Origin of the sequence: Mycolicibacterium duvalii, assembly GCF_010726645.1 — a bacterium.
In the GTDB taxonomy this organism is placed as follows: Bacteria; Actinomycetota; Actinomycetes; order Mycobacteriales; family Mycobacteriaceae; genus Mycobacterium; species Mycobacterium duvalii.
The window spans coordinates 1,542,034-1,599,704 of record NZ_AP022563.1 but is presented as its reverse complement, the minus strand read 5'-3'; the positions used below and the strand labels follow the sequence as shown (position 1 = coordinate 1,599,704).

Below are 57,671 nucleotides of genomic sequence, written 5' to 3'. Positions count from 1 at the left end.
GGGCACCCTGTCCGGCGGCGAAGCACAACGCATCCGGTTGGCCACCCAGATCGGGTCGGGCCTGGTCGGCGTGCTCTACGTGCTCGACGAGCCGTCGATCGGTCTGCACCAGCGCGACAACCGTCGGCTGATCGACACCCTGGTGCGGCTGCGCGACCTCGGCAACACGCTGATCGTGGTCGAACACGATCTCGACACCATCGCCCATGCCGACTGGGTGGTCGACATCGGTCCGGCGGCCGGTGAGCACGGCGGCCAGATCGTGCACAGCGGAACCTACGCGGACCTGCTCAAGAACCCGAACTCCATCACTGGGGCGTATCTCGCGGGCAAGGAGGAGATCGAGGTCCCGGCGTTTCGGCGGGTCGCGGACAAGAAGCGCCAGCTCACCGTCGTCGGTGCGCGTGAACACAATCTGCGTGGCATCGACGTCGCGTTCCCGCTGGGTGTGCTGACCTCGGTGACCGGGGTGTCCGGCTCGGGCAAGTCCACGCTGGTCAACGACATCCTGGCGTCGGTGTTGGCCAACAAGCTCAACGGGGCCCGCTTGGTGCCCGGGCGGCACACGCGGGTCAACGGGCTGGACCACCTGGACAAGCTGGTCCGCGTCGACCAGTCACCGATCGGGCGTACTCCGCGGTCCAACCCGGCCACCTACACCGGTGTGTTCGACAAGATCCGGACCCTGTTCGCCGCGACCACCGAGGCCAAGGTCCGCGGCTACCAGCCCGGCCGGTTCTCCTTCAACGTCAAGGGCGGCCGCTGCGAGGCATGTTCGGGTGACGGCACGATCAAGATCGAGATGAACTTCCTGCCCGACGTGTATGTGCCGTGTGAGGTGTGTCAGGGCGCCCGGTACAACCGCGAGACACTCGAGGTGCACTACAAGGGCAAAACGATCGCCGAGGTGCTCGACATGTCGATCGAGGAGGCCGCGGACTTCTTCGCGCCGATCAGCTCGATCCACCGGTACCTCAAGACGCTGGTCGACGTCGGTCTGGGCTACGTGCGGTTGGGCCAACCGGCGCCGACCCTGTCCGGCGGCGAGGCGCAGCGCGTCAAGTTGGCCTCCGAGCTGCAGAAGCGATCGACCGGGCGGACCATCTACATCCTCGACGAGCCCACCACCGGTCTGCACTTCGAGGACATCCGCAAGTTGTTGACGGTGATCAACGGGCTGGTGGACAAGGGCAACACGGTCATCGTCATCGAGCACAACCTCGACGTCATCAAAACCTCGGACTGGATCATCGACATGGGTCCCGAGGGCGGGTCGGGTGGTGGCACCGTGGTCGCGACCGGGACCCCGGAAGACGTCGCGGTCGACCCCGACAGCTACACCGGGCATTTCCTGGCCGAGACCTTGGGCATGGCCCGGCCGAAACCCAAGGCGCGCCGAAGGACCAAGGTCAGCGCTTGATCGCAGGGGAGGGGAAGCGGGGATTGACCCGCACCCCGTTCAGCCAGTGCGTGAGCGCGTGGGCTCGCTCCGAGAGTGCTTCGCGCGCAGAGCGTCCGACATCCTCGAGCAGGATCAGTTCGACGTCGCCGTCGGCATCCTGACGCCACGCTCCGACGACGCGGCCATCCACCCAGACCGTCGGGCCGGCATTGCCGTTGCGGTCGAACACCGCGTCACGGTGTGGTCCCAGGTACCAGTCGCGCTCCGACCAACCCATCGTGGTGACGTCGAGCGCGGGCAGTAACGCACACCACTCGGTGGGTTCGGGATCGGACCCGTCGTCACCGGGCAGCACGTAGCCGACGGTGCCGTCCATGGCGACCTCGACGGCGTCGAGTTCGGCCAGCGCCCGGCGGACCCAGCCCAGCGTGGTACCGAACCACCACTTCAGGTCGGTGACCGTCGCGGGGCCGAACGCGTACAGCCAGCGCCGAACCAGCTGCGCGCGAGCCCGCTCCGGGGTCACGGCGTCCGCGGGCGGCAGCCACTGGCCGGCGGTGACCCACTGCGGTCGTGACGTCGTCCAGCCACCGTCGTTCGGTCCGCGGAGGATCTCGCCGCGTGCCGACAGCACAGTCAACACGCGCGGCGCCACATGCCCTTCGCCGCCATACGGTTTGCCCGGCGCCGGGTCATGGGTGCCGGTCAACTCGGGAAGGGCCTCGCGCAGCTGCCGCGCCGAACAGGGGCCCGCCGCGTGCAGGTGGCGGAGCACCGCGGCGCACGCCGTCTCCAGCCAGGCATTCCCGTCAGCGGCTACCCCCGACTTCTCGGCGTCGGCAGCCAGCCGACGGGCCTCGTTGGCGGCCACCCGGTCGCTGGCCCCGGACTGCACCTCAGGTAGGTCCTGCGGGCGAACGACCCACAGGGTGCGCCGCATCGCGAGGTGTTTGACCAGTGAACGGCGTTCGTAGAGGGCGCCATTCAAGTCGTCCACGGTGTAGCCGGACCGCCGCGCCCACAACGACAGGTGCGGGGTGGCCGGATCGGTGGCATGCAAGCCGACCAGCGCGCCGGTCACCGCCTCGACGGAGTCGGCGGGCGCCAGCAGATGATGACGCCGCGCCAGACGGGCACGTCGCTGTTCGACGGTGAACCGCTGCATGAACCCGACGCTAGCTGCGGGCTCCGACAGTCAGCGTTTCAGGAGCTACTGATCGTCGCCGGTCATCGACTTGCGGATCTCGGCCAGCCGCTCGGCGGCGGCTCGCTGCCGAGCGTCGTACTGCTCTTCGACGGCGCGGCCCTCGGGCGTCTCGGACGCCAGCTCGGCCGACCCGATCGCGGTGCCGTAGCGGGTCTCGATCTTCTCGCGCACGGAGTCGAAGGTCGGCACCCCGTCGGATGTGTAACCGGTCTCCTCGGGCGCGACGGGTTCCGGTTCGGGCGTCGCCTGTTCGGGCATGACGCCACCGTATCGCGACATCCCCCGACTCAGAAGGGGCCGCGATAGAGGTAGGTCTACCGGGGTTTGGCGAGCGGGAACGGCAGGGTTTCCCGGATCGACCGACCGGTGATCAGCATGACCACCCGGTCTACCCCCATGCCCAGCCCGCCGGTCGGCGGCATCGCGTACTCCATCGCCTGCAGGAAATCCTCGTCGAGCTCCATCGCCTCGGGATCACCGCCGGCCGCCAGCAGCGACTGCTGCTGCAATCGGCGCCGCTGCTCCACCGGGTCGGTCAGCTCGCTGTAGGCCGTTCCGAGCTCCACACCCCACGCCACCAGGTCCCACCGCTCCGCGACCCCCGGGATGCTGCGATGGGGCCGGGTCAGCGGCGACACCGACGTCGGGAAGTCCTGATAGAACGTCGGTTCCCGGGTCTGTCCCTCGACGAGATGCTCGTACAACTCGAGGACGACCGCACCGGCGTCCCAGTGGGTCAGGTACGGCACCCCGGCGGCATCACAGAAGCGGCGCAACGTGGTCAGGTCCGTCTCAGCCGTGACGTGTTCGCCGAGTGCTTCCGAGACCGCATCGTGGACGGTTTTCACCGCCCACGAGCCGGAGACGTCGACGGGTTCGAGCACGCCGTCCCGACGTGGCCGCAGGAAGACCTGAGCACCGTTGGCGGCCTGCGCCGCGTTCTGGATCAGCTCCCGGCACCCGTCGATCCAGACCTGGTAGTCGGCGTGCGCCTGATAAGCCTCCAGCAGGGTGAACTCTGGATTGTGGCTGAAATCGACTCCTTCGTTGCGGAACGCCCGCCCCAACTCGAAGACCCGTTCGACTCCGCCGACGCACAACCGCTTCAGGTAGAGCTCCGGGGCGATACGCAGATAGAGGCCGAGGTCGTAGGCGTTGATGTGAGTCAGGAAGGGCCGAGCGTTGGCGCCGCCGTGGATCTGCTGCAGGATCGGCGTCTCGACCTCCAGGAACCCCTTTCCCACCAGGGTCTCCCGGATGGCGTGCAGTACACCGCTGCGTGCTCGGATCAACTCCCGGGCCTCGCTGTTGACGGCCAGGTCGACGTAGCGAGCCCGCACGCGAGATTCCTGGTCGGTCAACCCTTTCCACTTGTCGGGCAGCGGGCGCAGGCATTTGCCGATCAGCCGCCACCGGGTCACCAGCACCGACCAGACCCCGGACCGGCTGCGGCCCATGACGCCGGTGGCCTCGATCAGGTCGCCGAGATCGATCGCCCGGGTGAAGTCCGCGCAGGTCCCGTCGAGACGCGAATCGTCGAGCACCAGCTGCACCTCTGCCGACCAGTCGCGCAGTTGGACGAAGAGCACACCTCCGTAGTCGCGCAGCCGTAGCACCCGTCCGGCCACCGTCACCTCGAATCCCTCGTCCGACGAAAGCGCCTCAGCGATAGTGTGACTCGGCGGTACGCCGACCGGATACGGGTCGGTGCCGTTGTCCTGCAACGCTTTCAGCTTGGCCATCCGAACTCGGACCTGCTCCGGCAGGCGGGGCTGCGGATCGTCGAAGGTGCCCAGTTCAGTGTCCGGGTCGGGTGCGGTGCCGTCGCTGTGCAGGAGGCCGGTGGCGACCAGCGCGCCGGGGGCCGCGACGTGCTGGCCGGTGTGCGGCTGGTCGTGACGGCGGGAAAAGGGCAGCACCAGAAACCCTTCGGCGATCACCGACGCCACACCGACCCGCGGCACCTCGCGGGCATCCTCGTAACACGCATACCGCGGCACCCACTCCGGCTGGTACTTCATGTTCGACCGGTACAGCGTCTCCAGCTGCCACCAGCGGGAGAAGAACACCAACAGCCCCCGCCACAGGCGCGCGACCGGCCCGGCGCCCAGCTGGGCGCCTTGTTCGAACGCCGACCGGAACATCGCGAAATTCAGCGAGACCCGGGCGATGCCGACCTCCTCGGCCCGCAGGCACAGCTCGCTGACCATCAACTCGATGGTCCCGTTGGGCGACTGCGGCGAGCGACGCATGAGATCCAGCGACGCCCCGTTGGGGCCCCACGGCACCAGCGAGAGCATCGCGACGACCTCGTCGCCGTCGACCGCTTCGACCAGCAGGCAGTCCCCGTCGGCGGGATCGCCGAGCCGGCCCAGGGCCATGGAGAATCCGCGTTCGTCGTCGGTGTCGCGCCAGGCGTCTGCGCGGCGGATCACCGCCGCCATGTCGTCGCTGCTCAAGGTGCGGTGCCGGCGCATCCGGACGGTGACTCCGGCGCGTCGAGCACGGGTGACGGCCTGCCGGACCGCGCGCATGTCCGGGCCGGAGAGCCGGAAATCCTCGGTGTGCAGGATCGCCTCGTCGCCGAGTTGCAGGGCACTGAGGCCGGCGTTGCGGAAGGCCTGCGCGCCGGCCGCGGAAGCACCCGTCACCCCGGGGGCCCACCCGTAGCGCTGACACAGCTGCAGCCATGCGTCGACGGCCTGCGGCCAGGCCTTGGGATCACCGATCGGGTCGCCGCTGGCCAGGCACACCCCGACCTCGACCCGGTAGGTCACGGCTGCGCGTCCACTGGCGGCGAACACGACGGCCTTGTCGCGCCGGGTGGCGAAGTAGCCGAGCGAATCGTTCTTCCCGTACACCTCGAGCAGGCCGCGGATGGCCGACTCGTCCTCACCGGTCAACGCATTGACCGCGCGTTGCGACTGGAACAGCACGATCGCCGCCGCAACCAACGCCAGCGCACCGAACAGACCGAGCACCGCATTGACGAGTACGTGCGGCTCGCCGGAGAAGGCGTCCGCATCCGCACCGGCGAAAGCGCTGACCCTGTTCAGCGCGTACCAGAACCGGTACGGGCGGGCGAGCGTGCCCGGGAAAACCTCCAGCAGCGCCCACCCGATCAGCGTCCCGGCCGCCATTCCGGCGACCAACACCACCGCCGCCTTCAGCAAGGCGCCACGGCGCACCTTCGCCCAGAATTCCTTGCGCGCCAGCAGCAGGAACACGACCGCCGCCAGGTGAAAGGCGAGGCCGATCAACTCGCCGACGTGCTGCGGCCACCGCTGGCCGCCGTCGATCAGTTCACCGACGTTCCAGATCCCGGCGCCGACGAAGTAACCGACCAGAATCCACCACGCAATGCGTTTGCGGGCCGCCAGCGCCGCGGCCAGCAGGGCCAGCACGACGGCCCACGCGAAACTGGTGTCGGGAAAGTTGAAGATGTAGTCGTCGACGAACTCACGCGGCACCCGGATCATCCACCGCACCAGCGGAGAGATGCTCGCCAGCAGCGACAGCGTGGCGATGATGCCGACGATCCAGCCGGCGGCGGCCGGCACCCACCGGTAGCCGGACGTCGACCGTGTCCGCACGGCGGTGATCTGCGTCATAGGCCGCGACACTATTCGCGAAACCCGCTCGCACCGCGGATTTCGGCGTTACCAGACCGGCCCGGTGTATTTCTCTCCAGGACCTTTGCCGGGCTCGTCGGGCGCCGCACTGGATTCGCGGAAGGCCAACTGCAGTGTCTTGAGACCGTCGCGGACCGGACCGGCGTGCGGGCCCAGGTACTCGGCCGAAGCGCTGACCAGCCCGGCGAGCGCCGTGATGAGGCGTCGCGCCTCGTCGAGGTCGCGGTGCGGGCTGTCATCGGGGTCGTCCGACGACAAACCCAGCTTCTCCGCGGCCGCGCTCATCAACATGACCGCGGCGCGGGTGATGACCTCCACGGCGGGAACGTCGGCGAGCTCACGGACGGGCGCGGGGCCCACGGGTTCGTCGGGTGCGGGAACATCGGTCATAGCTGCTAGACTTGCACGCGCGACCGCCCCGGCGAACGCTGGGCGCACAAAGTGGAGTCCCACTCCCACCGCTGGCCGATGATGATTCGAAGGTACAGCGGTCCGGTCACAGGCATCGACGATGTCTGTTCTGGTCGGCACTGGGCCCTGCTCCGAGCAGGGCTTTCTGTTCGGAGGAGCAGGGTGCCGATGGCGTGGGGACTCCTGAGGACAACATAGGAGGCCCCATCAGCACTGAGACCCGCGTCAACGAGCGCATTCGTGTACCTGAAGTCCGCCTTATCGGACCGGGCGGTGAACAGGTAGGCATCGTGCGCATCGAAGATGCTCTCCGCGTCGCCGCGGACGCCGATCTCGATCTCGTCGAAGTAGCTCCGAACGCCAGGCCGCCGGTCTGCAAAATCATGGACTACGGCAAGTACAAGTACGAGACGGCGCAGAAGGCGCGCGAGTCTCGCAAGAACCAGCAGCAGACCGTCGTCAAAGAGCAGAAGCTGCGTCCCAAGATCGACCCGCACGACTACGAGACCAAGAAGGGTCACGTCATCCGCTTCCTCGAAGCAGGGTCGAAGGTCAAGGTGACGATCATGTTCCGCGGACGCGAGCAGTCGCGGCCCGAGTTGGGCTTCCGGCTCCTGCAACGCCTGGGCGCCGACGTGGCCGAGTACGGCTTCGTCGAGACGTCCGCCAAGCAGGACGGCCGCAACATGACGATGGTGCTGGCACCGCACCGCGGCGCGAAGACTCGCGCCAAGGCGGCGCACGATGCCGACACGCCGGCTCGGGGATCCGAGGGCGCGCAGGCCGACAACCAGACCAACCCACAGAACTGAGGAAACATGCCCAAGGCGAAGACCCACAGCGGAGCTTCGAAGCGGTTCCGTCGCACCGGCACGGGAAAGATCGTGCGGCAGAAGGCAAACCGCAGGCACCTGCTGGAGCACAAAGCCTCCACCCGCACGCGTCGGCTCGAAGGCCGCACCACGGTGTCCGGCAATGACGCCAAGCGCATCGCGAAGATGCTGAACGGCTGATCCGCACCCGTCCAGCCGAACCGGCGGCTCCGCCGCCCCAGCACCGACCCGTACGAGATAGGAACACCCCATGGCACGCGTGAAGCGCGCAGTCAACGCGCAGAAGAAGCGGCGCACAATCCTCAAGGCGTCCAAGGGCTACCGCGGTCAGCGGTCCCGCCTGTACCGCAAGGCCAAAGAGCAGCAGCTGCATTCGCTGACCTACGCCTACCGGGACCGCCGCGCCCGCAAGGGCGAGTTCCGCAAGTTGTGGATCTCGCGCATCAACGCGGCAGCCCGCGCCAACGACATCACCTACAACCGGTTGATCCAGGGCCTCAAGGCCGCCGGCGTCGAGGTGGACCGCAAGAACCTCGCGGAGATCGCGGTCAGCGATGCGGCCGCCTTCACCGCGCTGGTGGAGGTCGCCAAGGCGGCCCTGCCCGCTGATGTCAACGCTCCGTCGGGCGAGGCTGCCTGACGCTCACCGAGCGCTCTGCCCGGGTGGTCGCGGCAGCCAAGCTGCACCGCCACACCGGGCGCCGCCGCGCCGCACGCTTCCTCGCCGAGGGCCCCAACCTCGTCGAGGCAGCGTTGCGGCGCGGACTGGTTTCCGAGGTCTTCGCCACCGAGACGGCTGCGGACCGGTTCCGTGCCCTGCTTGCCGATGTGCCGATCCAGCTGGTGACCGAGCGTGCGGCGAAGTCGCTCTCGGACACCGTGACTCCGGTGGGTCTGATAGCGGTCTGCAGGATGCCCGAGGCGTCCGTGGCCGAGGTCCTCGGAGCCCGGCCGCGTCTGGTGGCCGTCGCCGTGCAGACCGCCGACCCTGGAAACGCCGGTACTCTCATCCGACTCGCCGACGCCATGGGAGCCGATGCGCTGATCCTGGCGGGGGACAGCGTGGACCCGTACAACGCAAAGTGCCTGCGATCGTCGGCCGGCAGCATCTTCGCGCTGCCGGTGATCGAGGCGCCCGAAACCGCGGCGCTGCTCGGGGATCTGCGGGACGCCGGACTGACGGTGCTCGCCACCACTCTTGACGGCGAGGTGTCCCTCGACGACGCCCCGTTGTCCGGTCCGACCGCGTGGCTCTTCGGCCCGGAGGCCCATGGCCTTGCCGCCGAGACGGCGGCGGCCGCGGACTTGAGGGTGCGCATTCCGATGTCGGGGAGCGCGGAAAGCTTGAACGTGGGGGCGGCCGCGGCCATCTGTCTATATCAGAGCGCGCGGGCGCACCGACAGTCGCACGGCTGACGCGCCTCGAAAGGGCAAGCAGCCGCAATTTTCCACCGGCACCGCCGACGGCCCAGTCGGACAACAAAAATCTATTTGCCAAAAACACCAAATAACGCGCAGAAAATCCTACCTGTTTCACAGAACCCAGAGTTCATAGGGCAAAAAGAGGACTTTAGTCCATTGTCGTCCTCGAAGCCTGGGGCTTAACTTTCTCAGTATCAGCAAGCTTCTATCCGTTCGCGTGGATGGGTCGGGTGGGCCATGTACCGGATATGCGTACTCCTCAGTGTCGTCATGTTGGGCGTCTCTCCGGTCGTCGTTCGCGGGCCGGGGGATGTCGCCGCTACCAGCGAGTGGAGTTGGACAACGCTGGCAGATGAATCGACGTCGCCGACTGCACTGCTCGTCGGGGGAAAGGGCGGTTACGCGGAGCTCACCGATGAGCAGATGCGCACTGCGTTCGGCGGACTGTTCGCCGATTATCTGCGGGTCAACGTGCCCTTCCCGGGGTCGGAGGACTTTCAGGAGTCGATCGAGGTGGGCGCCCAAAATCTCTACGACGCAGTGCAGTCGACCTCGGGGGTGAAGCTAATCGGGGCTGTTTCTCAGAGTGCGCCGGCTGTCTATGACGTGTTGCGCCGACTGAGCAACGACCCCGCCCGTCCGGCGGACGACGAACTGACGGCATTCGTGTACGCCTATCCCGCCCGGATGGTGCTCTCCCTCGGCGGTGCCCGATACATCCCGCTGCCGGAGACGCCCTACGACGTGCTGACCGTGGCGGCGGAATACGACGGACTCACCGATTTCCCGCACAACTGGCTCAACTTCCTCGCCGTTCTCAATGCCATCATGGGCGCTGTAGAACTCCACGTCGACCGCGCGTTCTTCGACATCCGAACCAACCCAACCGAATTCGTCGAGATCGCCAACGATCTCGGTGGGACGACGACTCATGTGCTCATTCCCACCGAACGATTGCCGCTGCTGAAGTCCTGGGAGGACGCCGGGTTCGCCCCAGAGTTCATCAGCTTCATGGACGCGCTGCTGCGACCGATCATCGACTCGGCCTATTTCAGGCCCAAGATGACAGTCGGCATTCCCGAGCCGCTACGGCCGCCGCCGGCGACCCCAACCCCGGACGCCGAGCCCGTGGTCAGCGAACAGCGCCTCGAGGTGTTCGGCCAGTATCCGGATGCGCCGCCACCCGTGCTCGAGGTCACTCAGCACGAGGACGATCCCGTCGAGCCCGCTGCTGTGAGCGGGGAGCAGGAAGACCGGATCGATGTCGAGTGGAGCCTCGAAGAGGAAGCTGCAGTGTCTGGTGACGCCGAAGGCGATCTGATCGATCGAGACCGAAACGTCCCGCAGGCCGAGGAGTCGGCCGAACCGACCATCGGCGACCCAGAGCCGTCGCCGATCAACGACACCAGCAGCGAAGGTGTTGCGCCCGAAGACAACGAGGACTCCGACGCCGGCGAATGAGCGGCTCGGACGCAGCTACCGAGCAGCGTCGGGGCACCGCCTCAGCGGCAGCCTGCGACATGCGTTTGCGCGATTGCCCGGCTCCTAGCGACACCGCAGCGACACCGACATCCTGTCAGTCCGGCGTGCCATGGTCTGGTCATGCGGAACAGGGTGCTGGTGCGTGGTCTCGACCTGAGGTACCTGCTGACGACCTACATTCACGAGCGCGGGCTGGTGACCGTCGACGAGCTCGTGGACTGGCTGGACTGCCAGGGATTCGAGGTGGGCGACCGGGCCTCGAAAGTGGTATCGGATGCATTGCGCTGGGAATGCGCGCGCGATCGGGTGATTCGCGTCGGCCGCGGTCGGTACCGGCAGGGCTACGTGCCGCGGGCCACCGCCTACCGCATCGATCTGCGGGTGTGGGAGCTGCAGCAAGCGGCACGACACGGCGCCGCGTGACCGATGGGTTCGGGCCTCGCTGTCGCTGCGGAGTCGCTGTGAGCCGGGCATCTCCGGGCATGGGCGCCGCGCGAGTCCGGTGGGACGCGCCGTCTGGTGGGGCGCTGACGTCGCGCCTCAGCCGCGCAGCAGTCCCTTGGCCACGTGAGTGATCTGCACTTCGTTGCTGCCGGCGTAGATCATCAGCGACTTCGCATCGCGGGCAAGTTGTTCCACCCGATACTCACTCATGTAGCCGTTGCCGCCGAACAGCTGCACTGCTTCCATGGCCACGTCGGTGGCCGCCTGCGAGCAGTACCACTTGATCGCCGAGGCCTCGGCCAACGAGACGGGCTTTCCGGCTTCAGACGCCTCGATCACCCGGAACAGCATGTTGCGCACGTTCATCCGCGCAACCTCCATGTTGGCCAGTTTCAGCTGGATCAGCTGGAATTGGCCGATCTCCTGACCCCACAACGTCCGTGACTTCGCGTAGTCCACACTCAGTCGGAGGCATTCCTCGATGACCCCGAGCGCCATCGCCGCGACCCCGATTCGTTCGGCCGAGAAGCTCGACCGCGCGCTGTCCCGGCCGTCGCCGGCGCTGTTGTCCTCGGTCTCGCCGAGCAGCCGGTCCTTGCCGAGCCGGACGTCGTTGAAGAACAGCTCACCGGTCCGGGAGGAATGGATTCCCATCTTGTGGAACGGCTTCGACTGCACGAAGCCCTCCATGCCCTTGTCGAGCACGAAGGTCAGCACCTTGCGGTCGCGCTTGTCGATCGACGGATCACCTTCGTCGAGCTTGGCGTACACCACCACTACATCGGCGTCCGGTCCGTTGGTGATGAAGGTCTTCTGGCCGTTGAGGATGTAATCGTTCCCGTCACGCACCACATAGGACTTCATGCCACCGAACGCATCCGAGCCGGAGTCCGGTTCGGTGATCGCCCACGCGCCGACCTTGTCGTACGTCACCAGATCCGGCAGCCAGCGCTCCTGCTGGGCCAGTGTGCCGCGGCTCATGATGGTCGGGACGGTCAGCCCGAGGCTGACGCCCATCCCGGTGACCACGCCCATGCTGACCCGGCACAGTTCGCTGACCACCACGAAGCCCATTCCGGGCGAACCGCCACCGCCGAACATGCCGCCACCGGAGCTCTTCGAGTCCGACACGTCCCCGTTGCGCAGCCGTTCGAGCCGCTTGTTCAGCGAGTCTCGGGCCATGTCGGCGATGCCGAACGTCGCGAACAGCTTGCGGATGATGGGGTAGGGCTCCATCTCGCCGCTTTCCAGCGCGTCGAGATGGGGCCGGATCTCCTTGTCCACGAACTCGCGGACAGCGTCGCGCACGGCTAGATCAACGTCAGACCATTCCAGCATGCCCTTCAGGCTGCCCTATCGGCCTTCGGCGACCGCACACCGGCTAGCGAAAACGTGGTGTGGATGAGCGAGCCGACGCGGTTGAGCAGCGACTTGTGCGGTGGGACTCTGCGCGGTGGGACGTAGTGCATCGGCATGTCCCTGCGGTCCCGCGGCGGTGCCATGAAGGAGGGGGCCTCCACCAACGGGGCATTTGCGTCGATCTTGCCCTGTGCGCGCCGGTAGGCGGCGACCGCCCGCGGATGCAGTCTGATCTCGTCGGGCACCGCGATGAATGCGAGCTCGACGGCCTTGCCGAACAGCCGCAGCAGGATTTCGTCGCCGGGCGTCCAGCGCAGACCCGCCTTCTCCCGGACCGCCGGTTCGAACACGCCGGCCGCGATCCACCGCTGAGCATCGACCATCGGACGGAACAACTGGTCCCACAGGGGCGTCGGCATCAGCACGTAGCGCGGCTTCGGGATCCGGATCGAGAAGATGTCGAGGGTGGCCTGGTTGATTTCGAGCTCTTCGCGGCACTTGCGGTCCCAGTACTCGCAGAAGTCTTCCCACGTTCGCGGGACCGGGCGCATGCTCATCCCGTACATGCGGTACCACTGCACGTGCTCGTCGAAGAGCTGGCGCTTCTCGGCCTCGGTCAACCCGCCGCAGAAGTACTCCGCGGTCTTGATGATCAACATGAAGAACGTCGCGTGCGCCCAGTAGAACGTCTCGGGGTTGAGTGCGTGGTAACGCCGGCCCTGCGCGTCGGTGCCCTTGATGGTCTGGTGGTAGCTGCGGATCTGCGCCCCGGTCTGGGCGGCCCGCTCGCCGTCGTAGACGACCCCCATGATCGGGTACACCGAGCGCGCAACCCGCTGCAGTGGCTCGCGCAACAGAATCGAGTGGTCCTCCACCCCGGCACCGAGCTCGGGGTACATGTTCTGGATCGCGCCGATCCACACCCCGAGCATGCCGGTGCGGACGTCGCCGAAGTACTTCCACGTCAGCGAATCGGGACCGAGTGGGTTGTCGGTGGACGCAGTTGCCCTCGGCTGGGGGGCTCCGGCCGGTGATCGCACATGTCCAACGTAATGTTGACAACATTCGTTGTCTACGAAATGGGCGGTTCGGTCCGGAGCTGTTATTCAGCCTCCACCCCCGCGGCACACGTCTGTGACCTGCTGCTTTAGCTGCCCAAGCGACCTCGATTAGGCTGGCCGGTGTGGACGACGACCCGCCGGGTGAACAGACACGCGGTCTGTCCTCCGGACCGATCGACTGGTTCAGGAACGCCAACCACCACACCAAGGTCATCTCGCTGGTACGACGAGCCCGCAAAGCACTGCCCGGCGACCCCGATTTCGGCGACCCGCTGTCGGTCGCCGGAGTGGGTGGCCCGCGTGCGGCGGCCCGAGCGGCCGACCGCCTGCTCGAGCGCGAGGCCGTGACCCGCGAGGTGAGCCTGGGGGCGCTGCAGGTCTGGCAGGCGCTGACCGAACGCGTCTCCGGACGGCCGGCCAACGCCGAGGTGACGCTCGTGTTCACCGACCTGGTGGGGTTCTCGGCGTGGTCGCTGACCGCAGGCGACGACGCGACGCTGCGGTTGTTGCGAAGGGTCTCGCAGGTAGTCGAGCCCCCGTTGCTGGAAGCCGGCGGCCACATCGTCAAACGCATGGGCGACGGGCTGATGGCGGTCTTCGCCGACCCGACGACAGCTGTGCGCGCGGTCCTGACCGCCCGTGAGGCGGTCAAGAAGCTCGACGTCGAGGGCTACACGCCGCGGATGCGCGTCGGCGTGCACACCGGGCGGCCTCAGCGCCTGGGCTCGGACTGGCTGGGAGTGGACGTGAACCTGGCGGCTCGCGTGATGGAACGCGCCACCCGCGGCGAACTGGTGGTCTCACAAGCGACGTTGGAGCGTATTCCGCCGGAAGACTTCGACACCCTCGGTGTGACCGCACGCAGGTTGCGCCGACAACTGTTCGCGCACAAAGCCGACGGCGTTCCCGCCGACTTCGCGATGTACCGGCTCAAAGCCGCCGACGCGTCGTAGAGGTACGCGCAGGCGGAGCGGCCGCGACGGTATCCCCTATGATCGCCGGGTGGCTGATCAGCCAGTAGACCTCTCAGACGACGCGTTGGCCGAAGCGGTCAGCGCAGCCCGGCGTGCGTTCGAGCAGGCCGCCGATCTCGACGAGCTCGCTCGGGCCAAGACCGAACACCTCGGCGACCGCGCACCGGTCGCGGTGGCGCGGCAGGCCCTGGGCACGCTGCCCAAAGCCGAGCGGGCCGATGCGGGCAAGCGGGTCAACGTCGCGCGTACCGAGACCCAGCGGGCCTACGACACCCGGCTGGCCGAGTTACGGGCCGAGCGCGACGCCGCGGTGCTCGTGGCCGAACGCATCGACGTGACCTTGCCGTCGACCCGTCAGCCGGTCGGTGCCCGCCACCCCATCACGATCCTCGCCGAGAACATCGCCGACACCTTCGTCGCGATGGGCTGGGAGCTTGCCGAGGGTCCAGAGGTGGAGACCGAGCAGTTCAATTTCGACGCGCTGAACTTTCCGCCGGACCACCCGGCCCGCAGCGAACAGGACACCTTCCACGTGGCCCCGGACGGTTCGCGTCAGGTGCTGCGCACGCACACCTCGCCCGTACAGATTCGCGCGCTCCTCGAGCGTGAGCTGCCGGTCTACATCATCTCCATCGGTCGGACTTTCCGCACCGACGAACTCGACGCCACCCACACCCCGGTGTTCCACCAGGTCGAGGGCCTCGCCGTGGACAAAGGCCTGACCATGGCGCACCTGCGCGGCACCCTCGACGCGTTCGCCCGCGCGCAGTTCGGTCCGCAGGGGCGCACCCGGTTCCGTCCGCACTTCTTCCCGTTCACCGAGCCGTCGGCCGAGGTCGACATCTGGTTCCCGAACAAGAAGGGCGGGCCGGGCTGGGTCGAGTGGGGCGGCTGCGGCATGGTCAACCCGAATGTGCTGCGCGCCTGCGGTATCGACCCTGACGTGTATTCCGGCTTCGCCTTCGGTATGGGATTGGAGCGCACCCTGCAGTTCCGCAACGGTATCCCGGACATGCGCGACATGGTCGAGGGCGACGTCCGCTTCTCGTTGCCGTTCGGGGTGGGAGCCTGATGCGCCTTCCGTACAGCTGGCTGCGCGACATCGTCTCGGCCGGCGCCCCCGGCTGGGATGTCTCTCCCGAGGAGCTCGAAGAGACCTTCATCCGGATCGGCCACGAAGTCGAGGAGGTCATCCGGCTCGGTCCGGTCAGCGGTCCCTTGGTCGTCGGCCGGGTGGGCGAGATCGAGGAGCTCACCGAGTTCAAGAAACCCATCCGAGCGGTCAAGGTCGACATCGGAGAACCGCAGCCTCGCGACATCGTCTGCGGTGCCCAGAATTTCGCCGTGGGTGACCTTGTGGTGGTGGCGCTGCCCGGCGCCGTGCTGCCGGGCGATTTCGCGATCGCGAGCCGAAAGACATACGGACGAACCTCCGACGGCATGATCTGCTCGGCATCGGAGCTCAATCTCGGCACCGACCACTCCGGCATCCTCGTACTGCCGCCGGGCACGGCGGAGCCGGGCGCGGCCGCCGACGCGGTGCTCGGCCTCGACGACGTGGTCTTCGACCTGGCGATCACACCGGACCGCGGATACTGCCTGTCGGTGCGGGGCATGGCGCGCGAGATCGCCAACGCCTACGACCTCAACTTCACCGACCCGGCTTTCGATCCGGCCCGAGTGCCGCCGCTGCCCGCCGACGGCGAGGCGCTGCCCCTGTCCATCGACGCCGACACCGGGGTGCTGCGCTTCGGTCTGCGTCCGGTCGCCGGGATCGACCCGAACGCGGTGTCGCCCTGGTGGGTGCAGCGCCGGTTATTGCTCAGCGGCATCCGTGCGATCTCACCGGCGGTCGACGTGACCAACTACGTCATGCTCGAGCTCGGCCATCCGATGCACGCCCACGACCGCTCGCTGATCACCGGCGGTTTCCGGGTCCGGTTCGCGGAGCCGGGGGAGACCGTGGTGACCCTCGACGATGTGGAGCGCACCCTCGATCCCGCCGACGTGCTGATCGTCGACGATGTGGCCACCGCGGCGATCGGCGGGGTGATGGGCGCGGGCACCACCGAGGTTCGCGAGACCACCACCGACGTGCTGCTCGAGGCGGCCGTCTGGGACCCCGCGGCGGTGTCGCGCACCCAGCGCCGATTGCGGCTCTACAGCGAGGCGGGCCGGCGCTACGAACGCAGCGTCGATCCCGCGGTGTCGGTTGCCGCCCTGAATCGCTGCGCCGCCCTGCTAGCTGAGATCGCAGGCGGCACAGTCGAACCCACGCTGACGGACTGGCGCGGCGAGCCGGCCCGCGCGGACTGGTCACCGCCGGCGGTCACGATGCCGGTCGACCTGCCCGACCGCACCGCGGGCGTCGGCTACCCCGCCGGCACCACCGAGAAGCGATTGCGCCAAATCGGCGCCGAGGTCACCGTCGACGGTGACCTGGTCACCGTCGTTCCGCCCAGCTGGCGTCCGGATATGCGTCAACCGGCGGATCTGGTCGAAGAGGTCATGCGGCTGGAGGGTCTGGATGTCGTCCCGTCGGTCCTGCCCGCCGCGCCGGCGGGGCGCGGACTGACCGCGACCCAGAAGCGCCGCCGGGCGATCGGTAAGTCCTTGGCGCTCAGCGGCTTCGTCGAGATCCTGCCGACGCCGTTCCTGCCGTCCGGGATCTTCGACCGGTGGGGGCTGGCCGCCGATGACGCCCGGCGCTCCACCACCCGCGTGCTCAACCCGCTGGAGGCCGACCGGCCCGAGCTGGCCACCACGTTGTTGCCGGGACTGTTGGAGGCGTTGTCGCGCAACGTCTCCCGAGGAGCCGTCGACGCCGCGCTGTTCGCGATCGCCCAGGTGGTCGAGCCCACCGGTCACACCCGCGCCGTGGAGCGCATCCCGAATGACCGACGGCCGACCGACGACGAGATCGCGGTACTGGACGCGTCGCTTCCGCATCAGCCGCAACACGTGGCGGCGGTGCTGACCGGGCTGCGCGAGCCGGCCGGGCCCTGGGGGCCGGGCCGCCGCGTGGAGGCCGCCGACGCGTTCGAGGCCGTTCGCGTCATCGGCCGCGCGGCGGGTGTGGAGTTCGTACTGCGGTCCGCGGAGTACCTGCCCTGGCACCCGGGCCGCTGCGCGGAGGTGCTGATCGGCGAGCAGGTGATCGGCCACGCCGGCCAGCTCCATCCCGCGGTGATCGAACGGTCGGGCCTACCCAAGGGCACATGCGCGGTCGAGCTCGACCTCGATGCGGTACCGATCACCGAACGGTTGCCCGCACCCGGCGTGTCCCCGTTCCCCGCGGTGTTCCAGGACGTTGCGCTCATCGTCGACGACGCAGTGCCGGCACAGACCGTCATCGACACGGTCCGGACCGGCGCCGGAGCGCTGCTGGAGGACGTCCGGCTCTTCGATGTGTACAACGGCCCGCAGGTCGGGGAGGGACGGAAGTCGCTGGCACTGGCGCTGCGGTTCCGCGCCCCCGACCGCACCTTGACCGAGGACGAGGCGAGCGCTGCTCGGGACGCGGCGGTCGAGGCGGCGGTCCAGGCGTTCGGAGCGCAACAGCGCAAATAATGAGTTTGCATAGTCTTGCATAACCATGCAAGATGCAGGGCATGACTTCCGTCGCGGTCGCCGGTGCCAGCGGGTATGCCGGCGGCGAGATCCTCCGCCTGCTGCTCGGCCACCCCGCCTACGCCGACGGCCGGCTGACCCTCGGTGCGCTCACCGCGGCCGCGAGCGCCGGTTCCGCGCTGGGTGAACACCATCCGCACCTGTGGCCGCTGGCCGACCGCGTGCTCGAACCCACCGAGATCGGTGTCCTCGCCGGTCATGACGTGGTGTTTCTCGGTTTGCCGCACGGACATTCGGCGGCGCTGGCCGAGCAACTCGGCCCGGACACCCTGGTCGTCGACTGCGGTGCCGACTTCCGGCTCACCGACGCCGAGGTGTGGCAACGCTTCTACGGGTCCGAGCACGCCGGCACGTGGCCCTACGGTCTGCCCGAACTGCCCGGCGGACGGGATCTGCTGCGCCACACCAAGCGCGTCGCCGTGCCGGGGTGCTATCCGACGGCGGCACTGTTGGCTCTGTGGCCCGCGCTGGCCGAAGGATTGGTCGAGCCCGCTGTCACCGTCGTCGCGGTCAGCGGCGCCTCGGGCGCCGGCCGCACCGCGAAGGTCGACCTGCTGGGCGCCGAGCTCATCGGATCCGCGCGCGCCTACAACGTGGGCGGCAAGCACCGGCACACGCCGGAAATGGCGCAGGGTCTGAGCGCGGTGGCCGGGACACCCGTGCGCGTGTCGTTCACCCCGGTGCTCATCCCGACCTCGCGGGGCATTCTGGCCACCTGCACCGCACGTACCGACAGCTCCCTGTCCGCGCTGCGCGCCGCCTACGAGAAGGCCTACGGCAGCGAGCCGTTCGTCCACCTCCTGCCGGACGGACAGTTGCCCAAGACCGGTTCGGTGATCGGCAGCAACGCCGCCCAGCTGGCCGTGGCGGTGGACGAGGATGCCGGGACCTTCGTCGCGATCGCGGCCATCGACAACCTGGTGAAAGGCACCGGCGGAGCGGCCGTGCAGTCGATGAACATCGCGCTCGGCTGGCCGGAGACCGACGGACTGTCCACCGTCGGGGTGGCACCGTGACCCGGATGGTGCGCACCCAGGGGGTGACCGCGCCCGCGGGCTTCCGCGCGACCGGCATCGCCGCGGGAATCAAAGCCTCCGGCGCCACCGATCTGGCCCTGGTGTTCAACGAGGGTCCCGACTACGCCGCGGCGGGAGTGTTCACCCGCAACAAGGTCCAGGCGGCTCCGGTGCTGTGGTCACAGCAGGTGCTGACCACCGGCCGGTTGCGGGCTGTCATCCTCAACTCCGGTGGAGCCAACGCGTGCACGGGCCCCGGGGGCTTCCAGGACACCCACGCCACCGCCGAGGCTGTCGCCGCGGCGCTGTCGGACTGGGGCACCGAGACGGGCGCGATTGAGGTCGCGGTCTGCTCGACCGGGCTGATCGGCGACCGTCTGCCCATGAACAAGGTGCTGGCCGGGGTCAGCGAGATCGTGCACGAACTGGCCGGCGGGCTGACCGGCGGCGAGGAAGCCGCACGCGCCATCATGACCACCGACACCGTGCCCAAACAGGTCGCACTGCACCACCCGGACAAGTGGACCGTGGGCGGCATGGCCAAGGGCGCCGGGATGCTGGCCCCCTCGCTGGCCACGATGCTCTGTGTGATCACCACCGACGCGGTCGCCGCTCCGGAGGCGTTGGACCGGGCCCTGCGACATGCGGCGGCGCGGACCTTCGACCGGCTCGACGTCGACGGCGCCAGTTCCACCAACGACACCGTGCTGCTGCTGAGTTCGGGGGCCAGTGAGATCACCCCGACGCAGGACGAGCTCGACGCGGCGCTGCTGGCGGTCTGCGACGATCTCTGTGCGCAGATGCAGGCCGACGCCGAGGGCGTCACCAAGCGCGTCGCGGTGACCGTCACCGGTGCCGCCACCGAGGACGAGGCGGTGGTCGCGGCGCGGGTGATCGCCCGGGACAGCCTGGTCAAGACCGCGTTGTTCGGGTCCGACCCGAACTGGGGCCGGGTGCTCGCCGCGGTGGGCATGGCGCCGGTGGCGTTGAACGCCGACCGGATCACCGTGGCCTTCAACGGCTTCCCGGTGTGCGTCGACAGCGTCGGCACCCCCGGCGCACGGGAGGTCGACCTGTCCGGCGAGGACATCGTCGTCACCGTGGATCTCGCGGTGGGCGCGGCCACGGCGACGATCCGCACCACCGACCTGTCGCACGGCTACGTCGAAGAGAACTCGGCCTACAGCTCATGAACCTGCAGACCCCGGACAAGGCCGGCGTGCTGGCCGAAGCGCTGCCGTGGCTCAAAGCGCTGCACGGCAGGATCGTGGTGATCAAGTACGGCGGCAACGCGATGACCGACGACACGCTCAAAGCCGCGTTCGCCGACGACATGGTGTTCCTGCGCAACTGCGGCATCCACCCGGTCGTGGTCCACGGGGGCGGACCGCAGATCAGCGCGATGTTGAAGAAGCTGGGCATCGCCGGCGATTTCAAGGGTGGCTTTCGCGTCACCACACCGGAAGTCCTCGACGTGGCGCGGATGGTGTTGTTCGGTCAGGTCGGTCGTGAACTGGTGAACCTGATCAACTCCCACGGCCCGTACGCGGTGGGGATCACCGGCGAGGACGCGCATCTGTTCACCGCACAACGGCGTTCGGTCCTGGTCGAGGGCGTGCCCACCGACATCGGACTGGTCGGCGACGTCGCGCAGGTCAACACCGACGCGGTGGTGGACCTCATCCGGGCCGGCCGCATCCCGGTGGTCTCGACGATCGCGCCCGACGCCGACGGCGTGGTGCACAACATCAACGCCGACACTGCCGCAGCCGCCCTGGCCGAGGCGCTGGGCGCGGAGAAGCTCCTGATGCTCACCGACGTCGAAGGGCTCTACTCCAATTGGCCCGACCGCGGTTCGCTGGTCAGTGAGATCGACGCCGCAGCGCTGACGCAGCTGTTGCCCACGCTTGAGGCCGGCATGGTGCCCAAGATCGAGGCTTGCTTGAGAGCCATCGACGGCGGTGTGCCCAGCGCCCACGTGATCGACGGCCGCGTTGCCCACTGCGTGCTGGTCGAGCTGCTCACCGACGAAGGTACCGGCACCAAGGTGGTGGGGAATTGACCGACGACGCAACGCTTCTGGGCCGCTGGTCGGCGGTCATGATGAACAATTACGGCACCCCGCCGCTGGCACTGGTCAGTGGGGAGGGCGCCACGGTCACCGACGCCGACGGCAAGACCTACCTCGATCTGCTGGGCGGCATCGCGGTCAACGTGCTCGGGCACTGTCATCCCGCGGTGATCGAAGCCGTGCACCGCCAGATGAGCACGCTGGGCCACACCTCCAATCTGTACGCCACCGAGCCGGGCATCGCGCTCGCCGAAGCGCTGGTGGGTCACCTCGGCGTGGCGGCCCGGGTGTTCTTCTGCAACTCCGGCACCGAGGCCAACGAGGTCGCCTTCAAGATCACCCGCCTCACCGGCAAGACGAAACTGGTTGCCGCGCAGGGGGCATTCCACGGCCGCACGATGGGCTCGCTGGCCATCACCGGTCAACCGGCCAAGCGGGCGCCGTTCGAGCCGCTCCCCGGACATGTCACCTTCGTTCCCTACGGCGACGTCGAAGCGCTCTCCGCCGCCGTGGATTCCGACACCGCCGCGGTGTTTCTCGAACCGATCATGGGCGAGGGCGGTGTCGTCGTCCCACCGCCGGGTTACCTGGTCGCTGCCCGCGAGATCACGGCGAAACACGGTGCGCTGCTGGTGCTCGACGAGGTGCAGACCGGCGTGGGCCGTACCGGTGCATTCTTTGCCCATCAACACGACGGCATCACCCCCGATATGGTCACCCTGGCCAAGGGGCTCGGTGGCGGCCTGCCGATCGGTGCGTGCCTGGCGGTCGGGGAGACCGCCGAGTTGCTCACCCCGGGCCTGCACGGCAGCACTTTCGGCGGCAACCCGGTGTGCACCGCCGCCGCGCTGGCCGTGCTGAATGTGCTGTCCGCCGACGGGTTGATCGAGCGTGCCGATGTCCTGGGCAAGACGCTGGCCGACGGTATCGAGGCGCTCGCGCATCCGCTCATCGCGCATGTCCGCGGACGCGGACTGCTGCGCGGGGTGGTGTTGACCGCGGAGGCCGCCAAACACGTGGAGACCGCCGCCCGCCGGGCCGGGTTCCTGGTCAACGCCGCCGGGGCCGACATCGTGCGACTGGCCCCGCCGCTGGTGATCACCGAAGCCCAGATCGACGCGTTCGTATCCGCGCTTCCCGCCGTGCTGAACGAGGCGGACACAGAGATGAGGAGCTGATGACCCGGCATTTCCTTCGTGACGACGATCTCTCGCCAGACGAGCAGGCCGAGGTGCTCGCGCTGGCGGCCGACCTGAAGAGGGATCCGTTCAGCCGCCGGCCGCTGGAAGGCCCCCGCGGGGTCGCCGTGATCTTCGAGAAGAACTCGACGCGGACCCGGTTCTCGTTCGAGATGGGCATCGCCGCCCTCGGCGGGCACGCCGTCGTGGTGGACGGCCGCAGCACTCAGCTCGGACGGGAGGAGACCCTCGAGGACACCGGCGCGGTGCTGTCGCGCTACGTCGACGCGATCGTGTGGCGCACCTTCGCCCAGGAGCGGCTGACCGCGATGGCCAGTGGCGCCTCCGTCCCGATCGTCAACGCGCTGTCCGACGAGTTCCACCCGTGCCAGGTGCTGGCCGACCTGCAGACGCTGGCCGAGCGCAAAGGTTCGCTCGACGGGCTGCGGCTGAGCTACTTCGGCGACGGCGCCAACAACATGGCGCACTCGCTGATGCTGGGCGGGGTCACCGCCGGCGTGCACGTCACCATCGCCGCTCCGCGCGGCTTCGAGCCGCACCCGATGTTCGTCGCCGCCGCCGAGACGCGGGCACACCAGACCGGTGCGACGGTGACCGTCACCGACGACGCCCACAGCGCGGCCGACGGCGCCGACGTGCTGGTCACCGACACCTGGACCTCCATGGGTCAGGAGAACGACGGTCTGGACCGGGTGCGGCCGTTCCGGCCGTTTCAGGTCAACGCCGATCTGTTGTCTCGTGCGGACTCCGAAGCCGTTGTGCTGCACTGCCTTCCGGCGCACCGCGGGCACGAGATCACCGACGAGGTGATCGACGGCCCGCAGAGCGCGGTGTGGGACGAGGCGGAGAACCGGCTGCACGCCCAGAAGGCGCTGCTGGTATGGCTGTTGGATAACCGATGACGGCGGCAGCCACCCGCGCCGGACGGCAGGCCAGGATCGTGGCGCTGCTGTCGGAGCAATCGGTGCGCAGTCAAACTGAACTGGCGGCGCTGCTGGCCGGCGAAGGTATCGACGTCACCCAGGCGACGCTGTCGCGGGACCTCGAGGAACTCGGGGCGGTCAAACTGCGGGGCGCCGACGGTGGGGTCGGGGTCTACGTCGTCCCCGAGGACGGCAGCCCGGTGCGCGGGGTGACCGGAGGCACCGACCGGGTGACCCGGCTGCTGGGGGACCTGCTGGTATCGACCGATGCCAGCGGCAACCTGGCGGTGCTGCGCACCCCGCCCGGCGCGGCGCACTATCTGGCCAGCGCCATCGACCGGGCGGCGCTGCCGTACGTGGTCGGAACCATCGCCGGGGACGACACCATCCTGGTCGTGGCCCGCGAACCGATGACCGGCGCGGAACTGGCCGCGACGGTCGAAAACCTTTCCAAAAGCCTCAAATAACACTTAGCAGAAGGAGTTCGTTATGTCCGAGCGCGTCATCCTGGCGTATTCCGGCGGTCTGGACACCTCGGTGGCGATCAGCTGGATCGGCAAGGAGACCGGTCGCGAGGTGGTCGCCGTGGCCATCGACCTCGGGCAGGGCGGTGAGGATATGGACGTCGTGCGGCAGCGTGCGCTGGACTGCGGCGCCGTGGAGGCCGTCGTCGTCGACGCCCGCGACGAGTTCGCCGAGCAGTACTGCCTGCCCGCCATCCAGTCCAATGCGCTCTACATGGACCGCTACCCGCTGGTCTCGGCGCTGAGCCGGCCGTTGATCGTCAAGCATCTCGTCGACGCCGCCCGCGACCACGGCGGCGGCACCGTCGCGCACGGCTGCACGGGCAAGGGCAACGATCAGGTGCGGTTCGAAGTCGGATTCGCTTCCCTGGCACCCGATCTGCAGGTGCTCGCGCCCGTGCGCGACTACGCGTGGACACGGGAGAAGGCGATCGCGTTCGCCGAGGAGAACGCCATCCCGATCAACGTCACCAAGCGTTCGCCGTTCTCGATCGACCAGAACGTCTGGGGCCGCGCCGTCGAGACCGGATTCCTCGAGCATCTGTGGAACGCGCCGACCAAGGACGTCTACGAGTACACCGAGGACCCGACGGTGAACTGGGGCGTGCCCGACGAGGTGGTCATCGGGTTCGACAAGGGCGTGCCGGTGTCCATCGACGGGCAGCCGGTCACCGTCCTGCAGGCGATCGAGCAGCTCAACGCGCGCGCCGGCGCCCAGGGTGTGGGCCGGCTCGACGTGGTCGAGGACCGGCTGGTCGGCATCAAGAGCCGAGAGATCTACGAAGCGCCGGGCGCGATGGTGCTCATCACCGCGCACACCGAACTCGAGCACGTCACCCTCGAGCGCGAACTCGGCCGCTTCAAGCGGACCACCGACCAGAAATGGGGCGAGCTGGTCTACGACGGGCTGTGGTTCTCGCCGCTCAAATCGGCGCTGGAGTCGTTCGTCGCGCACACCCAGCAGCACGTCACCGGGGAGATCCGGCTGGTGCTGCACGGCGGGCACATCGCGGTGAACGGCCGCCGCAGCGCCGAGTCGCTCTACGATTTCAACCTGGCCACCTACGACGAGGGCGACACCTTCGACCAGTCGGCGGCGCGGGGCTTCGTTCAGATCCACGGGCTGTCGTCGAGCATCTCCGCGCGGCGCGACCTGGGCATCAAGTGACGGATTAGGGTGACCCGGTGAGCACGAACGAGGGGTCGCTGTGGGGTGGGCGGTTCAGCGATGGGCCGTCCGCACCACTGGCCGCGCTGAGCAAGAGCACCCATTTCGACTGGGCGCTGGCGCCCTATGACATCACCGCGTCCAAAGCCCACGTCCGCGTGCTGTTCTCCGCCGGGTTGCTCAGCACCGAGCAGCGCGACGGCCTGCTGACCGGTCTGGACAACCTGGCCGCCGATGTCGCCGACGGCAGCTTCGGACCGGTGACCACTGACGAGGACGTGCACGGCGCGCTGGAACGGGGCCTGATCGACCGGGTCGGCGCCGAACTCGGCGGGCGGTTGCGGGCCGGCCGGTCACGCAACGACCAGGTCGCGACGCTGTTCCGGCTGTGGCTGCGCGACGCCATCCGCCGCGTCGCGGACGGTGTGCTGGAGGTGGTGGCGGCGTTGGCCACTCAGGCTGCCGCGCACCCGACGGCGATCATGCCCGGCAAGACCCATCTGCAGTCGGCGCAACCGGTGCTGCTGGCCCACCATCTGCTCGCCCACGCCCATCCGCTGCTGCGCGACGTCGACCGGCTCGCCGACGTCGACAGACGCGCTGCGGTCTCGCCGTACGGTTCGGGTGCGCTGGCCGGCTCCTCCCTCGGGCTGGACCCGGATGCGATCGCTACCGAACTCGGCTTCGCCGCCGCCGCCGACAATTCGATCGATGCCACCGCAGCGCGGGATTTCGCCGCGGAGGCGGCGTTCGTGTTCACGATGATCGGGGTGGACCTGTCGCGGTTCGCCGAGGACATCATCCTGTGGAGCACCACCGAATTCGGCTACGTGACACTGCACGACGCCTGGTCGACGGGCAGCTCGATCATGCCGCAGAAGAAGAATCCCGACATCGCCGAGCTGGCCCGCGGCAAGTCCGGACGGTTGATCGGCAACCTGACGGGGCTGCTGGCCACACTCAAGGCGCAGCCGCTGGCCTACAACCGGGATCTGCAGGAGGACAAGGAGCCCGTCTTCGACTCGGTCGCCCAACTCGAACTGCTTCTGCCCGCGATGGCGGGACTGGTGGGCACGCTGCGTTTCGACGTCGACCGGATGGCCGCACTGGCGCCGCTGGGCTACACCCTGGCCACCGACGTCGCCGAATGGCTGGTGCGCCGCGGTGTTCCGTTCCGGATCGCCCACGAGGCCGCCGGGGCGGCGGTGCGGGCGGCCGAGGCCCGCGGCGTGGGCCTGGAGGATCTCGCCGACGCCGAGTTGGCCGACATCCATCCCGACCTGACCCCGCAGGTGCGTGAGGTGCTGACCATCGAGGGATCGGTGGACTCGCGCGACGCCCGCGGCGGCACCGCCCCGGTTCAGGTGGCCAAGCAGCTCAGCACGGTGCGCCACACCGCAGACGAGTTACGGCTGCGCCTGCGCCGCTAGCATCATCAGGTCATGCCCGCCGAGCCGGGGCAGCAGCTGCCGCCCGCCGCCAGTCCGCGTCACCGGATACGACGCTGGCTGACCGAACGCGGCCCGCGTCAATGGTGGACGGCGGCACTGGTGGTCACCCTCGCCGTGGCCGCGTTGTTCGGCGGCCTGGACCGCGTCGAGACCGACGTGACACTCTTCGCGCCGGGTGAGGAGTTCAGTGACGGCCAGTACACCGTCACCGTGCACCGGGCCCGGCTGGTCCCCGAGTTGCAGACCGCGGGTTTCACCCAGGCGCCTGAGAAACCCGGCCGGCGCTACCTGGGGGTGGTGGTGACTCTGCGCAACGACGGCACGGTCTCCGGGCGCATCGATCGGGAGCTGGTTCTGCGCGGGGTCGCGAACGCCGAGTTCGTCGGCGTCGCACGCTTACTCGACGGCTCACGGGCGATCACCCTGGGCCCGGGGCTTGAAGAAGAGCTCGCGTATGTGTGGGAACTTCCGGAAGGTCAGCTGGTGCCGGGTGACTCGGTCACCGTGCGAGTGTCGCGTAAATCGTTGCGGGAGGGCATGGTGATCTACGGCGAGCACTACATCGACAGCGATGAATACGGTCAGGTCGTCGTTGAGGTGGCGGGTCCGCGATGACGGCGCGGTCGAAGCGGCGCACGGTGCTGCATGCGCTGACCACCGCGGCGGTGATCGCCGCTGCCGCGGCGCTGTGGCACAACCTGCCCGCACCTTCGGAGGTGTACCGACCGTTCGATGTCCGCGGTGGCGTCGGAGAGCAGGTCAGCGGACGGTTGTTCGACGTGACGGTGACCGGGATACGGGTCGGGCAACAGGTGCAGGCGCCGCGTCGTCCGGTGATCACCGCGTTGGGTCGATGGATCCTCGTTGACGCAGAGTTGCTGGCAACCCGTCAGGAAGTGCTGCCGAGCGTCGAACTGCTCGTCGGCCCCGCCGCCTATCTGCCGTCGGACCGATTCCAGTTCGTCCAGCTGGGCAAGGCGCTGTCGCCGTTGATCACGCAGCACGGATCCTGGGCGTTCGACGTCGACCCCGAACTGCTCAATCCCTCGACGCACATGGCTCTGCGAGTCTGGTCGGGTGACAGTCGCCTCGACTCCAGGCTGGTGGTCGACATCCCGTTCGCCGATGCCGTGCTCGAAGCGGACCCGCTGATTCTGCCGCCCACCCGGGAGAGCGCGTGAGACGGGGCTTGAAGCTGTGGCAGCGTAACGTCATCGGCGCGGCGGTTACGGCTGCGGCGCTGGTCGCCGTGGTGGTCACCGACCTGGAGCCGCAGTGGTCGGAGTACCGGGCCACGGTGCGTCCGGGCACCGAGGCGGGCCCGGGGCAGAGCGTCACCGTCGACGGCCAGACCTGGACCGTCGGTGGGGTGCGACATCTCGGCCGCCGGGTCAAGCCACCGGGTTCCACGCTGCCCGCAGGCACCGTCGTGACGGTGGTGACCCTGCAGCGCAGCGGTCCTCCCGGACCGGAGCTGGGCTGCTTCGGGGTGCTCACGGACGGCAGACACCGGTGGCGGGGCCAGTCCGTCTCTGCCTTCGGGGTGAAGCCCGCCGACGGTGCGGGGTCGCTGTGCACCGCGCCAGGCCCGGTGGAATGGGCCTTCGTGATCCCCGCCGACATCGCGCCCACCGCCGTCGATGTCACGACAACGGGGGGCTCGATCGTGCTTCGGTTACAGCTGTAGCAGAAGGGATCCGGTGCAGGCAGTACCCCAGCGTCACCGCGATCAGACAGATCCGGAGCGGCTCGACGATCAGGTGGACGAGAAGTTCGAGCGTCGGCAGGGCGGCGTACCAGAACTGTTGGGACTGCGGGCCGATCAGCCACGCCATTCCTCGAAGCAGGTACCCCGAGCCCAGTTGCGGTCGGTAGAAACTGCCCGCCATGTCCAACCAGGCCAGGCCGAGGTAGGCCAACACGTACAGTGACAACGCGAAGATGCCGCCGTGCAGCAAGATTCGTCCGGAGTCCACGATTGGCTTGAACCTGCCCAAGCGCGAATCCAGGTAGCCGCGGGCGTCACTGCGCCACGTGGTCGGCAGGCGTTGCCACCGCGACTGCACCCGCTTCCGCGTCTGCGCGTGCCGTGACATCACCACCCGCGCCCGCTCCCCGGCGACCCGCTGGGCCAGGGCCCGCCAGTCCTGACTGGCCGACACCCCGTAGACGATGCCGGCCACCGCCAACCAGATCAGCGGTACGGCAGCACCGCCGAAGACCGTCTTCACCGCCCATGTACCGGTGTCCCACACCGTCTCCAACGGGGCGAAATAGGCGAAAAGAGATTCACGGGTATGGCTGAACCACACGACGATTCGGCGCTCGGCCAGCCAGCCGGCAGGGTTCAGTAGCAGGCTCAGACCCTGGTTGACCGAGAATGTCAAAGCCAGGAAGACCCACAGCGCGTCGACGTAAATGCGGACGGCAACAAACCAGCCCGGCAACTTCTCGCTGTACCGGCTCAGCACGAAGCGCGCGACCAACGCGATGCCGATCACCACCCAGGTCGTCGTGCTGACCGGCAGGTTCTCCGGATCGATCTCCGGTTGACCGGGGTTGGTGATCGAGTCGGCCATCCGATAGTCCAGAGCCTGGACCTCGAATGCCAGCCAGTCCTCCCGGAACATCTGCCACGCCAGGTAGATGGCGAAGAACGGCAGGATCACCGAAGAGAACAGGTCCACGCTGCGCGCCGACCGGTGCGGCAGTGCCGCGATGCCGGGGATGGCGGGTCGAAGCACGAAGAACATCGCGACGTAGGAGCCCAGCCGGGCGATGCCGGCCAGCGGCATGATCAGCGACGCCCACAAGTCGTTGTCCCAGCCGGCCCACGCCGCAAGCCAGATCGCACCGTTGCGCCCGAGCAGCCCGAGCAGGTAGCAGGCGGCCAGCTGCGGCCAATAGCGCAGGAACAGCACGAACGGTCGCACCAGCCAACTCATTCGGCATCCTCGGCGAGTGCCAGCCACGTCTCTTCCAGGGAGTCCTTTTTGTCAAGCAGCTCGGTGAGTTCGGCGTTGAGTTCGCCGGCCCGGACATGGTCCGCCGCAGCGTGGGCCATCGACTCGTGCAGTGCGGCGATGCGGTCGTCCAGCTTGCCCAGCTGGCTCTCGATGCGCGACAACTCCTTTCCGGTACGCCGGTCGCGGGCCGCTGCCGATTCGGCCCGGGGCTCGCTGCGGGCGGGGTCCGGTCGGGCCGCAGCGGCCCGGTCGGCCAGATACTGCTCGACCCCGCCGGGCAACAGGTCACAGCGTCCACCGCCGGTCAGCGCATAGGTCACGTCACTGACGCGCTCGAGGAAGTAACGGTCGTGGCTGACCACGAGCAGGGTGCCGGGCCAGCCGTCGAGATAGTCCTCGATGACGGTCAGCGTGTCGATGTCGAGGTCGTTGGTGGGCTCGTCGAGAAGGAGCACGTTGGGTTCGTCGAGCAGCAGGCGCAGGAACTGCAGGCGACGCCGCTCCCCGCCGGAGAGTTCGGAGACGCGGGTGACCAGCTTGTCGCCGACGAATCCGAAGTCCTTGAGCAGAGTCTCGGCGCTGATCTCTCGGCCACCGGCGAGTTCGGTGATCCGGCGGCGGTCCTCGACCGCGTCGATCACCCGCTGCGATTCGTCGAGTTCCCGCACCGCCTGGCTGAGATAACCGATGCGCAGCGTCACGCCGCGTTTGACCGTGCCCGAGACCGGTTCGAGCTCACCCAGAAGCAGCCGCAGCACCGAGGTCTTGCCGGTGCCGTTGACCCCGACCAGCCCGATCCGGGCACCCGGTCCGATCGACCAGTCGATGCCGTCGAGCACCACCCGCGGGGGCTCGCCGACCTCCAGTCGGACCCGGTGCAGATCGAACACGTCCTTGCCCAGCCGGGCCGAGGCGAACCGCTGCAGCACAAGCGAATCGCGCGGCGGCGGCTCGTCGGCGATCAGGTCGTTGGCGGCCTGGATGCGAAACTTGGGTTTGGAGGTCCGTGCCGGGGGTCCGCGCCGGAGCCAGGCCAACTCCTTGCGCATGAGGTTCTTTCGGCGTGCTTCGGTGCCGGCCGCCATGCGCATCCGTTCGGCACGCGCGAGCACGTAGGCGGCGTAGCCGCCGTCGTAGGAGTCGACGGTGCCGTCGTGCACCTCCCAGGTCTTGGTGCACACGGCGTCGAGGAACCACCGGTCATGGCTGACCACGACCAGTGCCCGGGCCGGGCGGGCGGTCAGTTGCCCGGCCAGCCAGCCGATCACCTCCACGTCGAGGTGGTTGGTCGGTTCGTCGAGGATCACCACGTCATGAGCGGCGATCAGCACCTCGGCCAGCGCGACGCGACGACGTTCGCCACCCGAGAGCGTGGAGACCGGCGCATCCAGATCCACGCCGGCCAGGAGATGCTCGACGACAGACCGGGTCTGGGCATCGGCTGCCCAGACGTGGTCGGGGCGGCCACCGACGATCACCGACCGCACGGTCGCGCCGGCCTCGAAATCGTCGGCCTGGCGCAGGTAACCGACCGACAGATCCGAGGTGTGCGTCACCCGTCCGGAATCGGGAACCAGAGTCCCTGTCAGCACTTTCAGAAGCGTCGATTTTCCGTCACCGTTGCGGCCGACGACACCGATCGCGTCGCCCTCCTCAACCCCGAGGCTGACACCATCGAGCAAGGTGCGAGTGCCGTAGGCGACAGTCGCTCGTTCGGTGTTGATGAGGTTTGCCATCAGCGCCCGATGATAGGCCGGGGCTGTGCCATGATGGCGACGGCAGGTGGGGTGACGACGGTCAAGGGAGCGCACGTTGGTGGACCTCTCGGCGATTACCGGGCCGGTGGGCCGACTGGTGGCCACGGCGCAGAACGGTCTGGAGGTGCTGCGCTACGGCGGCCTCGAGACCGGGGCCGTGCCGTCGCCGTTCCAGATCATCGAGAGCGTGCCGATGTACCGGCTGCGGCGCTACTTCCCGCCCGACTCCCGGCCCGGAGCCAAGCCCGCCGGCCCGCCGGTCCTGATGGTGCACCCGATGATGATGTCGGCCGACATGTGGGACGTCACCCGCGAGGACGGCGCCGTCGGCATCCTGCACCGCGCCGGTATCGACCCGTGGGTGATCGACTTCGGATCGCCCGACAAGATGGAAGGCGGCATGCAACGCACGCTTGCCGACCACATCGTGGCGTTGAGCGCAGCCATCGACACGGTCAAGACCGTCACCGGCCGCGACATCCATCTCGCCGGCTATTCGCAGGGCGGCATGTTCACCTACCAGACGGCGGCGTATCGCCGGACCAAGGACATCGCCAGCATCGTGGCGTTCGGGGCGCCGGTGGACACGCTGGCGGCGCTGCCGATGAATCTGCCGGCCACCTTGGCACCGGCAGCCGCCGACTTCATGGCCGATCACGTCTTCAGCCGCATCGACATCCCGGGGTGGCTGGCCCGCACCGGCTTCCAGATGCTCGACCCGATCAAGACGGCGCAGTCGCGGATCGACTTCCTGCGCCAGCTGCACGACCGGGAGGCATTGCTGCCGAGGGAACAACAGCGCAAGTTCCTGGCGTCGGAGGGCTGGATCGCGTGGTCGGGTCCGGCGATCTCCGAACTGCTCAAGCAGTTCATCGCGCACAACCGCATGATGACAGGCGGCTTCTCCATCCACGGTGACCTGGTCACGTTGTCCGACATCGACTGTCCGGTGCTGGCGGTGATCGGTGAAGTCGACGACATCGGACAGCCCGCGTCGGTGCGCGGCATCAAGCGCGCCGCGCCGAAGGCCGACGTTTACGAGTTCCTCATTCGGGCAGGACATTTCGGCTTGGTCGTGGGTTCCAAGGCGTCCGACCAGACGTGGCCGACCGTCGCCGACTGGGTGCGCTGGCTCGACGGCGGCGGCTCGATGCCCGACGGGGTGTCGCCGATGGCCCTGCAGCCCACCGAGGCCAGTGAGAGCGGGGTGACGCTGACCTCGCGGCTGGCCCACAGCACCGCCGCCGCCACGGAGATGGCCTTCAGCCTCGCGCGTTCGGCCGCCGACGCCCTGGTCTCGGCAAACCGCTCCGCGCGCACGCTGGCCGTCGAGACCGCGCGTACCCTGCCGCGCCTGGCGCGCCTCGGACAGGTCAACGACCACACCCGAATCTCGCTGGGCCGCATCATGAGTGAGCAGGCTCGTGATTTTCCGCAGGGCGAGGCGCTGCTGTTCGACGGCCGGGTGCACACCTACGAGGCGGTCGACCGCCGGGTCAACAACGTCGTGCGCGGTCTGATCGAGGTCGGGGTTCGACAGGGCGCTCGGGTCGGAGTGCTGATGGATACCCGACCGAGTGCGCTGGTCGCGATCGCTGCACTGTCGCGCCTCGGCGCCGTGGCGGTGATGTTGCCGCCCGACGCCGACCTGGCCGCCGCGGTCGAGTTGGCCGCGGTCTCCGAGGTCATCGCGGACCCGAGCAGCCTCGATGCGGCCCGCCGCCTCGAGATGCGGGTGCTCGTGCTCGGCGGCGGCGAATCCCGGGACCTGCACGTCCCGGCCGATGCCGACGTCATCGACATGGAGCGGATCGATCCCGACCGGGTTGAACTGCCCGGCTGGTACCGGCCCAACCCCGGGCTGGCGCGGGACCTGGCCTTTGTGGCGTTCAGCACGGTCAGCGGCCAGCTGGTGGCCCGCCAGATCACCAACTTCCGCTGGGCGCTGTCGGCCTTCGGCACCGCGTCGGCGGCCAACCTCAGCCGCAGCGACACCGTGTACTGCCTGACGCCGCTGCACCACCAGTCCGGTCTGTTGGTCAGCCTGGGCGGGGCGGTGGTCGGCGGTGCCCGTATCGCCCTGTCGCGGGAGTTGCGCCCGGACCGTTTCGTCCAGGAGATCCGCCAGTACGGGGTGACGGTCGTGTCCTACACCTGGGCGATGCTGCGGGAGGTCATCGACGACCCGGCGTTCTCCCTGACCGGCAACCACCCCGTGCGGTTGTTCATCGGCTCGGGGATGCCGACCGGGCTGTGGAAGCGCGTCGTCGAGGTGTTCGAACCCGCCAACGTGGTGGAGTTCTTCGCCACCACCGACGGTCAGGCCGTGCTGGCCAACGTCAAGGGCGCCAAGATCGGCAGCAAGGGCCGTCCGCTGCCGGGCGGCGGCGAGATCGCGCTGGCCGCCTACGACCCGGAAGAGGATCTGATCCTCGAAGACGAGCAGGGGTTCGTCCGTCGGGCTGACACCAACGAGGTCGGGGTACTCCTGGCGCGTCCGCGCGGCCCGGTGGACCCGCTGGCCTCGGTCAAGCGCGGCGTCTTCGCCCCGGCCGACACCTGGGTGTCCACCGAGTACCTGTTCCGGCGCGACGAAGACGGCGATTACTGGCTGGTCGACAATCGCGCCGCGGTCATCCACACCGAGCGCGGACCGGTGTTCGCCGCCACCGTCAACGACGCCGCCGGCCGGCTCGGTGCGGTCGACATGGCCGTCACCTACGGCGTCGAGGTCGACGGCGAGACGATCGCGGTCACCGCACTGGCGTTGCATCCGGGCGGAAGCGTGCCCTCGGCCGATCTCAGTGAAGCGTTGGCCGATCTCCCGGTCGGCGAAGCGCCTGATCTGGTGCACGTGGTCAATGACATGACACTGACCGCGACCTACCGCCCCCTGGCGGGCCCGCTGCAGCAGCAGGGCATCCCGAAGGCGTCGCGTAACGCCTGGTACCGCGACCCCGATAGCACTCGGTACAAGCGTTTGACAGCTGCCGTGCGGAACGAGATCGCCGGCAATCGGTCGTGATGCCGGTGCCCGGACACGCTGTTAGGCTCGCGCTGTCCGACTAGGAGGGGTTGATGTCTTCTCAGAGCAGGCGCCGCGCCGCGGCGGTCGCGGTGGCCGCAGCAGCGCTGGCGGGAGCCCTGTCGGTGCCCACCGCGGCAGCGCAGCCGGCCCAACCCACCCAGCCGGCGCAGCCGGGCCAGCCGACCGCGCCGTCGGGTCAGCAGGACGCCCCGGTCCGGGTCAATCCCGATCGACTGTTGATGACGATCTCGCAGGAGTACCAGACCGGCGCCGGCGGGGGCCAGGTCTCCAAGCTCATCGATCAGGCGATGACCCTGCGCATGCAGGGCTTCCGGCCGTCGATGGCCAATGCGCAGGCGCTGGCGGCCGCGCTGGACAAGCGCCCCAACCAGACGCCGTTGATCGAGGCGTTGCGCGCGACCGTGGCCTATCAACGCAAGCTGCAGTTGCAGAGCGCCAACACCCCGGCCCAGCAGCCGGGGCCGCAGGGTCCGGTCGGACCGCAGACACCGGGTGCGCCGGCGATGCCGGGGTGGGTTCCGGAGAGCCCGATGCAGCAGGATTCGCAGATCTTCCCGATGCCGGGCCGCAGTTGAGCAGCACCACGCTCGACGAGAAACTCCTGGCCATCCTGGTCTGCCCGCAGGACCGCGGGCCGCTGATGTTCGTCGACGACTGCCTGTACAACCCGCGCCTGCACCGCAAGTACCGCATCGAGGACGGGATCCCGGTGCTGTTGGTCGACGAAGCGGTCGGCGTCGACGACGACGAGCACCGTCGGCTGATCGCCGCGGCCGACGACCCGTCCTGACCCCGGTGGTCGACGCGTCCCTGCGCACCGTTCCCGACGGCAAGGTCGACGTCACCGCGCCGGTGACCATCGACGGGCTCAGCCATATCGACCCCGCCGACCCGGCGATGCCGATGTACCGGGTGATCGCCAACAACCGCCGACCGGTCGCATTGCGCGACCTGATGATCGCGCCGGTGCGGTCGGGCTATATCGGCGACGGCGGTCAACCGGACCCGGCCCTGGTTCCGCCCAGCGGTGCCGAGGCGGTACCCGACGTGGCGGTCGAGCAGGTGTACCTGCCGGTGCGCGACGGGGTAGCCCGCTGCCAGTTGTACCGGCCCTCGGATTCGGTCGACCGGCGGCTGCCGGTCATCGTCTACTACCACGGCGGCGGATTCACCGTCGGCTCGTCCGAGGACTGCGACTTCCTGGCCCGCAAGCTCGCCGTCACCAACAACGCCCTGGTGGTGTCGGCCAACTACCGGTCCGCCCCTGAGTTCATGTTCCCGGTGCCCTTCGACGACGCCGTCGACGTCTACGCGTGGGTGGTGGATCACGGCGCCGACATCGACGCCGACACCGCCCGGGTGGTCGTCGCGGGGGACTCCGCGGGCTCCAACTTCGCCGCCGCACTGCCGTTGCGGGCCCGCGACGAGGGCCTGCGGATCCCCGACGCGGTCGTCATGCTCGGCGCATTCGCGGACTTTCACTTCGAACGGTGGCCCTCGTTCCTCGCACTGGCACCGCGCGGCGTCGTCTACGACATGGCCTTCGCCGGTTTCATCCGCGGCGCCTACGTCGGGACGACGGCATGGGACCACCCGTGGGTGAGCCCCATCGAAGGTGCGCTGGACGGCTACCCGCTCGCCGTCGTGGTAGCGGGCACGCACGATCCGATCGTCGATTCGGCGCGGGCGTTCGCCGAGCGCATCCGCCAGGCCGGCGGCCGAGCCGTCGGTTATTTCCCCGACGGGATGCCACACGGCTTCTACTTCTTCCCCGGAGTCCATCCCGAAGAGGACGTCGCCTACCGCGTCGTCGCCGAAGCCCTGGCCGGCGTACTCCGCAGCTGACATGTCGGCCGAAGCACTCGCGGTCGACCCGCTCACCGCAGCACGGCTGCTGCTGGGGTCGACACTGATCGGACGCGGCGTCGACGCCGTGATCGTCGAGGTCGAGGCCTACGGCGGTCCGGCCGACGGACCGTGGCCAGACGCAGCGGCTCACTCGTATCGGGGGCCGGGCCTGCGCAATGCGGTGATGTTCGGCCCGCCGGGACGGCTCTACACCTACCGCAGCCACGGAATCCACGTGTGCGCCAACGTGGCGTGCGCCTCCGACGGCGTGGCCGCGGCCGTGTTGCTGCGCGCCGCGGTCGTCAGGGAGGGCGTAACCGTCGCCCGTCGTCGGCGCGGCGAGCACCTCACCGAGAAGGCCCTGGCCCGTGGACCGGGCAATCTCTGCTCGGCGCTGGGCATCACCATGGAGGACAACGGTGTCGAGCTCTTCGATCCGGGCTCACCGGTCCGGCTCGCACTCAACGAGCTGCGGGTCGGAGACGCCGGGCCACGGGTCGGGGTGAGCAAGGCCGCCGACCGCCCGTGGCGGATGTGGCTGCCCGGTCATCCCGAGGTATCGGCCTACCGACGCAGTCCACGGGCACCGGCTCCGGGGCTCAGTGACTGATGCGGGAAGATCGACGCTGTGGGTAGCAGCATCCTCGACGATCTGGAATGGCGTGGGCTGGTCGCCCAATCCACTGACCGCGACGCGCTCGGACAGGCGTTGGCCGGCGGACCGGTGACCGTGTACTCGGGATTCGACCCGACGGCGCCGAGTCTGCACGCCGGTCACCTGATCCCACTGCTCACGCTGCGCCGGTTCCAGCAGGCGGGGCACCGGCCGATCGTGCTCGCCGGCGGCGCCACCGGGATGATCGGCGATCCTCGCGACGTGGGGGAGCGCACGTTGCAGACCGCCGACACCGTCGCCGAGTGGGCCGACCGGATCCGGGGCCAGCTCGAACGGTTCGTGGAGTTCGACGGGTCTGCGACCGGAGCGGTCATCGCCGACAACCTGACCTGGACCTCGGAGTTGTCGGCGATCGAATTCCTGCGTGACGTCGGCAAGCACTTCTCGGTCAACGTGATGCTCGATCGCGACACGGTGCGACGCCGGCTGGACGGGGAGGGCATCTCCTACACGGAGTTCAGTTACATGCTGTTGCAGGCCAACGACTTCGTCGAGCTGCACCAGCGCTACGGGTGCACACTTCAGGTCGGCGGCTCCGACCAGTGGGGCAACATCATCGCCGGCGTGCGACTGGTCCGGCAGAAGTGCAGCGAGACCGTGCACGCGCTGACCACCCCGCTGGTGACGGACTCCGAGGGGCGCAAGTTCGGCAAGTCCACCGGCGGCGGCAGCCTCTGGCTGGACCCGGACATGACCAGCCCCTATGCGTGGTACCAGTACTTCATCAACACCGCTGATGCCGATGTCATCCGCTACCTGAGGTGGTTCACCTTCCTGGGAGCCCACGAGCTCAGCGAGCTCGAAGAGGCGACCGCGGAGCGACCGCACGAACGGGCCGCGCAACGTCGGTTGGCGAGGGAGTTGACGACCTTGGTGCACGGGGAGTCGGCGACGGCGTCGGTGGAGCACGCCAGCCAGGCGCTGTTCGGGCGCGGCGAGCTGACCCAGCTCGATGAGCCGACTCTGGCTGCGGCGCTGCGCGAGGCGGCGGTCGCCCGCCTCGAACCCGGCGGGGCGGACTCGATCATCGACCTGTTGGTCTCGACCGGTCTTTCGGCGAGCAAGGGAGCGGCCCGGCGCACCCTCGCGGAGGGGGGTGTGTCGGTGAACAACGTCAAAATCACCACCGACGACTGGGTCCCGGGTGCGGGTGATTTTCTGCACGGGAAGTGGTTGGTGCTGCGTCGCGGCAAACGCAACGTCGCCGGTGTGGAGCGAGTCCCATGAGCTGCACCCGGGAACAACGGTGCGCGCTCCCGCGTTGAGGGATTCAGAGTCGAAGCTCTGAGCTGTCGAGGCACTGAGTGGTACGCCCGTCCGAGAACCGTCGAAATGGCCCTCTAGCAGGCGATTTGACTCGGAGTTTCCACTGACGTAACTTATTCCAGGTCGCCGCGACACGGGCCCAGCCCGGGGAGCGCGGCAGACTCCCAGAGGGAAATCCACTGAGGTGGGTTCCTGATCGTCCGCACGACCTGCAGCGGCTTAATCGCCGAGGGTTGGTTGCGCGGCCGAGCGGGTGTGTTGTTTGAGAACTCAATAGTGTGTTTGGTGGTTTTTGTTTGTTGTTGTTTTTTGCCGTGCTTCTTTTTCCCGTTTAGGGGTGCGGTTTTTTTTGATGCCAGTTTTGGTGTCTTTTGTTTGGTCAAATTTGTTCTGAACGTTTTTGTTTGGAGAGTTTGATCCTGGCTCAGGACGAACGCTGGCGGCGTGCTTAACACATGCAAGTCGAACGGAAAGGCCCTTCGGGGTACTCGAGTGGCGAACGGGTGAGTAACACGTGGGTGATCTGCCCTGCACTTTGGGATAAGCCTGGGAAACTGGGTCTAATACCGAATACACCCTGCTGGTCGCATGGCCTGGTGGGGGAAAGCTTTTGCGGTGTGGGATGGGCCCGCGGCCTATCAGCTTGTTGGTGGGGTGATGGCCTACCAAGGCGACGACGGGTAGCCGGCCTGAGAGGGTGACCGGCCACACTGGGACTGAGATACGGCCCAGACTCCTACGGGAGGCAGCAGTGGGGAATATTGCACAATGGGCGCAAGCCTGATGCAGCGACGCCGCGTGGGGGATGACGGCCTTCGGGTTGTAAACCCCTTTCGCCAGGGACGAAGAGAGATTGACGGTACCTGGAGAAGAAGGACCGGCCAACTACGTGCCAGCAGCCGCGGTAATACGTAGGGTCCGAGCGTTGTCCGGAATTACTGGGCGTAAAGAGCTCGTAGGTGGTTTGTCGCGTTGTTCGTGAAAACTCACAGCTTAACTGTGGGCGTGCGGGCGATACGGGCAGACTGGAGTACTGCAGGGGAGACTGGAATTCCTGGTGTAGCGGTGGAATGCGCAGATATCAGGAGGAACACCGGTGGCGAAGGCGGGTCTCTGGGCAGTAACTGACGCTGAGGAGCGAAAGCGTGGGGAGCGAACAGGATTAGATACCCTGGTAGTCCACGCCGTAAACGGTGGGTACTAGGTGTGGGTTTCCTTCCTTGGGATCCGTGCCGTAGCTAACGCATTAAGTACCCCGCCTGGGGAGTACGGCCGCAAGGCTAAAACTCAAAGGAATTGACGGGGGCCCGCACAAGCGGCGGAGCATGTGGATTAATTCGATGCAACGCGAAGAACCTTACCTGGGTTTGACATGCACAGGACGCCGGCAGAGATGTCGGTTCCCTTGTGGCCTGTGTGCAGGTGGTGCATGGCTGTCGTCAGCTCGTGTCGTGAGATGTTGGGTTAAGTCCCGCAACGAGCGCAACCCTTGTCTCATGTTGCCAGCACGTTATGGTGGGGACTCGTGAGAGACTGCCGGGGTCAACTCGGAGGAAGGTGGGGATGACGTCAAGTCATCATGCCCCTTATGTCCAGGGCTTCACATGCTACAATGGCCGGTACAAAGGGCTGCGATGCCGTGAGGTGGAGCGAATCCTTTCAAAGCCGGTCTCAGTTCGGATCGGGGTCTGCAACTCGACCCCGTGAAGTCGGAGTCGCTAGTAATCGCAGATCAGCAACGCTGCGGTGAATACGTTCCCGGCCTTGTACACACCGCCCGTCACGTCATGAAAGTCGGTAACACCCGAAGCCGGTGGCCTAACCCTTGTGGGAGGGAGCCGTCGAAGGTGGGATCGGCGATTGGGACGAAGTCGTAACAAGGTAGCCGTACCGGAAGGTGCGGCTGGATCTCCTTTCTAAGGAGCACCACGAAAAGGGTTGAGACACTGGGTCTTACCCGAGCCGTGAGGAATCGGTGCGCTGTAGTGGCGCCTGGTTTGGTGCACAACAAACGTTGAGATGCGGTGTGGGAGACATCGTGTCGATGGAATCGCCGGACACACTATTGGGCTTTGAGACAACAAGCCCGTGCCCCTGTGGTTTGGGGGGTGGCTCCGCCGAGTGCGTGTGGGGTCGGAGTGTTGTTGCCCTGCTTTGGTGGTGGGGTGTGGTGTTTGATTTGTGGATAGTGGTTGCGAGCATCGAGACGCGGCGCAGGGTTTCTTGTGTCGTGTTTCGTGTAATGCAAATTTTTCTGATACTCGCATGCGTTCTGCTCTTTTGGGGGTGGGGTGTGTGCGGGTGACTCATTTTTTGGTTTTGTGTTGTAAGTGTTTAAGGGCGCATGGTGGATGCCTTGGCACTAGGAGCCGATGAAGGACGTGGGAGGCTGCGATATGCCTCGGGGGAGTTGCCAACCGAGCGTGGATCCGAGGATGTCCGAATGGGGAAACCCGGCACGAGTGATGTCGTGTCACCAGGCACTGAATGTATAGGTGTCTGGGGGAACGCGGGAAGTGAAACATCTCAGTACCCGTAGGAAGAGAAAACAACCGTGATTCCGTGAGTAGTGGCGAGCGAAAGCGGAGGATGGCTAAACCGTGTGCATGTGATACCCGGCGGGGGTTGTGTGTGCGGTGTTGTGGGGCGTTTCTTCTCTCATCCGCCGATGAGGGCGAAAGTGATAAACCGTTGGGTTAGTTGAAGTGGTCTGGGATGGCCTGCCGGAGAGGGTGAGAGCCCCGTCGACGAAAACTCAGCGGCTTTCGTGGAATGTTTTCCCCGAGTAGCAGCGGGCCCGTGGAATCTGCTGTGAATCTGCCGGGACCACCCGGTAAGCCTGAATACTTCCTAGTGACCGATAGCGGATTAGTACCGTGAGGGAATGGTGAAAAGTACCCCGGGAGGGGAGTGAAAGAGTACCTGAAACCGTGCGCTTACAATCCGTCAGAGCCCTCGACTTTGTTGTGGGGTGATGGCGTGCCTTTTGAAGAATGAGCCTGCGAGTCAGGGACATGTCGCGAGGTTAACCCGGGTGGGGTAGCCGCAGCGAAAGCGAGTCTGAATAGGGCGTATCCACACAACAGTGTGTGGTGTAGTGGTGTGTTCTGGACCCGAAGCGGAGTGATCTACCCATGGCCAGGGTGAAGCGCGGGTAAGACCGCGTGGAGGCCCGAACCCACTTAGGTTGAAGACTGAGGGGATGAGTTGTGGGTAGGGGTGAAAGGCCAATCAAACTCCGTGATAGCTGGTTCTCCCCGAAATGCATTTAGGTGCAGCGTCGCAGTGTTCGTGTCGGAGGTAGAGCTACTGGATGGCCGATGGGCCCTACTAGGTTACTGACGTCAGCCAAACTCCGAATGCCGACACGGTGTAATGCGGCAGTGAGACGGCGGGGGATAAGCTCCGTGCGTCGAGAGGGAAACAGCCCAGATCGCCGGCTAAGGCCCCTAAGCGTGTGCTAAGTGGAAAAGGATGTGCAGTCGCGAAGACAACCAGGAGGTTGGCTTAGAAGCAGCCACCCTTGAAAGAGTGCGTAATAGCTCACTGGTCAAGTGATTGTGCGCCGATAATGTAGCGGGGCTCAAGCACACCGCCGAAGCCGCGGCAGCACACCTTGTGTGTGCTGGGTAGGGGAGCGTCCTGCATCCGGTGAAGCAGCAGAGTGATCTAGCTGTGGAGGGTGTGGGAGTGAGAATGCAGGCATGAGTAGCGATAAGGCAAGTGAGAACCTTGCCCGCCGGAAGACCAAGGGTTCCTGGGCCAGGCCAGTCCGCCCAGGGTGAGTCGGGACCTAAGGCGAGGCCGACAGGCGTAGTCGATGGACAACGGGTTGATATTCCCGTACCCGTGTGTGGGCGCCCCTGACGAATCTGTTCTGCTAACCGCCCAAATGGCGGACCACCGGAGACTTTCGGGTCGATGGGGTTCGCCGGCTGCGCGGGACCCGGATGGGTAGTAGTCAAGCGATGGGGTGACGCAGGAAGGTAGCCGTACCAGTCAGTGGTAATACTGGGGTAAACCTGTAGGGAGAGATCTAGGTAAATCCGGATCTCGCATATCCTGAGAGGTGATGCATAGCCGATTGAGGCGAATTCGGTGATCCTATGCTGTCGAGAAAAGCCTCTAGCGAGCACACACACGGCCCGTACCCCAAACCAACACAGGTGGTCAGGTAGAGAATACCGAGGCGTACGAGTGAACTATGGTTAAGGAACTCGGCAAAATGCCCCCGTAACTTCGGGAGAAGGGGGACCCCCATACCGTCAACACCCTTGCGGTGGGCAGCGGGAGGGGGTGGCACAAACCAGTGAGAAGCGACTGTTTACTAAAACACAGGTCCGTGCGAAGTCGCAAGACGATGTATACGGACTGACGCCTGCCCGGTGCTGGAAGGTTAAGAGGACCCGTTAACCCCTCGGGGTGAAGCGGAGAATTTAAGCCCAGTAAACGGCGGTGGTAACTATAACCATCCTAAGGTAGCGAAATTCCTTGTCGGGTAAGTTCCGACCTGCACGAATGGCGTAACGACTTCTCAACTGTCTCAACCATAGACTCGGCGAAATTGCATTACGAGTAAAGATGCTCGTTACGCGCGGCAGGACGAAAAGACCCCGGGACCTTCACTACAACTTGGTATTGGTGCTCGATACGGTTTGTGTAGGATAGGTGGGAGACTGTGAAACTCACACGCCAGTGTGGGTGGAGTCGTTGTTGAAATACCACTCTGATCGTATTGGGCCTCTAACCTCGAACCGTCTATCCGGTTCAGGGACAGTGCCTGGCGGGTAGTTTAACTGGGGCGGTTGCCTCCTAAAAAGTAACGGAGGCGCCCAAAGGTTCCCTCAACCTGGACGGCAATCAGGTGTTGAGTGTAAGTGCACAAGGGAGCTTGACTGCGAGACGGACATGTCGAGCAGGGACGAAAGTCGGGACTAGTGATCCGGCACCTCTGAGTGGAAGGGGTGTCGCTCAACGGATAAAAGGTACCCCGGGGATAACAGGCTGATCTTCCCCAAGAGTCCATATCGACGGGATGGTTTGGCACCTCGATGTCGGCTCGTCGCATCCTGGGGCTGGAGCAGGTCCCAAGGGTTGGGCTGTTCGCCCATTAAAGCGGCACGCGAGCTGGGTTTAGAACGTCGTGAGACAGTTCGGTCTCTATCCGCCGCGCGCGTCAGAAGCTTGAGGAAACCTGTCCCTAGTACGAGAGGACCGGGACGGACGAACCTCTGGTACACCAGTTGTCCCACCAGGGGCACCGCTGGATAGCCACGTTCGGACAGGATAACCGCTGAAAGCATCTAAGCGGGAAACCTCTTCCAAGACCAGGCTTCTCACCCATTAAGTGGGATAAGGCCCCCCGCAGACCACGGGATCGATAGACCAGACCTACACACGCAGCAATGCGTTCAGGGAACTGGCACTAACCGGCCGAAAACTTACAACAAACACAACAAAACCTCGCAACCACACACCACCTCATCAAACACACCATCAGATTTGATGAACACACCCCACCACCAAAAACACAAAAATTTGATCACTGAAAAAAGTGAATAGAGTTACGGCGGTCCATAGCGGCAGGGAAACGCCCGGTCCCATCCCGAACCCGGAAGCTAAGCCTGCCAGCGCCGATGATACTGCCCACCCGGGCGGAAAAGTAGGACACCGCCGAACACACATTAGGAATCGCCCCCCACGTCATGTGGGGGGCGATTTCCCATTTCCGGGCCATTTCTCGGCAATTGTGAGCAGTTGGCGTAAGCCCGTATCCTTTCTGAGTGTCTCAAGACGATCAGCGGGGCCGAGGCGATCGGCAACCGCGCCGCGGCCCGGACTCCGGCCGGCCACGCCCGCGCGGGGGGCATCGGTCGGCGCCGCGATCCTCGGGCCCCAGCCGGGCGCGGGTGGCGCAGCCCCGGCCCGACACCGAAGAGTCCGCGGCAAAGGGCCCGCGTATCCCGGACGAGATCGAAGCCAGGCAACTGGCACCCGAAATACGCGGTGAGCTCACGACTTTGGACCGCGGTACCGCTGATGTGGTGGCCCGCCATCTGGTCGCCGCCGGGGAACTGCTCGAGGAGGATCCGCAGGCCGCACTGGCCCATGCGCAGGCGGCCCGCGCCCGCTCCGGTCGGATCGCCGCGGTCAGAGAAGCCGTGGGAATCGCCGCCTACCACTGCGGCGACTGGGCCCAGGCGCTGGCCGAATTCCGGGCTGCTCGCCGAATGGGCAGTCGCTCACCGCTGTTGGCGCTGATCGCGGACTGCGAACGCGGAATCGGCCGTCCCGAGCGGGCCATCGAGTTGGGGCGCAGCCCGGAAGCCGCTGCACTGAACGGTGATGACGCCGACGAGTTGAAGATCGTCATCGCCGGCGCCCGTTCGGATCTGGGTCAACATGAGGCGGCGCTCGCGGTGCTGGCCACCCCGGACCTGGACCCGTCTCGCACCGGCGAGACCGCCGCCCGCCTGTTCTACGCCTACGCCGACACGTTGCTGGCCCTGGGCCGCGCCGAAGAGGCGCTGCAATGGTTTCTGCGTGCGGCGGCGGCCGACCTCGAAGGAGTCACCGACGCCGAGGACCGGGTCACGGAGCTGTCCTGACGTGACTTCTCTTGCACAGCAGCACGATTGCCTGCTGCTGGACCTCGACGGCACCGTTTTCCGCGGCCACCAACCGACCCCGGGCGCGGTACAGACGCTGGCCGAGGTGGCGGGAAGGCTGCTCTACGTCACCAACAACGCCTCGCGCGGCGCCGCGCAGGTGGCCGAGCATCTGCGCGAGCTGGGTTTCACCGCCGCCCCCGACGACGTCGTCACCAGCGCGCAGAGTGCGGCGCGGCTGTTGGCCGAACAGTTGCCATCCGGTGCCCGGGTCCTCGTCGTCGGCACCGACGCGCTGGCCGAGGAAGTCCGGGCGGTGGGCCTGGCGCCGGTGCGGCAGTGGGCCGACGAGCCCTCCGCTGTCGTGCAGGGGCATTCGCCGACGACCGGTTGGCCCGAGCTGGCCGAGGCGGCGTTGGCGATCCGCAACGACGTGCTGTGGGTCGCCGCCAACGTCGACAAGACCCTGCCCTCCGAACGCGGGCTGCTGCCCGGCAACGGATCGATGGTGGCGGCGCTGCGCACAGCGACCGACCGCGAGCCCCAGGTCGCCGGGAAACCAGCCCCCGCGCTGATGGCGGATGCGCTGTCCCGGGGTGATTTCCGCGCCCCGCTGGTCGTCGGTGATCGTCTTGACACCGATATCGCCGGCGCGCGCGCCGCCGCGCTGCCCAGCCTGATGGTGCTGTGCGGTGTCCACACCGCCGCCGACGCGATCTGGGCCGAGCCCGGACAACGTCCCGACTTTCTGGCCGAGGATCTCCGGGCGATCACCGCCGATGCCGAGGCGCTGCGCATCGCAGCCCACCCCGCCTGGGACGTGGACGTCGACAACGACACGGTGACCGTCCGCGCCACCGGCGAGGCGAGCGCCGACTCTCTGGCGGTGGTCCGCGCCGTCGCCGCGGCCGTCTGGGCCGCCGACCTCGCGCCGCGTCGCGGGCAGCTGCGGGCCGGCGACGACACGACCCAACAGGCCATGGAGCGCTGGTCACTGCTGTAGGTCCGGCATGGGCTAGCGTGAGCACCGACATGAGTAACGATCCCGACCAGATCCGTGCCCAGGTCGCCGAGCTGCTCGGTGATCAGACCGAACCGTCGGTGTCCGAACTCGATGATGTGGCCGCCCGGCTGGAGCAGGCCCACGACGTGCTGGTCCGGGCGCTGGAATCGGTCGAGAAGGGCTGATCCGCGTGACGCGGCGCGCACGTGTGGACGCCGAGTTGGTCCGGCGGGGGCTGGCCCGCTCGCGGCAGCAGGCGGCAGAACTGATCGGCGCGGGGCGTGTGAGCATCGACGGCATGCCCGCGGCCAAACCGTCGACCGCGATCACGGTGGACGCCCGTCTGACGGTCGCCGCCGGTGAGACCAGCTGGGTTTCGCGAGGCGCACACAAACTCATCGGTGCGCTCGACGTTTTCGGCATCGCGGTCGCCGAACGCCGCTGCCTGGACGCGGGAGCGTCGACCGGCGGCTTCACCGAGGTGCTGCTCGACCGCGGCGCCCGCGAAGTCGTCGCGGTCGACGTCGGTTACGGACAGCTGGCGTGGTCGGTGCGCACCGATCCCCGGGTGGTGGTCATGGAGCGCACCAATGTCCGCGAGCTCACCAGCGAGGCCATCGGCGGCCCGGTCGACCTGATCGTCGCCGATCTGTCGTTCATCTCACTGTCCACCGTGCTCCCGGCGCTGACTTCCTGCGCGTCGCCGGGCGCCGATATCGTTCCCATGGTGAAGCCGCAGTTCGAGGTGGGCCGGGACCGCGTCGGGGCCGGCGGGGTGGTCACCGATCCGCCGGTCCGTGCCGACGCAGTGGGCGCGGTGGCCCGCCGCGCCGAGGAACTCGGCTGGCATACCGTCGCAGCGACGGCCAGCCCGCTGCCCGGCCCCGCCGGCAACGTCGAGTACTTCCTGCACCTGCGGACCGACACCGGCGGCGCGCTGGCCGGTGACGCGCTGGACGCCGAGATCCGCCGAGCTGTCGAGGAGGGGCCGCAGTGAGCGCCCAACGCACCATCCTGCTGGTGGTCCACACCGGGCGCGACGACGCGACCGATGTGGCCCGTCGCGTCAAAAAGGTGCTCAGCGACCACGGGATCGCGCTGCGCGTGCTCTCCGCAGAGGCCGTCGACCGGGGGCCGGTACCGCTGTCGCCCGACGACACGCGCATGCTGGGGCCCGGCATCGAGGTCGTCGACGCCGACCAGAACGCCGCCGCCGGCTGTGAACTGGTGCTGGTGCTCGGCGGCGACGGAACGTTCCTGCGCGCCGCCGAATTGGCCCGCAACGCCGAGATCCCGGTGCTGGGCGTCAACCTCGGCCGCATCGGCTTCCTGGCCGAGGCCGAAGCCGACTCCATCGACACCGTGCTCGACCATGTCATCAAGCGTGACTACGTCGTCGAAGAGCGGATGACGCTCGACGTGGCGGTGCGCGCCGAAGGCCGGGTGCTGGCGCGGGGGTGGGCGCTCAACGAGGCCAGCTTGGAGAAGGCACCCCGCCTGGGGGTGATGGGCGTGGTCCTCGAGGTCGACGGACGTCCGGTGTCCAAATTCGGCTGCGACGGTGTGCTGGTCTCCACGCCGACGGGGTCCACGGCGTATGCGTTCTCCGCCGGCGGTCCGGTGCTGTGGCCGGATCTCGAAGCCATCATCGTCGTGCCCAACAACGCCCACGCGCTGTTCGCCCGGCCCATGGTCACCAGCCCGAACGCGCACATCGCGGTCGAGGTCGAATCCGGCGGCCACGACGCCGTGGTGTTTTGCGACGGTCGGCGGGAGATGGTGGTGCCCGCCGGCGGCCGCGTCGAGGTGACACGCTGCGCCACACCGTTGAAGTGGGTGCGCCTCGACAGTGCGCCGTTCACCGACCGCTTGGTGCGCAAGTTCCGGTTGCCGGTCAAAGGGTGGCGCGGACAGTAGTGCTAGCTGAGATTCGTATCGAGTCGCTGGGCGCCATCAGCGCCGCGACCGCGGAGTTCGACCGGGGCCTGACCGTGCTCACCGGCGAGACCGGGGCCGGCAAGACCATGGTGGTGACCGGGCTGCACCTGCTCGGCGGGGCGCGCGCGGACGCCACCAAGGTCCGGTCCGGGGCCCAGCGCGCCGTGGTGGAGGGCCGTTTCGACACCGCCGACCTCGGCGAGGCCGTGACCGGTCGCATCGACGACCTGCTCGACTCCTCGGGCGCCGAACGCGACGACGACGGCAGCGTCATCGCCGCCCGCTCGGTCACCCGCGACGGCCCGTCGCGGGCCTACCTCGGCGGCCGCAGCGTGCCGGCGAAATCATTGAGCGAGTTCACCGGCGAACTGCTCACCCTGCACGGACAGAACGACCAACTGCGCCTGATGCGGCCCGACCACCAGCGCGCGGCGCTGGACCACTACGCCGCGGTGCAGGCCCCGTTGGCCCGGTACCGGGCCGCGCGGGAGACGTGGTTGCAGGCCAAGCGGGACCTCGAGGACCGTCGCCGCCGCACCCGGGAACTGGCCCAGGAAGCCGACCGGTTGCAGTTCGCGCTCAACGAGATCGACGTGGTCGCACCGCGGCCCGGCGAGGACGTCGACCTGGTCGACGACATCCGCCGGCTCTCCGAGCTCGACGCGTTGCGCGACGCGGTGCAGACCGCGCGCTCGGCGTTGTCCGGCGACGGCGACATCAGCGCCGCCCCCGACGCCTTTGCCGTGCAGGCGGCGGCCAGCGCGGTCGGGCAGGCCCGCACCGTGCTGGAGGGCACCGACGACTCACAACTCAAGGCGCTGGCCGAGCAACTGGACTCCGCGCTGGCCGTGCTGGTCGACGTGTCCGGCGAGCTCGGCCGCTTCATCTCCGAATTGCCTACCGATGCCAGCACTTTGGAGACCAAGCTGGCGCGCCAAGCCGAGCTGCGGACGTTGACGCGCAAGTACGCCGCCGACATCGACGGTGTCCTGCAGTGGGCCGGTGAGGCGCGTGAGCAGCTCGGACAGCTCGACGTGTCCGAGGAGGCGCTGGGCAGTCTCGAGCGCCGCGTCGAGGAACTGCAGGCCAAGGTGGCGGCCGCGGCGCAGGACGTCAGCAAGGCCCGCGTCAAAGCCGCACGGGGGCTGTCGAAGGCCGTCACCGCCGAGTTGTCCGGCCTGGCGATGGCCGGCGCGGACTTCACCATCGCGGTGAGTCCACTGCTCGCGCGCGCGGACGACACCGCGCCGCTGCCGCTGCCGTCCGGTGACACCGTGCACGCCGGGCGCGACGGTGTCGACGCCGTCGAGTTCGGCTTCTCCGCCCACCGCGGCGCGGACATCCTGCCGCTGCACAAGAGCGCGTCCGGCGGTGAGCTGTCGCGGGTGATGCTCGCGCTGGAAGTGGTGCTGGCGGCGTCGACGGAGGGCACCACGATGGTCTTCGATGAGGTCGACGCCGGCGTCGGTGGACGCGCGGCGGTGCAGATCGGTCGCCGGCTGGCCCGCCTGGCGCGCACCCACCAGGTCATCGTCGTGACCCACCTGCCCCAGGTGGCCGCCTACGCCGACGTACATCTGGTGGTCGAGAGCGGACCCAAGTCGAGTCGGGTGGTGCGCCTGCAGGACGAGGACCGGGTGGCCGAATTGGCCCGCATGCTGGCCGGGCTCGGGGAGACCGACAGCGGGCGCGCGCACGCACGGGAACTGCTCGACGCGGCCCGATCGGACCGGGAGAGCACCGCCTGACCGTGTGACTGGTGTGAAAAGAATGAACTAATGGGGCTGGTGTTACGGCGCGCCTCCGCAAAAATTCGTACCGACTGATCAGAATCGCGGCATGAAGATGTCAGCGCTGCTCTCCCGTAACGCCAGCACACGGCCGGGTGTCACCGGCACTGCTCGAGTCGACCGCGACATCGACCGCTTGCTGCGGCGCGTCGGTCCGGGCGACATCGTCGTCATCGACGCGCTGGATCTGGACCGGATCACCGCTGACGCCCTCGTCGAGGCCAACGTCACCGCCGTCGTCAACGCGTCGTCGTCGATCTCCGGGCGCTACCCGAACCTGGGACCCGAGGTGTTGGTCGCCAACGGCATCATGCTCGTCGACGAGACCGGCCCCGAGGTCTTCAAGAAGGTCAAGGACGGCGCCCGCATCCGTCTGAACGAGGGCGGGGTGTACTCCGGGGACCGTCGGCTGGTGCTGGGCACCGAGCGCACCGATGCCGACATCCATGAGTTGATGCAGGAGGCCAAGAGCGGGCTGGTCGCGCATCTGGAGGCGTTTGCCGGCAACACCATCGAGTTCATCCGCAGCGAGAGCCCGCTGCTCATCGACGGCATCGGCATCCCCGACATCGACGTCGACCTGAACCGGCGCCACGTCGTCATCGTCGCCGAAGAGCCAAGCGCGGCAGCCGATCTCAAGGCGCTCAAACCGTTCATCAAGGAGTATCAGCCGGTCCTGGTCGGCGTCGGCACCGGCGCCGACGTGCTGCGCAAGGCCGGGTACCGGCCCGCGCTGATCGTCGGCGACCCCGACAAGATCAGCACCGAGGTGTTGCAGAGCGGCGCGCAGGTGGTGCTGCCGGCCGACGCCGACGGCCACGCCTCCGGCCTGGAGCGCATTCAGGATCTCGGTGTCGGAGCGATGACCTTCCCGGCGGCGGGCTCGGCGGCGGATCTGGCGCTGCTGCTGTGTGACCACCACGGCGCGTCGCTGATCGTCACCGTCGGCCACAGCGCCAGCATCGAGGAGTTCTTCGACCGCAGCCGGCAGCGCAGCAACCCGTCGACGTTCCTGACCCGGTTGAAGGTGGGGGAGAAGCTTGTCGACTCGAAAGCCGTTGCCACGCTGTACCGCAGCCGGGTCTCCGGTGGCGCGATCGCGCTGCTGGTGCTGGCGATGCTGATCGCGGTGATCGCGGCGCTGTGGGTGTCGCGCGCCGACGCGGCGGTACTGGAGTGGATCAGCGGCTATTGGAATCAGTTCCTGCTGTGGGCGCAGGGACTGGTCTCCTAGGAGGGCTCTGGTGATCTCGCTGCGCACGCACGCCATCTCGCTCGCCGCGGTCTTTCTGGCCCTGGCCATCGGCGTCGCTCTGGGTTCGGGTCTGCTGTCCAACACCGTGCTCTCGGGTTTGCAGGACGACAAGACCGAACTGCAGAACCAGATCGACACGCTGACCGACGAGCGCAATGCGCTCAACGAGAAGCTCAGTGCCGCAGCAGACTTCGATGCGCAAATGGCGCCCCGGATCCTGGCCGGCAACCTGCGGGACAAGTCGGTGGTGTTGTTCCGCACCCCCGACGCCGGGGACGACGACGTCGAGGCGTTGCAGCGCCTGATCGGGCAGGCCGGCGGCTCCGTCACCGGCACCATCGGCCTGACGTCGCAGTTCGTCGAGGCCCACGAGGCCGAGAAGCTGCTCTCGGTGGTGAACTCGCCCATCGTGCCCGCGGGCGCCCAGCTGAACACCGCCACCGTGGATCAGGGTTCCCAGGCCGGCGACCTGCTCGGGATCACCTTGCTGATCGACCCGGGCCCCGAGACGCGTCCGGTCGACGACGCCGCCCGAGAGACCGTGCTGACCACTCTGCGTGACACCGGCTTCATCACCTACGGCGCCGAGCGCATCGGAGCCGCGGACACCGCGCTGGTGGTGACCGGCGGCGCGCTCGGAGACGACGCCGGCAATCAGGGCGCCACCGTGGCCCGGTTCACCGGCGGCCTGGCCCGCCACGGTGCCGGAACGGTGCTGGCCGGCCGCGACGGCTCGGCCTCGGGGACCGCGGCCATCGCGGTGGCACGCTCCGACGCGGCGCTGAACAACGCGTTCAGCACCGTCGACGACATCGACCGGGAGTCCGGGCGGATCACCGCGGCGCTGGCGCTCGGTGACCTCGTCGCCGGAGGCGAGCCCGGGCAGTTCGGCATCGGGCACGGCGCCACCGCGGTGACGGTGCCCCAGTAACGACCCGAGCCCCCCGGGGTGTCCGTCCGCGTGTCAGCGACGGCTTGTCGGAGTCGGTGTTAGGGTGGGGTTCCGTGGGTCGGCAGGCCCCGACACGGACTCGGACCAGTGCCGAGGCCAGCACATGCCAAGCCCTGCCCGTCGTCACGGAGGTCGTCTTTGCCAGCGTTACGCAAACACCCGCAGACCGCCACGAAGCATCTCTTCGTCACCGGTGGCGTGGTGTCATCGCTCGGCAAGGGACTCACGGCGTCGAGCCTCGGCCAGCTGCTCACCGCGCGCGGCCTGCAGGTCACCATGCAGAAGCTCGATCCGTACCTCAACGTCGACCCCGGCACCATGAACCCGTTCCAGCACGGTGAGGTCTTCGTCACCGAGGACGGCGCCGAGACCGACCTGGACGTCGGGCACTACGAACGGTTCCTGGACCGCGACCTGTCCGGCTCGGCCAACGTGACGACCGGTCAGGTGTATTCGTCGGTCATCGCGAAGGAGCGCCGCGGCGAGTACCTCGGCGACACCGTGCAGGTGATTCCGCACATCACCGACGAGATCAAGCGCCGCATCCTCGACATGGCGGCCGCCGACAGTACCGGCAACCGGCCCGACGTGGTGATCACCGAGATCGGCGGCACCGTCGGTGACATCGAGTCGCTGCCGTTCCTCGAGGCCGCCCGGCAGGTACGCCATGAGGTGGGCCGCGAGAACTGCTTCTTCCTGCACTGCTCGCTGGTGCCGTTCATGGCGCCGTCGGGGGAGTTGAAGACCAAACCCACCCAGCACTCGGTCGCCGCACTGCGCAGCATCGGTATCACCCCGGACGCGCTGATCCTGCGCTGCGACCGCGACGTTCCCGAACCGCTGAAGAACAAGATCGCGCTGATGTGCGACGTCGACGTCGACGGGGTGATCTCCACCCCCGACGCGCCGTCGATCTACGACATCCCGAAGGTGCTGCACCGCGAGGAGCTCGACGCCTACGTGGTGCGCCGCCTGAACCTGCCGTTCCGCGACGTCGATTGGACGCAGTGGAACGACCTGCTCCACCGGGTTCACGAGCCCCGCGAGACGGTCCGAATCGCGTTGGTGGGCAAGTACATCGATCTCTCTGATGCCTACCTGTCGGTCGCCGAGGCGCTGCGCGCCGGCGGGTTCGCCCACCACGCCAGGGTGGAGATGCGCTGGGTGGCCTCCGATGACTGTGAGACCGACGCGGGGGCGGCCGCGGCCCTGGCCGAGATCGACGGCGTGCTGATCCCCGGCGGCTTCGGCATCCGCGGCATCGAGGGCAAGATCGGCGCCATCCGCTATGCGCGGCGGCGCGGCCTGCCGCTGCTGGGGCTGTGCCTGGGACTGCAGTGCATCGTGATCGAGGCTGCACGGTCGGTCGGACTGGCCGAGGCGAACTCGGCCGAGTTCGACCCCGCCACCCCCGACCCGGTGATCTCGACCATGGCCGACCAGCGCGACGCCGTCGCCGGGGAGGCCGATCTCGGCGGCACCATGCGCCTGGGCGCCTATCCCGCTGTGCTGCAGAAAGATTCGATCGTCGCCGACGCCTACGGCAGCACCGAGGTGTCGGAGCGCCACCGGCACCGCTACGAGGTCAACAACGCCTACCGCGACCGCATCGCCGCCAGCGGACTGCGATTCTCGGGTACCTCGCCCGACGGCCACCTCGTCGAGTTCGTCGAGTACCCACCCGATGTTCATCCGTTCATCGTCGGCACCCAGGCGCACCCGGAGCTCAAGAGCCGGCCCACCCGCCCGCATCCGCTGTTCACCGCCTTCATCGGCGCCGCGCTGGACTACAAGAACGCCGAGCGCCTACCGGTGGAGATCCCCGAGCACGCCGACATTTCCGCCAACGGCGCCGAGCACGCTCTCGAAGAGCTGCCGGCCCGTGGCTGACAGCGGTCCCGGTACGCACGACTTCGCCGTCGCGGACTCCGAGACGCTCTACGTCGGGAAGATCCTGGCGCTGCGCGCCGACGAGGTGCACATGCCCGGCGGCGCCACCGCGCGCCGCGAGATCGTCGAGCACTTCGGCGCGGTTGCGGTCGTCGCACTCGACGACGAGGCCAACCTCGTGCTGGTCCACCAGTACCGCCACGCCTTCGGCCGGCGACTGTGGGAGCTACCCGCCGGTCTGCTCGACGTCGGTGGGGAAGCCCCGCACCTGACGGCCTCCCGGGAACTCGCCGAGGAAGCGGGGCTCGCCGCGCAGCGCTGGCACACCCTGGTGGACCTGGACTCATCTCCGGGCTTCAGCGACGAGAGTGTGCGGGTGTTTCTGGCCACAGGCCTGAGCGAAGTCGGGCGGCCGGCGGCCGACCACGAAGAAGCCGACCTGGAGGTGCGGCGCGTCCCGCTGCGCGAGGCCGTCGACATGGTCTACGCCGGACAGATCGTCAACGCGATCGCCGTCGCCGGCGTCCTCGCCGCGCACGCCATGCCTGGACCCGACGGGCTGCGGTCGGTGGACGCGCCCTGGGCGGACCGGCCGACAGCCTTCGCACGCCGGAACGGTCATCCATGACCTCGACGTCGGTGCCGCTGGCCCTCGACACCCAGCTGCAGGGCTATCTCGACCACCTGGCGATCGAGCGCGGGGTGGCTGCCAACACACTGAGTTCCTATCGCCGTGACCTGCGCCGCTACGCCGAGCATCTGCGCGCCCGCGGTGTCGACGACCTGGCCGTGGTGACCGAGACCGACGTCAGCGACTTCCTGGTCATGCTGCGCCAAGGGGACGCGGACAACGGCGTGGTGCCGCTATCGGCGGTGTCGGCGGCACGGGCGTTGATCGCGGTTCGCGGCCTGCACCGCTTCGCCGCGGCCGAAGGAATCGCCGCGTTGGACGTCGCGCGGGAGGTCAAGCCGCCCACGCCAAGCCGGCGTCTGCCGAAGAGCCTGAGCATCGACGAGGTGCTCGCCCTGCTCGACGCCGCCGGCGGGGACAGTGAGGCCGACGGACCGCTGACCCTGCGCAACCGGGCGCTGCTGGAACTGCTGTATTCGACCGGGGCGCGCATCTCCGAGGCCGTCGGCCTGGACGTCGACGACGTCGACACGCACGCCCGCTCGGTGCTGCTGCGCGGCAAGGGCGGCAAGCAGCGGCTGATCCCGATCGGCCGCCCCGCGGTGGCCGCACTGGATGCCTATCTGGTCCGCGGCCGTCCCGACCTGGCCCGGCGCGGCCGGGGCACTCCGGCGATCTTCCTCAACGCCCGCGGCGGCCGGCTGTCGCGCCAGAGTGCCTGGCAGGTGCTACAGGACGCGGCCGAACGCGCCGGCATCACCGCCACCGTCTCCCCGCACGTGCTGCGCCACTCGTTCGCGACCCATCTGCTCGACGGGGGCGCCGATGTGCGCGTCGTACAGGAGCTGCTGGGCCACGCGTCGGTGACCACCACGCAGATCTACACCATGGTCACCGTCAGCGCGCTGCGCGAAGTGTGGGCCGGCGCGCACCCGCGGGCCCGCTAACGCCCGGCGAGGTATTGCGACTCCAACACCAGATCGGGCAGCAGCGACTGGTATTCCACGTGGGTCTTGTGCTCGACGGTGTCGAACAGCGCGCCCTGCTGCTCCCGCATGAAGGTGCGGTAGTCGGGTGCGCCGGGAAAGCGGACGTTGTCGGCGACGACGATCGTGCCGGCGTGCAACCAGCCCCGGTCCAGGATCGCGCGCAGATCCGACAGATAGGCCTTCTTGTCGTGGTCGATGAACACCAGGTCCACGGCACCCGGCCGGACGCCGTGATCACGGGCCAGCGCGTCGAGGGTGGTCCCGCCGTCGCCGATCGTGCCCACGACGCAGCTGACCCGGTCGTCGACGCCGGCGTGGGCCCAGATCCGCCGGGCCACCTCGGCGTTGGCGGCGGAGAACTCCACCGAGACCACCTGCGCGGCGGGTGCGGCGGCGGCGATGCGCAGCGCGCTGTACCCGCAATAGGTGCCCAGCTCCAGCGCCAGTGTGGGGGCGGCGCGACGCACCGCGGCGTCGAGCAGTCGGCCCTTCTCGTCGCCGATGTTGACCAGCATGGCCTCCTGATAGGCGAACCGGTCGATGGTGGCGAGCACGTCGGCGATGTCGCCGCGCGCCGCGTGGGATTCGACGTAGGCGGCGCAGGCGGCCTCCCGGCCGTCGCCGATCTGCCCGGTGCGGACGAAGGACGGCATGCCCGCGGCCAGCCGCAGCCACCGCCAACCCGGCAATCTCATGACCGTCAGCGTAGGCACGCGCCCCGGGCGATGCACCGGTTGCGCGTGATTGCCGGCGATGTTGCCTGCGGGTCTGCCTGACCAGCGCGATGCCGGCCGTTAAACTTGCCCGGATGTCCGTGACGCCCGAGGGATGCCTGACCAGCGACGGTCGCGCATGACCGACGACACGGGCAGCGACGACACCGCCCCGGCCCCGGGTCTGACCGGCCGGATCCCGCGCGAAATCCCCGAGCCGCCGACCCGCACCACCCACGGTCCGGCCAAGGTCATCGCCATGTGCAACCAGAAGGGCGGGGTCGGCAAGACCACGTCGACGATCAACCTGGGCGCCAGCCTGGCCGAGTACGGCCGCCGGGTACTGCTGGTCGACCTGGATCCGCAGGGCGCGCTGTCGGCCGGGCTGGGTGTGCCGCACTACGAGCTCGACAACACCGTCTACAACCTGCTCGTCGAACCCCGCGTCTCGATCGACCAGGTGCTGTTGACCACCCGGGTGCCGGGGCTGGATCTGGTGCCCAGCAACATCGACCTGTCAGCTGCCGAGATCCAATTGGTCAACGAGGTCGGCCGCGAGCAGTCGCTGGCCAGGGCGCTGTATCCGGTGCTGGACCGCTACGACTACGTGCTGATCGACTGCCAGCCGTCGTTGGGTCTGCTCACCGTCAACGGGCTCGCGTGCAGCGACGGTGTGATCATTCCCACCGAATGCGAGTACTTCTCGCTGCGCGGGCTTGCGCTGTTGACCGACACCGTCGACAAGGTGCACGACCGGCTGAACCCGAAGCTGGAGATCAGCGGGATCCTGATAACCCGGTACGACCCGCGCACCGTGAACTCCCGTGAAGTGATGTCCCGGGTGGTCGAGCGCTTCGGCGACCTGGTGTTCGACACCGTCGTCACCCGCACCGTGCGCTTCCCCGAGACCAGCGTGGCCGGCGAGCCCATCACCACGTGGGCGCCGAAATCCGCTGGTGCGCAAGCTTATCGGGCGTTGGCGCGCGAGGTCATCCACCGGTTCGGCGCGTGAGCGAGAAAGCCACCCCCGAGCAGCCCACCGACGCGCCGCAGACCGGCTTCCAAGTGCGGTTGAGCAATTTCGAGGGCCCGTTCGACCTGCTGCTGCAGCTGATCTTCGCCCACCGGATGGACGTGACCGAGGTGGCACTGCATCAGGTGACCGACGAGTTCATCGCCTACACCAAGCAGATCGGCTCGCAGCTGGGCCTCGATGAGACCACCTCGTTTTTGGTGGTCGCGGCCACCCTGCTGGATCTGAAGGCCGCGCGACTGCTGCCCGCCGGCGAGGTGCACGACGAGGACGACCTGGCCCTGCTGGAGGTCCGCGATCTGCTGTTCGCGCGGCTGCTGCAGTACCGCGCGTTCAAGCACGTCGCGGTGATGTTCGGTGAGCTCGAAGCCGCGGCGCTGCGCAGCTACCCGCGTGCGGTGTCCCTGGAGGACCGCTACTCCGAACTGCTGCCCGAGGTGATGCTCGGTGTGGACGCCGAGCGGTTCGCCCAGATCGCCGCCGCGGCGTTCACCCCGCGCCCGGTGCCGACGGTGGGCACCGACCACCTTCATCAGGTCGCGGTCTCGGTGCCCGAGCAGGCCGAGAAACTGCTCGGCCTGCTCGAGCGGCGCGGCATCGGGCAGTGGGCGTCGTTCTCGGAATTGGTCGCCGACTGTGCGGCCCCGATGGAGATCGTCGGCCGGTTCCTGGCGCTGCTCGAACTGTTCCGCACCCGGGCGGTAGCATTCGAGCAACCAGAAGCACTTGGTGTGCTCCAGATTTCGTGGACCGGTGAGCGGCCCAGCAGCCAACAGTTGGCGACCGCGGACGCGGAATAGAAAGACCCCATGACCGACGAACCCTCAGGACCGGCCGACGGCCCCGCTGCCGAAGGCGGCGAAACAGACTTCGAGCCCGAAACACCCGGCGCCGAGCTCGCCGACGCCGAGCTGGACAGCGTGCTGGAGGCGCTGCTGCTGGTCGTCGACACGCCCGTGAGCATCGACGCGCTGGCCAGTGCGACCGACCAACCTTGCGAGCGGGTCAGCGAGCGGATCCACCTGATGGCCAACGCGCTGGCCGACCGCGACAGCGGCATCGAACTGCGCGAAGCCGGCGGCGGCTGGCGGATGTACA

Annotated in this window: 50 protein-coding genes and 3 rRNA genes (2 of these 53 only partly in view); 44 read left to right on the top strand and 9 right to left on the bottom strand. The window is 67.8% G+C overall.

What is annotated here, in order from left to right; all coding sequences use genetic code 11:
- Positions 1 to 1,420 carry the 3' portion of an excinuclease ABC subunit UvrA gene (gene uvrA, locus G6N31_RS07315; RefSeq protein WP_098005746.1) on the top strand. Its footprint begins 1,484 nt before the window's first position, so 1,420 of the gene's 2,904 nt are visible here — the last part of the coding sequence; its start codon lies off the left edge, out of view; the stop codon is at positions 1,418 to 1,420.
- Here the strand turns inward: uvrA and G6N31_RS07310 are convergent.
- The 4 genes from G6N31_RS07310 to G6N31_RS07295 are packed head-to-tail and all read right to left on the bottom strand — an operon-like array spanning position 1,410 to position 6,631.
- Positions 1,410 to 2,567 carry a winged helix DNA-binding domain-containing protein gene (locus G6N31_RS07310; protein ID WP_098005744.1) on the bottom strand — a complete coding sequence of 386 codons (1,158 nt, stop codon included), beginning with the start codon at positions 2,565 to 2,567 and terminating at the stop codon, positions 1,410 to 1,412. The genes uvrA and G6N31_RS07310 overlap by 11 nt on opposite strands.
- A 45-nt stretch (positions 2,568 to 2,612) precedes the next feature.
- Positions 2,613 to 2,867, bottom strand: a complete 255-nt coding sequence (locus G6N31_RS07305) for a hypothetical protein (protein WP_098005742.1) — start codon at positions 2,865 to 2,867, stop codon at positions 2,613 to 2,615.
- 56 nt (positions 2,868 to 2,923) lie between these two features.
- Positions 2,924 to 6,220, bottom strand: coding sequence for a bifunctional lysylphosphatidylglycerol synthetase/lysine--tRNA ligase LysX (gene lysX / locus G6N31_RS07300; protein WP_098005740.1), 3,297 nt, complete (start codon positions 6,218 to 6,220; stop codon positions 2,924 to 2,926).
- A gap of 48 nt (positions 6,221 to 6,268) precedes the next feature.
- Entirely contained in the window at positions 6,269 to 6,631 is a 363-nt protein-coding gene (locus G6N31_RS07295) for a DUF1844 domain-containing protein (RefSeq protein WP_098005737.1), read from the bottom strand.
- A gap of 194 nt (positions 6,632 to 6,825) precedes the next feature.
- Between G6N31_RS07295 and infC the strand changes: the two genes are divergently transcribed.
- The 6 genes from infC (at position 6,826) to G6N31_RS07265 (ending at position 10,812) form a co-directional block, all read left to right on the top strand.
- Positions 6,826 to 7,464, top strand: coding sequence for a translation initiation factor IF-3 (gene infC / locus G6N31_RS07290; RefSeq protein ID WP_098005735.1), 639 nt, complete (start codon positions 6,826 to 6,828; stop codon positions 7,462 to 7,464).
- Between the two features lie 6 nt (positions 7,465 to 7,470).
- A complete protein-coding gene (gene rpmI / locus G6N31_RS07285) occupies positions 7,471 to 7,665 on the top strand; it encodes a 50S ribosomal protein L35 (RefSeq protein ID WP_098005733.1) in 195 nt (64 codons plus the stop codon).
- A 70-nt stretch (positions 7,666 to 7,735) separates the two neighbouring features.
- Positions 7,736 to 8,125 (top strand): 50S ribosomal protein L20, encoded by a 390-nt coding sequence (rplT, locus tag G6N31_RS07280; RefSeq protein ID WP_098005731.1) that lies wholly within the window; start codon positions 7,736 to 7,738, stop codon positions 8,123 to 8,125.
- Positions 8,126 to 8,148: 23 nt separating this feature from the next.
- Complete coding sequence (locus tag G6N31_RS07275; RefSeq protein WP_163722084.1) at positions 8,149 to 8,901, top strand: TrmH family RNA methyltransferase; 753 nt, start codon at positions 8,149 to 8,151, stop codon at positions 8,899 to 8,901.
- 276 nt (positions 8,902 to 9,177) lie between these two features.
- On the top strand, positions 9,178 to 10,368 hold the full coding sequence (locus G6N31_RS07270) for a PE-PPE domain-containing protein (protein ID WP_163722082.1): 1,191 nt from the start codon (positions 9,178 to 9,180) through the stop codon (positions 10,366 to 10,368).
- 141 nt (positions 10,369 to 10,509) lie between these two features.
- Complete coding sequence (locus G6N31_RS07265) at positions 10,510 to 10,812, top strand: hypothetical protein (RefSeq protein WP_098005725.1); 303 nt, start codon at positions 10,510 to 10,512, stop codon at positions 10,810 to 10,812.
- Positions 10,813 to 10,929: 117 nt separating this feature from the next.
- Here G6N31_RS07265 and G6N31_RS07260 read toward each other — a convergent pair whose 3' ends face one another.
- Positions 10,930 to 12,171: an acyl-CoA dehydrogenase family protein gene (locus G6N31_RS07260; RefSeq protein ID WP_098005723.1), complete on the bottom strand. Its 1,242-nt coding sequence runs from the start codon at positions 12,169 to 12,171 to the stop codon at positions 10,930 to 10,932.
- Positions 12,172 to 12,176: 5 nt separating this feature from the next.
- Positions 12,177 to 13,232 carry an oxygenase MpaB family protein gene (locus G6N31_RS07255; protein ID WP_098005721.1) on the bottom strand — a complete coding sequence of 352 codons (1,056 nt, stop codon included), beginning with the start codon at positions 13,230 to 13,232 and terminating at the stop codon, positions 12,177 to 12,179.
- A 143-nt stretch (positions 13,233 to 13,375) separates the two neighbouring features.
- Between G6N31_RS07255 and G6N31_RS07250 the strand changes: the two genes are divergently transcribed.
- From G6N31_RS07250 to G6N31_RS07185, 14 genes are read left to right on the top strand one after another with little or no spacing between them, the layout of a single operon-like run.
- Entirely contained in the window at positions 13,376 to 14,206 is an 831-nt protein-coding gene (locus tag G6N31_RS07250; protein WP_098005719.1) for an adenylate/guanylate cyclase domain-containing protein, read from the top strand.
- A gap of 49 nt (positions 14,207 to 14,255) precedes the next feature.
- Complete coding sequence (pheS, locus tag G6N31_RS07245; RefSeq protein ID WP_098005718.1) at positions 14,256 to 15,299, top strand: phenylalanine--tRNA ligase subunit alpha; 1,044 nt, start codon at positions 14,256 to 14,258, stop codon at positions 15,297 to 15,299.
- Positions 15,299 to 17,797, top strand: coding sequence for a phenylalanine--tRNA ligase subunit beta (gene pheT, locus G6N31_RS07240; protein WP_098005716.1), 2,499 nt, complete (start codon positions 15,299 to 15,301; stop codon positions 17,795 to 17,797). The genes pheS and pheT overlap by 1 nt, the downstream gene beginning before the upstream one ends.
- 32 nt (positions 17,798 to 17,829) lie before the next feature.
- Positions 17,830 to 18,873, top strand: coding sequence for an N-acetyl-gamma-glutamyl-phosphate reductase (gene argC, locus G6N31_RS07235; RefSeq protein WP_420091252.1), 1,044 nt, complete (start codon positions 17,830 to 17,832; stop codon positions 18,871 to 18,873).
- Between the two features lie 5 nt (positions 18,874 to 18,878).
- Positions 18,879 to 20,066, top strand: a complete 1,188-nt coding sequence (gene argJ, locus G6N31_RS07230) for a bifunctional glutamate N-acetyltransferase/amino-acid acetyltransferase ArgJ (RefSeq protein ID WP_098005756.1) — start codon at positions 18,879 to 18,881, stop codon at positions 20,064 to 20,066.
- Positions 20,063 to 20,935, top strand: a complete 873-nt coding sequence (gene argB, locus G6N31_RS07225) for an acetylglutamate kinase (protein WP_098005714.1) — start codon at positions 20,063 to 20,065, stop codon at positions 20,933 to 20,935. The genes argJ and argB overlap by 4 nt, the downstream gene beginning before the upstream one ends.
- A gap of 38 nt (positions 20,936 to 20,973) precedes the next feature.
- Entirely contained in the window at positions 20,974 to 22,122 is a 1,149-nt protein-coding gene (locus tag G6N31_RS07220) for an acetylornithine transaminase (protein WP_098005754.1), read from the top strand.
- A complete protein-coding gene (gene argF / locus G6N31_RS07215) occupies positions 22,122 to 23,045 on the top strand; it encodes an ornithine carbamoyltransferase (protein ID WP_098005712.1) in 924 nt (307 codons plus the stop codon). Before G6N31_RS07220 ends, argF begins: the two co-directional genes overlap by 1 nt.
- A complete protein-coding gene (locus G6N31_RS07210; RefSeq protein ID WP_098005711.1) occupies positions 23,042 to 23,533 on the top strand; it encodes an arginine repressor in 492 nt (163 codons plus the stop codon). The genes argF and G6N31_RS07210 overlap by 4 nt, the downstream gene beginning before the upstream one ends.
- 22 nt (positions 23,534 to 23,555) lie before the next feature.
- Positions 23,556 to 24,758: an argininosuccinate synthase gene (locus G6N31_RS07205; protein ID WP_098005708.1), complete on the top strand. Its 1,203-nt coding sequence runs from the start codon at positions 23,556 to 23,558 to the stop codon at positions 24,756 to 24,758.
- Positions 24,759 to 24,775: 17 nt separating this feature from the next.
- A complete protein-coding gene (gene argH / locus G6N31_RS07200; RefSeq protein ID WP_098005706.1) occupies positions 24,776 to 26,188 on the top strand; it encodes an argininosuccinate lyase in 1,413 nt (470 codons plus the stop codon).
- 12 nt (positions 26,189 to 26,200) lie between these two features.
- The gene (locus G6N31_RS07195; RefSeq protein ID WP_098005705.1) at positions 26,201 to 26,824 is read left to right on the top strand and encodes a hypothetical protein; all 624 of its coding nucleotides are present in this window, start codon (positions 26,201 to 26,203) and stop codon (positions 26,822 to 26,824) included.
- Positions 26,821 to 27,390 carry a hypothetical protein gene (locus tag G6N31_RS07190; protein ID WP_098005703.1) on the top strand — a complete coding sequence of 190 codons (570 nt, stop codon included), beginning with the start codon at positions 26,821 to 26,823 and terminating at the stop codon, positions 27,388 to 27,390. Before G6N31_RS07195 ends, G6N31_RS07190 begins: the two co-directional genes overlap by 4 nt.
- The gene (locus G6N31_RS07185) at positions 27,387 to 27,896 is read left to right on the top strand and encodes a hypothetical protein (RefSeq protein ID WP_098005701.1); all 510 of its coding nucleotides are present in this window, start codon (positions 27,387 to 27,389) and stop codon (positions 27,894 to 27,896) included. Before G6N31_RS07190 ends, G6N31_RS07185 begins: the two co-directional genes overlap by 4 nt.
- On the opposite strand, the gene G6N31_RS07180 is transcribed toward G6N31_RS07185, so the two are convergent.
- Positions 27,853 to 29,154 (bottom strand): hypothetical protein, encoded by a 1,302-nt coding sequence (locus G6N31_RS07180; protein WP_098005699.1) that lies wholly within the window; start codon positions 29,152 to 29,154, stop codon positions 27,853 to 27,855. The two genes, G6N31_RS07185 and G6N31_RS07180, sit on opposite strands and share 44 nt — an antisense overlap.
- The gene (locus G6N31_RS07175) at positions 29,151 to 30,911 is read right to left on the bottom strand and encodes an ABC-F family ATP-binding cassette domain-containing protein (RefSeq protein ID WP_098005697.1); all 1,761 of its coding nucleotides are present in this window, start codon (positions 30,909 to 30,911) and stop codon (positions 29,151 to 29,153) included. Before G6N31_RS07175 ends, G6N31_RS07180 begins: the two co-directional genes overlap by 4 nt.
- A 79-nt stretch (positions 30,912 to 30,990) precedes the next feature.
- Here G6N31_RS07175 and G6N31_RS07170 point away from each other — a divergent pair, with 79 nt between their 5' ends.
- The 20 genes from G6N31_RS07170 (at position 30,991) to xerD (ending at position 54,785) form a co-directional block, all read left to right on the top strand.
- A complete protein-coding gene (locus G6N31_RS07170) occupies positions 30,991 to 33,957 on the top strand; it encodes an acyl-CoA synthetase (RefSeq protein WP_098005695.1) in 2,967 nt (988 codons plus the stop codon).
- A 53-nt stretch (positions 33,958 to 34,010) separates the two neighbouring features.
- Entirely contained in the window at positions 34,011 to 34,556 is a 546-nt protein-coding gene (locus tag G6N31_RS07165) for a hypothetical protein (protein WP_098005693.1), read from the top strand.
- On the top strand, positions 34,553 to 34,771 hold the full coding sequence (locus G6N31_RS07160; RefSeq protein WP_098005691.1) for a Trm112 family protein: 219 nt from the start codon (positions 34,553 to 34,555) through the stop codon (positions 34,769 to 34,771). The genes G6N31_RS07165 and G6N31_RS07160 overlap by 4 nt, the downstream gene beginning before the upstream one ends.
- A 5-nt stretch (positions 34,772 to 34,776) precedes the next feature.
- Positions 34,777 to 35,826 (top strand): alpha/beta hydrolase, encoded by a 1,050-nt coding sequence (locus tag G6N31_RS07155; RefSeq protein WP_098005689.1) that lies wholly within the window; start codon positions 34,777 to 34,779, stop codon positions 35,824 to 35,826.
- A 1-nt stretch (position 35,827) separates the two neighbouring features.
- Complete coding sequence (locus G6N31_RS07150) at positions 35,828 to 36,439, top strand: DNA-3-methyladenine glycosylase (RefSeq protein ID WP_098005688.1); 612 nt, start codon at positions 35,828 to 35,830, stop codon at positions 36,437 to 36,439.
- A gap of 18 nt (positions 36,440 to 36,457) precedes the next feature.
- Complete coding sequence (gene tyrS, locus G6N31_RS07145) at positions 36,458 to 37,732, top strand: tyrosine--tRNA ligase (protein ID WP_098005686.1); 1,275 nt, start codon at positions 36,458 to 36,460, stop codon at positions 37,730 to 37,732.
- Positions 37,733 to 38,172: 440 nt separating this feature from the next.
- Positions 38,173 to 39,690, top strand: a 16S ribosomal RNA gene (locus G6N31_RS07140).
- A gap of 405 nt (positions 39,691 to 40,095) precedes the next feature.
- A 23S ribosomal RNA gene (locus G6N31_RS07135) occupies positions 40,096 to 43,220 on the top strand.
- A gap of 116 nt (positions 43,221 to 43,336) precedes the next feature.
- Positions 43,337 to 43,450 (top strand): 5S ribosomal RNA (gene rrf / locus G6N31_RS07130).
- Together the 16S, 23S and 5S rRNA genes form the textbook arrangement of a ribosomal RNA operon.
- 104 nt (positions 43,451 to 43,554) lie before the next feature.
- On the top strand, positions 43,555 to 44,379 hold the full coding sequence (locus G6N31_RS07125) for a tetratricopeptide repeat protein (RefSeq protein ID WP_098006177.1): 825 nt from the start codon (positions 43,555 to 43,557) through the stop codon (positions 44,377 to 44,379).
- A 1-nt stretch (position 44,380) separates the two neighbouring features.
- Entirely contained in the window at positions 44,381 to 45,382 is a 1,002-nt protein-coding gene (locus G6N31_RS07120) for an HAD-IIA family hydrolase (RefSeq protein ID WP_098006175.1), read from the top strand.
- A gap of 29 nt (positions 45,383 to 45,411) precedes the next feature.
- Positions 45,412 to 45,567, top strand: coding sequence for a hypothetical protein (locus tag G6N31_RS27000; protein WP_098006173.1), 156 nt, complete (start codon positions 45,412 to 45,414; stop codon positions 45,565 to 45,567).
- A gap of 5 nt (positions 45,568 to 45,572) precedes the next feature.
- Entirely contained in the window at positions 45,573 to 46,379 is an 807-nt protein-coding gene (locus G6N31_RS07115) for a TlyA family RNA methyltransferase (protein ID WP_098006171.1), read from the top strand.
- Positions 46,376 to 47,299, top strand: a complete 924-nt coding sequence (locus G6N31_RS07110) for an NAD kinase (RefSeq protein WP_098006169.1) — start codon at positions 46,376 to 46,378, stop codon at positions 47,297 to 47,299. The genes G6N31_RS07115 and G6N31_RS07110 overlap by 4 nt, the downstream gene beginning before the upstream one ends.
- Positions 47,299 to 49,068 carry a DNA repair protein RecN gene (recN, locus tag G6N31_RS07105; protein ID WP_098006167.1) on the top strand — a complete coding sequence of 590 codons (1,770 nt, stop codon included), beginning with the start codon at positions 47,299 to 47,301 and terminating at the stop codon, positions 49,066 to 49,068. The genes G6N31_RS07110 and recN overlap by 1 nt, the downstream gene beginning before the upstream one ends.
- 91 nt (positions 49,069 to 49,159) lie before the next feature.
- Positions 49,160 to 50,344 (top strand): putative cytokinetic ring protein SteA, encoded by a 1,185-nt coding sequence (gene steA, locus G6N31_RS07100; protein ID WP_098006165.1) that lies wholly within the window; start codon positions 49,160 to 49,162, stop codon positions 50,342 to 50,344.
- Between the two features lie 10 nt (positions 50,345 to 50,354).
- Positions 50,355 to 51,296 (top strand): copper transporter, encoded by a 942-nt coding sequence (locus G6N31_RS07095; RefSeq protein ID WP_098006163.1) that lies wholly within the window; start codon positions 50,355 to 50,357, stop codon positions 51,294 to 51,296.
- Between the two features lie 159 nt (positions 51,297 to 51,455).
- Positions 51,456 to 53,207, top strand: a complete 1,752-nt coding sequence (pyrG, locus tag G6N31_RS07090; RefSeq protein WP_098006161.1) for a CTP synthase — start codon at positions 51,456 to 51,458, stop codon at positions 53,205 to 53,207.
- Complete coding sequence (locus G6N31_RS07085) at positions 53,200 to 53,835, top strand: NUDIX domain-containing protein (RefSeq protein WP_234815480.1); 636 nt, start codon at positions 53,200 to 53,202, stop codon at positions 53,833 to 53,835. Before pyrG ends, G6N31_RS07085 begins: the two co-directional genes overlap by 8 nt.
- Positions 53,832 to 54,785: a site-specific tyrosine recombinase XerD gene (gene xerD / locus G6N31_RS07080; protein WP_098006159.1), complete on the top strand. Its 954-nt coding sequence runs from the start codon at positions 53,832 to 53,834 to the stop codon at positions 54,783 to 54,785. The genes G6N31_RS07085 and xerD overlap by 4 nt, the downstream gene beginning before the upstream one ends.
- Here the strand turns inward: xerD and G6N31_RS07075 are convergent.
- Entirely contained in the window at positions 54,782 to 55,522 is a 741-nt protein-coding gene (locus G6N31_RS07075) for an O-methyltransferase (RefSeq protein WP_098006158.1), read from the bottom strand. The two genes, xerD and G6N31_RS07075, sit on opposite strands and share 4 nt — an antisense overlap.
- 157 nt (positions 55,523 to 55,679) lie before the next feature.
- Here G6N31_RS07075 and G6N31_RS07070 point away from each other — a divergent pair, with 157 nt between their 5' ends.
- The 3 genes in view from G6N31_RS07070 to scpB are tightly spaced (at most 9 nt apart) and all read left to right on the top strand, a layout consistent with a single transcriptional unit that may run on beyond the window.
- Positions 55,680 to 56,552 carry a ParA family protein gene (locus G6N31_RS07070; RefSeq protein WP_098006156.1) on the top strand — a complete coding sequence of 291 codons (873 nt, stop codon included), beginning with the start codon at positions 55,680 to 55,682 and terminating at the stop codon, positions 56,550 to 56,552.
- Positions 56,549 to 57,373, top strand: a complete 825-nt coding sequence (locus G6N31_RS07065) for a segregation/condensation protein A (RefSeq protein WP_098006154.1) — start codon at positions 56,549 to 56,551, stop codon at positions 57,371 to 57,373. Before G6N31_RS07070 ends, G6N31_RS07065 begins: the two co-directional genes overlap by 4 nt.
- A 9-nt stretch (positions 57,374 to 57,382) precedes the next feature.
- Positions 57,383 to 57,671, top strand: the 5' portion of a protein-coding gene (gene scpB / locus G6N31_RS07060; RefSeq protein ID WP_098006152.1) for an SMC-Scp complex subunit ScpB. Its footprint extends 428 nt past the window's final position; the window shows 289 of its 717 coding nt (coding positions 1-289); the start codon lies at positions 57,383 to 57,385; its stop codon lies off the right edge, out of view.

Bases quoted from the DNA above. Each gene is read 5' to 3' on its own strand.
- pheT (WP_098005716.1), top strand. From the start codon at position 15,299: ATGCGCCTTCCGTACAGCTGGCTGCGCGACATCGTCTCGGCCGGCGCC.
- G6N31_RS07195 (WP_098005705.1), top strand. From the start codon at position 26,201: ATGCCCGCCGAGCCGGGGCAGCAGCTGCCGCCCGCCGCCAGTCCGCGT.
- G6N31_RS07260 (WP_098005723.1), bottom strand. From the start codon at position 12,171: ATGCTGGAATGGTCTGACGTTGATCTAGCCGTGCGCGACGCTGTCCGC.
- G6N31_RS27000 (WP_098006173.1), top strand. From the start codon at position 45,412: ATGAGTAACGATCCCGACCAGATCCGTGCCCAGGTCGCCGAGCTGCTC.
- G6N31_RS07265 (WP_098005725.1), top strand. From the start codon at position 10,510: ATGCGGAACAGGGTGCTGGTGCGTGGTCTCGACCTGAGGTACCTGCTG.
- lysX (WP_098005740.1), bottom strand. From the start codon at position 6,220: ATGACGCAGATCACCGCCGTGCGGACACGGTCGACGTCCGGCTACCGG.
- G6N31_RS07165 (WP_098005693.1), top strand. From the start codon at position 34,011: ATGTCTTCTCAGAGCAGGCGCCGCGCCGCGGCGGTCGCGGTGGCCGCA.
- G6N31_RS07205 (WP_098005708.1), top strand. From the start codon at position 23,556: ATGTCCGAGCGCGTCATCCTGGCGTATTCCGGCGGTCTGGACACCTCG.
- G6N31_RS07220 (WP_098005754.1), top strand. From the start codon at position 20,974: ATGATGAACAATTACGGCACCCCGCCGCTGGCACTGGTCAGTGGGGAG.
- G6N31_RS07310 (WP_098005744.1), bottom strand. From the start codon at position 2,567: ATGCAGCGGTTCACCGTCGAACAGCGACGTGCCCGTCTGGCGCGGCGT.
- G6N31_RS07150 (WP_098005688.1), top strand. From the start codon at position 35,828: ATGTCGGCCGAAGCACTCGCGGTCGACCCGCTCACCGCAGCACGGCTG.
- argC (WP_420091252.1), top strand. From the start codon at position 17,830: ATGCAGGGCATGACTTCCGTCGCGGTCGCCGGTGCCAGCGGGTATGCC.
- rpmI (WP_098005733.1), top strand. From the start codon at position 7,471: ATGCCCAAGGCGAAGACCCACAGCGGAGCTTCGAAGCGGTTCCGTCGC.
- argB (WP_098005714.1), top strand. From the start codon at position 20,063: ATGAACCTGCAGACCCCGGACAAGGCCGGCGTGCTGGCCGAAGCGCTG.
- steA (WP_098006165.1), top strand. From the start codon at position 49,160: ATGAAGATGTCAGCGCTGCTCTCCCGTAACGCCAGCACACGGCCGGGT.
- G6N31_RS07305 (WP_098005742.1), bottom strand. From the start codon at position 2,867: ATGCCCGAACAGGCGACGCCCGAACCGGAACCCGTCGCGCCCGAGGAG.
- G6N31_RS07295 (WP_098005737.1), bottom strand. From the start codon at position 6,631: ATGACCGATGTTCCCGCACCCGACGAACCCGTGGGCCCCGCGCCCGTC.
- G6N31_RS07180 (WP_098005699.1), bottom strand. From the start codon at position 29,154: ATGAGTTGGCTGGTGCGACCGTTCGTGCTGTTCCTGCGCTATTGGCCG.
- G6N31_RS07270 (WP_163722082.1), top strand. From the start codon at position 9,178: ATGTTGGGCGTCTCTCCGGTCGTCGTTCGCGGGCCGGGGGATGTCGCC.
- G6N31_RS07175 (WP_098005697.1), bottom strand. From the start codon at position 30,911: ATGGCAAACCTCATCAACACCGAACGAGCGACTGTCGCCTACGGCACT.
- argF (WP_098005712.1), top strand. From the start codon at position 22,122: ATGACCCGGCATTTCCTTCGTGACGACGATCTCTCGCCAGACGAGCAG.
- G6N31_RS07075 (WP_098006158.1), bottom strand. From the start codon at position 55,522: ATGAGATTGCCGGGTTGGCGGTGGCTGCGGCTGGCCGCGGGCATGCCG.
- G6N31_RS07210 (WP_098005711.1), top strand. From the start codon at position 23,042: ATGACGGCGGCAGCCACCCGCGCCGGACGGCAGGCCAGGATCGTGGCG.
- G6N31_RS07190 (WP_098005703.1), top strand. From the start codon at position 26,821: ATGACGGCGCGGTCGAAGCGGCGCACGGTGCTGCATGCGCTGACCACC.
- argJ (WP_098005756.1), top strand. From the start codon at position 18,879: ATGGTGCGCACCCAGGGGGTGACCGCGCCCGCGGGCTTCCGCGCGACC.
- G6N31_RS07070 (WP_098006156.1), top strand. From the start codon at position 55,680: ATGACCGACGACACGGGCAGCGACGACACCGCCCCGGCCCCGGGTCTG.
- rplT (WP_098005731.1), top strand. From the start codon at position 7,736: ATGGCACGCGTGAAGCGCGCAGTCAACGCGCAGAAGAAGCGGCGCACA.
- xerD (WP_098006159.1), top strand. From the start codon at position 53,832: ATGACCTCGACGTCGGTGCCGCTGGCCCTCGACACCCAGCTGCAGGGC.